The sequence below is a fragment of the Achromobacter sp. RT286_PF genome, assembly GCF_059760425.1.
In genome coordinates this window covers 1-56,424 of record NZ_JCBAMR010000036.1, presented here as the reverse complement: position 1 = coordinate 56,424, position 56,424 = coordinate 1, and the positions used below count along the sequence as shown (strand labels likewise).

50 protein-coding genes, 1 tRNA gene, 1 pseudogene and 1 riboswitch are annotated in these 56,424 nt (G+C 65.8%); of the genes and pseudogenes, 29 read left to right on the top strand and 23 right to left on the bottom strand.

Features of this window, described 5'->3' with window-relative positions; translation table 11 throughout:
- A partial coding sequence (locus AC6LJY_RS22715; RefSeq protein ID WP_498136814.1) for a c-type cytochrome occupies positions 1 to 615 on the bottom strand: 615 nt, incomplete at its 3' end.
- Positions 616 to 846: 231 nt separating this feature from the next.
- On the opposite strand from AC6LJY_RS22715, the gene AC6LJY_RS22710 reads away from it, so the two are divergent.
- Together AC6LJY_RS22710 and AC6LJY_RS22705 are read left to right on the top strand one after the other, a co-directional pair.
- Positions 847 to 921 (top strand) — tRNA-Arg (locus tag AC6LJY_RS22710).
- Positions 922 to 1,220: 299 nt separating this feature from the next.
- Complete coding sequence (locus AC6LJY_RS22705) at positions 1,221 to 3,308, top strand: TonB-dependent siderophore receptor (protein ID WP_498136813.1); 2,088 nt, start codon at positions 1,221 to 1,223, stop codon at positions 3,306 to 3,308.
- A 259-nt stretch (positions 3,309 to 3,567) separates the two neighbouring features.
- On the opposite strand, the gene AC6LJY_RS22700 is transcribed toward AC6LJY_RS22705, so the two are convergent.
- The gene (locus tag AC6LJY_RS22700; protein WP_006217094.1) at positions 3,568 to 3,813 is read right to left on the bottom strand and encodes a hypothetical protein; all 246 of its coding nucleotides are present in this window, start codon (positions 3,811 to 3,813) and stop codon (positions 3,568 to 3,570) included.
- A 196-nt stretch (positions 3,814 to 4,009) separates the two neighbouring features.
- On the opposite strand from AC6LJY_RS22700, the gene AC6LJY_RS22695 reads away from it, so the two are divergent.
- The 12 genes and pseudogenes from AC6LJY_RS22695 to AC6LJY_RS22640 all read left to right on the top strand — a co-directional run.
- Positions 4,010 to 5,134 carry a cupin domain-containing protein gene (locus AC6LJY_RS22695; RefSeq protein WP_314365231.1) on the top strand — a complete coding sequence of 375 codons (1,125 nt, stop codon included), beginning with the start codon at positions 4,010 to 4,012 and terminating at the stop codon, positions 5,132 to 5,134.
- A 90-nt stretch (positions 5,135 to 5,224) separates the two neighbouring features.
- A complete protein-coding gene (locus AC6LJY_RS22690) occupies positions 5,225 to 6,136 on the top strand; it encodes a fumarylacetoacetate hydrolase family protein (RefSeq protein ID WP_120153622.1) in 912 nt (303 codons plus the stop codon).
- Positions 6,137 to 6,184: 48 nt separating this feature from the next.
- Positions 6,185 to 7,378 carry an ABC transporter substrate-binding protein gene (locus AC6LJY_RS22685; RefSeq protein ID WP_498136812.1) on the top strand — a complete coding sequence of 398 codons (1,194 nt, stop codon included), beginning with the start codon at positions 6,185 to 6,187 and terminating at the stop codon, positions 7,376 to 7,378.
- Positions 7,375 to 8,289 carry a branched-chain amino acid ABC transporter permease gene (locus AC6LJY_RS22680; RefSeq protein ID WP_046806597.1) on the top strand — a complete coding sequence of 305 codons (915 nt, stop codon included), beginning with the start codon at positions 7,375 to 7,377 and terminating at the stop codon, positions 8,287 to 8,289. Before AC6LJY_RS22685 ends, AC6LJY_RS22680 begins: the two co-directional genes overlap by 4 nt.
- The gene (locus AC6LJY_RS22675) at positions 8,286 to 9,272 is read left to right on the top strand and encodes a branched-chain amino acid ABC transporter permease (protein ID WP_046806596.1); all 987 of its coding nucleotides are present in this window, start codon (positions 8,286 to 8,288) and stop codon (positions 9,270 to 9,272) included. Before AC6LJY_RS22680 ends, AC6LJY_RS22675 begins: the two co-directional genes overlap by 4 nt.
- The gene (locus tag AC6LJY_RS22670) at positions 9,262 to 10,032 is read left to right on the top strand and encodes an ABC transporter ATP-binding protein (protein ID WP_498136811.1); all 771 of its coding nucleotides are present in this window, start codon (positions 9,262 to 9,264) and stop codon (positions 10,030 to 10,032) included. The genes AC6LJY_RS22675 and AC6LJY_RS22670 overlap by 11 nt, the downstream gene beginning before the upstream one ends.
- A complete protein-coding gene (locus AC6LJY_RS22665) occupies positions 10,019 to 10,711 on the top strand; it encodes an ABC transporter ATP-binding protein (RefSeq protein WP_046806594.1) in 693 nt (230 codons plus the stop codon). The genes AC6LJY_RS22670 and AC6LJY_RS22665 overlap by 14 nt, the downstream gene beginning before the upstream one ends.
- Before the next feature lie 74 nt (positions 10,712 to 10,785).
- On the top strand, positions 10,786 to 11,547 hold the full coding sequence (locus tag AC6LJY_RS22660; RefSeq protein WP_498136817.1) for a GntR family transcriptional regulator: 762 nt from the start codon (positions 10,786 to 10,788) through the stop codon (positions 11,545 to 11,547).
- Entirely contained in the window at positions 11,540 to 12,424 is an 885-nt protein-coding gene (locus AC6LJY_RS22655; protein ID WP_314365218.1) for an alpha/beta hydrolase fold domain-containing protein, read from the top strand. Before AC6LJY_RS22660 ends, AC6LJY_RS22655 begins: the two co-directional genes overlap by 8 nt.
- Before the next feature lie 11 nt (positions 12,425 to 12,435).
- Positions 12,436 to 13,350, top strand: coding sequence for a LysR family transcriptional regulator (locus tag AC6LJY_RS22650; RefSeq protein WP_046806592.1), 915 nt, complete (start codon positions 12,436 to 12,438; stop codon positions 13,348 to 13,350).
- 160 nt (positions 13,351 to 13,510) lie between these two features.
- The gene (locus tag AC6LJY_RS22645; protein WP_120153628.1) at positions 13,511 to 14,503 is read left to right on the top strand and encodes a Bug family tripartite tricarboxylate transporter substrate binding protein; all 993 of its coding nucleotides are present in this window, start codon (positions 13,511 to 13,513) and stop codon (positions 14,501 to 14,503) included.
- Between the two features lie 52 nt (positions 14,504 to 14,555).
- Positions 14,556 to 15,497 (top strand): annotated as a pseudogene (locus AC6LJY_RS22640) (M14 family metallopeptidase); the annotation flags it as partial.
- Positions 15,498 to 15,561: 64 nt separating this feature from the next.
- Here the strand turns inward: AC6LJY_RS22640 and AC6LJY_RS22635 are convergent.
- The 3 genes from AC6LJY_RS22635 to AC6LJY_RS22625 form a co-directional block, all read right to left on the bottom strand.
- Entirely contained in the window at positions 15,562 to 16,080 is a 519-nt protein-coding gene (locus tag AC6LJY_RS22635; protein ID WP_046806589.1) for a lipocalin family protein, read from the bottom strand.
- An 85-nt stretch (positions 16,081 to 16,165) separates the two neighbouring features.
- Complete coding sequence (gshA, locus tag AC6LJY_RS22630; protein ID WP_498136810.1) at positions 16,166 to 17,737, bottom strand: glutamate--cysteine ligase; 1,572 nt, start codon at positions 17,735 to 17,737, stop codon at positions 16,166 to 16,168.
- A 32-nt stretch (positions 17,738 to 17,769) separates the two neighbouring features.
- Positions 17,770 to 18,678: an alpha/beta hydrolase gene (locus AC6LJY_RS22625; protein WP_082134598.1), complete on the bottom strand. Its 909-nt coding sequence runs from the start codon at positions 18,676 to 18,678 to the stop codon at positions 17,770 to 17,772.
- Positions 18,679 to 18,721: 43 nt separating this feature from the next.
- Between AC6LJY_RS22625 and AC6LJY_RS22620 the strand changes: the two genes are divergently transcribed.
- Positions 18,722 to 19,294: a hypothetical protein gene (locus AC6LJY_RS22620; RefSeq protein WP_046806586.1), complete on the top strand. Its 573-nt coding sequence runs from the start codon at positions 18,722 to 18,724 to the stop codon at positions 19,292 to 19,294.
- On the opposite strand, the gene AC6LJY_RS22615 is transcribed toward AC6LJY_RS22620, so the two are convergent.
- Complete coding sequence (locus tag AC6LJY_RS22615) at positions 19,284 to 19,529, bottom strand: helix-turn-helix domain-containing protein (protein ID WP_046806638.1); 246 nt, start codon at positions 19,527 to 19,529, stop codon at positions 19,284 to 19,286. The genes AC6LJY_RS22620 and AC6LJY_RS22615 overlap by 11 nt on opposite strands.
- A 236-nt stretch (positions 19,530 to 19,765) precedes the next feature.
- Here AC6LJY_RS22615 and AC6LJY_RS22610 point away from each other — a divergent pair, with 236 nt between their 5' ends.
- Positions 19,766 to 20,662, top strand: coding sequence for an AEC family transporter (locus AC6LJY_RS22610; protein WP_046806585.1), 897 nt, complete (start codon positions 19,766 to 19,768; stop codon positions 20,660 to 20,662).
- 22 nt (positions 20,663 to 20,684) lie between these two features.
- On the opposite strand, the gene AC6LJY_RS22605 is transcribed toward AC6LJY_RS22610, so the two are convergent.
- Entirely contained in the window at positions 20,685 to 21,692 is a 1,008-nt protein-coding gene (locus AC6LJY_RS22605) for an Ldh family oxidoreductase (protein WP_046806584.1), read from the bottom strand.
- 150 nt (positions 21,693 to 21,842) lie between these two features.
- Positions 21,843 to 21,924: riboswitch (SAM riboswitch) on the top strand.
- Between AC6LJY_RS22605 and metX the strand changes: the two genes are divergently transcribed.
- The 3 genes from metX (at position 21,914) to AC6LJY_RS22590 (ending at position 25,181) form a co-directional block, all read left to right on the top strand.
- Positions 21,914 to 23,212, top strand: a complete 1,299-nt coding sequence (metX, locus tag AC6LJY_RS22600; protein WP_498136809.1) for a homoserine O-succinyltransferase MetX — start codon at positions 21,914 to 21,916, stop codon at positions 23,210 to 23,212. Its footprint overlaps the riboswitch before it by 11 nt.
- The gene (metW, locus tag AC6LJY_RS22595) at positions 23,209 to 23,823 is read left to right on the top strand and encodes a methionine biosynthesis protein MetW (protein WP_046806583.1); all 615 of its coding nucleotides are present in this window, start codon (positions 23,209 to 23,211) and stop codon (positions 23,821 to 23,823) included. Before metX ends, metW begins: the two co-directional genes overlap by 4 nt.
- Before the next feature lie 47 nt (positions 23,824 to 23,870).
- Complete coding sequence (locus AC6LJY_RS22590; protein ID WP_255444674.1) at positions 23,871 to 25,181, top strand: muropeptide transporter; 1,311 nt, start codon at positions 23,871 to 23,873, stop codon at positions 25,179 to 25,181.
- A 71-nt stretch (positions 25,182 to 25,252) separates the two neighbouring features.
- Here AC6LJY_RS22590 and AC6LJY_RS22585 read toward each other — a convergent pair whose 3' ends face one another.
- Entirely contained in the window at positions 25,253 to 26,122 is an 870-nt protein-coding gene (locus AC6LJY_RS22585; protein ID WP_046806582.1) for a universal stress protein, read from the bottom strand.
- Between the two features lie 234 nt (positions 26,123 to 26,356).
- Here AC6LJY_RS22585 and AC6LJY_RS22580 point away from each other — a divergent pair, with 234 nt between their 5' ends.
- Positions 26,357 to 26,995 carry a trimeric intracellular cation channel family protein gene (locus tag AC6LJY_RS22580; protein ID WP_046806581.1) on the top strand — a complete coding sequence of 213 codons (639 nt, stop codon included), beginning with the start codon at positions 26,357 to 26,359 and terminating at the stop codon, positions 26,993 to 26,995.
- Between the two features lie 138 nt (positions 26,996 to 27,133).
- A complete protein-coding gene (locus AC6LJY_RS22575) occupies positions 27,134 to 27,835 on the top strand; it encodes a GntR family transcriptional regulator (RefSeq protein ID WP_314365200.1) in 702 nt (233 codons plus the stop codon).
- Positions 27,836 to 27,872: 37 nt separating this feature from the next.
- Here the strand turns inward: AC6LJY_RS22575 and AC6LJY_RS22570 are convergent, their stop codons facing one another.
- Positions 27,873 to 28,304 carry a VOC family protein gene (locus tag AC6LJY_RS22570; RefSeq protein WP_046806579.1) on the bottom strand — a complete coding sequence of 144 codons (432 nt, stop codon included), beginning with the start codon at positions 28,302 to 28,304 and terminating at the stop codon, positions 27,873 to 27,875.
- A gap of 149 nt (positions 28,305 to 28,453) precedes the next feature.
- Between AC6LJY_RS22570 and AC6LJY_RS22565 the strand changes: the two genes are divergently transcribed.
- Positions 28,454 to 29,317 (top strand): LysR family transcriptional regulator, encoded by an 864-nt coding sequence (locus AC6LJY_RS22565; protein ID WP_498136808.1) that lies wholly within the window; start codon positions 28,454 to 28,456, stop codon positions 29,315 to 29,317.
- Between the two features lie 69 nt (positions 29,318 to 29,386).
- Here AC6LJY_RS22565 and serA read toward each other — a convergent pair whose 3' ends face one another.
- From serA to phoB, 8 genes are all read right to left on the bottom strand, one after another.
- Positions 29,387 to 30,583 (bottom strand): phosphoglycerate dehydrogenase, encoded by a 1,197-nt coding sequence (gene serA, locus AC6LJY_RS22560; RefSeq protein ID WP_046806577.1) that lies wholly within the window; start codon positions 30,581 to 30,583, stop codon positions 29,387 to 29,389.
- Positions 30,584 to 30,680: 97 nt separating this feature from the next.
- The gene (locus AC6LJY_RS22555; protein WP_498136807.1) at positions 30,681 to 31,136 is read right to left on the bottom strand and encodes a DUF411 domain-containing protein; all 456 of its coding nucleotides are present in this window, start codon (positions 31,134 to 31,136) and stop codon (positions 30,681 to 30,683) included.
- A 92-nt stretch (positions 31,137 to 31,228) separates the two neighbouring features.
- Positions 31,229 to 32,221 (bottom strand): copper resistance protein B, encoded by a 993-nt coding sequence (locus AC6LJY_RS22550; protein ID WP_498136816.1) that lies wholly within the window; start codon positions 32,219 to 32,221, stop codon positions 31,229 to 31,231.
- Between the two features lie 3 nt (positions 32,222 to 32,224).
- Positions 32,225 to 34,030, bottom strand: coding sequence for a copper resistance system multicopper oxidase (locus tag AC6LJY_RS22545; RefSeq protein ID WP_498136815.1), 1,806 nt, complete (start codon positions 34,028 to 34,030; stop codon positions 32,225 to 32,227).
- A gap of 124 nt (positions 34,031 to 34,154) precedes the next feature.
- Entirely contained in the window at positions 34,155 to 35,531 is a 1,377-nt protein-coding gene (locus tag AC6LJY_RS22540) for a heavy metal sensor histidine kinase (protein WP_082134682.1), read from the bottom strand.
- 187 nt (positions 35,532 to 35,718) lie between these two features.
- A complete protein-coding gene (locus AC6LJY_RS22535; protein ID WP_104144789.1) occupies positions 35,719 to 36,405 on the bottom strand; it encodes a heavy metal response regulator transcription factor in 687 nt (228 codons plus the stop codon).
- Positions 36,406 to 36,571: 166 nt separating this feature from the next.
- Entirely contained in the window at positions 36,572 to 37,879 is a 1,308-nt protein-coding gene (phoR, locus tag AC6LJY_RS22530; RefSeq protein WP_104144788.1) for a phosphate regulon sensor histidine kinase PhoR, read from the bottom strand.
- 12 nt (positions 37,880 to 37,891) lie between these two features.
- A complete protein-coding gene (phoB, locus tag AC6LJY_RS22525; protein ID WP_006227196.1) occupies positions 37,892 to 38,590 on the bottom strand; it encodes a phosphate regulon transcriptional regulator PhoB in 699 nt (232 codons plus the stop codon).
- A 163-nt stretch (positions 38,591 to 38,753) separates the two neighbouring features.
- On the opposite strand from phoB, the gene ubiE reads away from it, so the two are divergent.
- The 6 genes from ubiE (at position 38,754) to rfaE2 (ending at position 44,683) form a co-directional block, all read left to right on the top strand.
- On the top strand, positions 38,754 to 39,530 hold the full coding sequence (ubiE, locus tag AC6LJY_RS22520; protein ID WP_046807660.1) for a bifunctional demethylmenaquinone methyltransferase/2-methoxy-6-polyprenyl-1,4-benzoquinol methylase UbiE: 777 nt from the start codon (positions 38,754 to 38,756) through the stop codon (positions 39,528 to 39,530).
- 177 nt (positions 39,531 to 39,707) lie between these two features.
- The gene (locus AC6LJY_RS22515; protein ID WP_046807659.1) at positions 39,708 to 40,709 is read left to right on the top strand and encodes a Tim44 domain-containing protein; all 1,002 of its coding nucleotides are present in this window, start codon (positions 39,708 to 39,710) and stop codon (positions 40,707 to 40,709) included.
- A gap of 187 nt (positions 40,710 to 40,896) precedes the next feature.
- Positions 40,897 to 41,535, top strand: a complete 639-nt coding sequence (locus AC6LJY_RS22510; RefSeq protein WP_498136806.1) for a ubiquinone biosynthesis accessory factor UbiJ — start codon at positions 40,897 to 40,899, stop codon at positions 41,533 to 41,535.
- Positions 41,536 to 41,538: 3 nt separating this feature from the next.
- Positions 41,539 to 43,092: a ubiquinone biosynthesis regulatory protein kinase UbiB gene (gene ubiB, locus AC6LJY_RS22505; protein ID WP_046807657.1), complete on the top strand. Its 1,554-nt coding sequence runs from the start codon at positions 41,539 to 41,541 to the stop codon at positions 43,090 to 43,092.
- Between the two features lie 182 nt (positions 43,093 to 43,274).
- Positions 43,275 to 44,153, top strand: coding sequence for a ferritin-like domain-containing protein (locus AC6LJY_RS22500; protein ID WP_046807656.1), 879 nt, complete (start codon positions 43,275 to 43,277; stop codon positions 44,151 to 44,153).
- A 41-nt stretch (positions 44,154 to 44,194) separates the two neighbouring features.
- Complete coding sequence (gene rfaE2 / locus AC6LJY_RS22495; protein WP_314365416.1) at positions 44,195 to 44,683, top strand: D-glycero-beta-D-manno-heptose 1-phosphate adenylyltransferase; 489 nt, start codon at positions 44,195 to 44,197, stop codon at positions 44,681 to 44,683.
- 126 nt (positions 44,684 to 44,809) lie between these two features.
- On the opposite strand, the gene AC6LJY_RS22490 is transcribed toward rfaE2, so the two are convergent.
- From AC6LJY_RS22490 to AC6LJY_RS22465, 6 genes are all read right to left on the bottom strand, one after another.
- Complete coding sequence (locus AC6LJY_RS22490; protein WP_046807654.1) at positions 44,810 to 46,141, bottom strand: TolC family outer membrane protein; 1,332 nt, start codon at positions 46,139 to 46,141, stop codon at positions 44,810 to 44,812.
- Positions 46,142 to 46,220: 79 nt separating this feature from the next.
- The gene (locus tag AC6LJY_RS22485) at positions 46,221 to 46,901 is read right to left on the bottom strand and encodes a protein-L-isoaspartate O-methyltransferase family protein (RefSeq protein WP_046807653.1); all 681 of its coding nucleotides are present in this window, start codon (positions 46,899 to 46,901) and stop codon (positions 46,221 to 46,223) included.
- A gap of 180 nt (positions 46,902 to 47,081) precedes the next feature.
- The gene (gene thiD / locus AC6LJY_RS22480) at positions 47,082 to 47,924 is read right to left on the bottom strand and encodes a bifunctional hydroxymethylpyrimidine kinase/phosphomethylpyrimidine kinase (RefSeq protein ID WP_314365409.1); all 843 of its coding nucleotides are present in this window, start codon (positions 47,922 to 47,924) and stop codon (positions 47,082 to 47,084) included.
- On the bottom strand, positions 47,921 to 48,730 hold the full coding sequence (locus AC6LJY_RS22475; protein ID WP_046807651.1) for a thiazole synthase: 810 nt from the start codon (positions 48,728 to 48,730) through the stop codon (positions 47,921 to 47,923). Before AC6LJY_RS22475 ends, thiD begins: the two co-directional genes overlap by 4 nt.
- Positions 48,731 to 49,000: 270 nt before the next feature.
- Positions 49,001 to 50,047: a cobalamin-binding protein gene (locus AC6LJY_RS22470; RefSeq protein WP_498136805.1), complete on the bottom strand. Its 1,047-nt coding sequence runs from the start codon at positions 50,045 to 50,047 to the stop codon at positions 49,001 to 49,003.
- A 52-nt stretch (positions 50,048 to 50,099) separates the two neighbouring features.
- The gene (locus AC6LJY_RS22465; protein WP_314365400.1) at positions 50,100 to 52,139 is read right to left on the bottom strand and encodes a TonB-dependent receptor; all 2,040 of its coding nucleotides are present in this window, start codon (positions 52,137 to 52,139) and stop codon (positions 50,100 to 50,102) included.
- Positions 52,140 to 52,597: 458 nt separating this feature from the next.
- Between AC6LJY_RS22465 and metH the strand changes: the two genes are divergently transcribed.
- Positions 52,598 to 56,371 carry a methionine synthase gene (gene metH, locus AC6LJY_RS22460; protein ID WP_046807666.1) on the top strand — a complete coding sequence of 1,258 codons (3,774 nt, stop codon included), beginning with the start codon at positions 52,598 to 52,600 and terminating at the stop codon, positions 56,369 to 56,371.
- The last annotated feature ends 53 nt before the right edge of the window (positions 56,372 to 56,424 follow it).

Sequence of the window (56,424 nt, the reverse complement as noted above, 5' to 3'; positions counted from 1 at the left end):
AGCCGCAGCACCGGCAGCCGGCGCTGCGGCTGCCGGCGCTGTGGCAGCCGAGGCTGTGCCCGTCGCCGGGGCGGCGTCCGCTTCCTTCTTGGCGCCTTCTTCCGCCGGAGCGGCGGGTTCAGGCAGCGAGGCGCCCGACTTGTTGGCCATATAGACCACCGCGCGCGCCACTTCGTAGTCGGACAGCGTCGGGTTGCCACCCTTGGCCGGCATGCCGCCCTTGCCGTGCAAGGCCACGTTCAACATGGTGTCGTAGCCCGACTTGATGAATGGCGCCCAGGCGGCGTTGTCGCCCACCTTCGGTGCACCGGCCACGCCGGCGGTATGACAGGCCGTACAGACCGCCGCAAAGACCTGCTCGCCCGTCTTGAAGACCTTGGGCGCGTTGGCGTCCACAAGCTCGAACCCCGCAACCGGGGCGATGCGCTTGGTGACCGCTTCAGGGGACAGGGAATCCGAGCCGGCTCCGGTCTTGGTACCGGAGACCACCATGTTCACCAGCAGAATGATGATGGCGATGGGGATCACGAAAGACAGGACGATCGTGACGACCAGTTGCTTGGGGGTCTTGATGGGGGAGGAGTGCTCTTCTATGTGTTCCTGCTCGTTGCTCATGACCAAATCCTGCTAACGGGTGGGGCGCCTGGCGGCGGCAACAGAAAATCAGTAACTGCACAAATCGGCGGACAAGTCGGGCATCCGCCTGCAAGCAAACGCTGGATTATATAACGGTGTCAGGGACGAGCGTCCAATGCATCTGACCGGGTTTTCGATGAGATTGGCGGAAGATTTGACCCACTTCATGCAGCCTATCGAAAACTAGGTACAATGTCGCCTCCTTGCGCTGCGCCCGTAGTTCAATGGATAGAATGAGAGTTTCCGAAGCTCTTGATACAGGTTCGATTCCTGTCGGGCGCACCATCAAAGTGCACAGTGCTTGTGTACTTGCGCAGTACCCCCTTCGCCTTTCCCGCCGCTTTACCCCCCCTCGCAATTTTCCATCCCGGCTTTCGTACGCTTGCCTCCTGCCTGCCTGCCACTGCCGCAATGCCGCAATGCCGCACATGCCACGCATCCGGCCCGTTGCCATGTTGTGAAAAGTGGACATCACGCCCCATTACATTTTTGAGAATGCGAATCGATTTCATCGATAGTAAGATCGCGCCACTTAAAAATTCTCGGATCTTGGAATGCGGCGCGTCATCTTTTCAGCATGTCTTTTGAACACGGCGGTTCCGCTGGCGGTGGCCGACGAAGCCGGCACAACATCACCCGTTCAGCTTGAGGCGGTCAGTGTCTACGGCGATGCCGAGCGTGCCGATGGCCCGGTGATCGGCTATCGGGCCACGCGTTCGCTCAGCGCAACGCGTACCGACACCGCGCTGCACGACGTGCCGCAATCGATCACCGTGGTGCCCCGCGACGTCGTCGAAGACACCAATGCAACCCGCCTGGAACAAGTGCTGGATTACGCCGGCGGCGTCGGCCGCGCCAACAACTTCGGCGGGCAGGGGCTGACCACCGTCACCGTGCGCGGATTCACCACCGGTGAGTACTATCGCAACGGCTTTCCCATCAATCGCGGCTATCCCAACGCGCCTGACTCCTACACGCTTGAACGGCTGGAAGTCATCCGGGGGCCCAACACCAGCCTGTACGGCCGGGGAGACCCCGGCGGTACCTTCAACGTGGTGACCAAGCAGCCCGAGGCGGAATCGCGCGTAACCGTGGGCACGCAAGTCGACACGCACGGCATGCGCCGCGCCACTATCGACACTACCGGCGCGCTCAATGACGACGGCAGTTTGACCTATCGCATCAATGCGCTGGCCGAAGGCGGCGACAGTTTTCGTGATGACGTCAGCACCGAACGCTATGGCATTGCGCCCGTGATCAGCTGGCAACCCAGCGCCGCCACCCGCATCACGCTCGAAGCCGAGGTGATGCGCAACAACCATCCGCTGGACCGTGGCCTGACGCGTTATCCCAACCAGACTCAACGCGCCTCGCGCGACACCAACGTCTGGGAGACAGGCACCGACAACAAGCTGCACAACGACAACAACGTGGTGCAGTTGCGCTTCGAACACGCGCTGAACGACAACTGGAAGCTGGGCGGCGGCGCGCAATGGCTGGACGGCACGCTGAAAGGCAACGCTGTGGAAGCGAACGCCTTGCAGGCCGACGGCCGCACGCTGGGCCGCAACTTCAATTACCGCAAGCTGGACTGGACGGACCGCGACGTCCAATTGAACCTGACCGGCAACTTCAATACGGGCGGCCTGCGCCACACGCTGCTGACCGGCATCGAAGTCGAAGACTACGATTACCAGTCCATCATCCGGCGTTCGGCCGCGGGCGCCGCCGCTTATCCTATCGATCTGTACGACCCTGTGCTGGGCCAGCCACGCCCCGCGTTGACGCGCATCACCACGCACGACAAGGAAAATCTCAAGACCTGGGCCGCCTTCGTGCAGGACCAAGTCGCGCTGACCGACCGCTTCAAGGTGCTGGCCGGGCTGCGCTTTGAACGCTTTGAGCACACCTACCGCGACCGCCTGCCCGCAGGCGCCAGTTGGCGCACCACGGATACCGCCGTCACGCCGCGCTTGGGTGTCATCTACGACCTGACCGACACGCTGGCCGTCTACGCCAACACGGCGCGTTCGTACAAGCCGAACACGGGCGCCGACCGGCAAGGCAATGGGTTCGATCCCGAACAGGGCAAGTCATTTGAAGTAGGCGCTAAATGGGAATTGCTGGACCGCCGCCTGAGCGTCGACGTGGCCGCCTACCAGATCGACAAGAAAAACGTACTGACGGTAGACCCCGCCGACCCGACCTACCGCGTGGCGGCGGGCAAGGTGCGCAGCCGTGGCATCGATGTGAACGTGGCGGGCAATATCACGCGTGAATGGCGGGTAATTGGCGGCTATTCGTATGTGGATGCCAAGGTCACGGAAGACAACACGCTGCCGCGTGGCACGCGCCTGGCGAACATTCCGCGCAACACGCTAAGCCTGTTGAACATGTACGAATTCCACGAGGGCCCGGCGCGTGGCCTGGGCCTGGGCGCGGGCGTGCGCTATGTGGATGACCGCGCCGGCCAGACCGTGGCGTCTTCCTACAACATGGGCGCCTATGTGGCGGTGGACCTGTACAGCTTCTACCAGGTCAACAAGAACCTGCGGGTGAATCTGGACGTGACGAACGTGTTCAACCGCAATTACGACGAAGGCGCGTTCAATACCTACGTATATCCCGGCGCGCCGCGCACCGCGCAACTGGGTGTCAGCTACACGTATTGAGGCGGGGCGCGCGCGTGTCATGGGGCGGGCCAGAGGGTGCGCGCCCCATGATGTGCGCCCCATGACGTGCGCCCCATGACGCACGCCCCATGACGCACGCCTTATGCAGCGCGCCTTATCCAGCGCGCTGGCCCAGCGCTTTCCCGGGCAAGGACGCCGCACGCCATGACGCCGGAGTCGGGCAACGCGTCAAAGAAATCGACGCGTTGCCGACTCGTGGCCAGACGTTGCCACGGCGGGCGTGGCGATACGGACCGCCTTAATCATCCAACGACGGCACCGTGCCGATTTGCGTCAGGATGCGCGGCGATTCCATATCGCCGGTTTCTTTGTCTATCCACACTTCGTAGGCCGCGACCCCCGCGAATTTGGACGCCATCGAATTAGCGATTCGGATGGCGCCGAATTCGCTGCTGGCCGGACGGATTTCCCCAGGCGCCACGCCGTTGGCGGCGGCGCGATAGGGAACGACGATGTACTGAACAAGATGAGCGGCTTCTGACACAGGATTCTCCCTGGACGACAGTTTTTTGGGCGAGCGAAATGTATCACGTCGCACTGTGTTTTTGTACAGCATTTCGAGGCGTCACACCAACTAATTCTGTCGCGGCGGGAAAACCCCTAGCGCGCAATCGTTGCCCCGATTTCCTGCCACCTCTATTATTTTCGAAAATCTTCACGGTTTTATAAAAGAGGCAGCGATGGAAGCGAACCGGTACGACGCCTATCGAGAAGACACCGCAGGCCGCGCCAATGTGGCCGATTCGCCCGAACGCATCGCCTATTACCAGGAGCTTGCCCGCCTGGAAACCGGCGCCTTGTGGACCGTGGCGAACAAGATCGAGCCCTGGGCGCCGCGCTCGGCGTCGGTGCCGGTGGTGTGGCGCTACCGGGACTTGCGCGGACATGTACTGCGGTCGGCCGAATTGGTGTCGCCTGAAGAAGCGGGCCGCCGCGTCATCTATCTGAACAACCCCGGCCGACGCGATGTGGCCGCCGCCGTGGGCTGGTTGTATTCCGGTCTGCAAGTGATGCAGCCTGGCGAGCTGGCCTCGGCCCACAAGCATTCCCATTCCGCGCTGCGTTTCATCATGGAAGGGCAGGGCGCGTACACCGTCGTGGACGGCCACAAGATGACGCTGGGCGCGAACGACTTCGTGCTGACGCCCAACGGCACCTGGCATGAGCACGGCGTGGCCGAAGACGGCACCACCTGCATCTGGCAGGACGGCCTGGATATCCCGCTGGTCAACGCGCTGGAAGCCGGCTTCTACGCCGTGCACCCCGACCTGAACCAGACCGTGACCTATCCCGTGGACGACACTAGCGCCGCCTGGGGCAACGCCGCCTTGCGCCCGCAGGTATCCGGCTGGACGAAACCTTATTCGCCCCTGTTCAAGTACGAATGGGAACCCACCTACGACGCCTTGCGCCGCTACGCCCGCACCACCGCCGGCAGCCCCTTCGACGGCATCCTGCTTGACTACGTCAACCCCGCCACCGGCGGCCCCGTCATGCCGACCATCGGCGCCAGCATGCAATTGCTGCGGCCGGGCGAACACACCAAAGCGCATCGGCATACCGGCAGCTTCATCTACCAAGTGGCCAAGGGCAGCGGCTATTGCCTCATCGACGGCAAGCGCTATGACTGGACCGAACGCGACATCTTCTGCGTACCGTCCTGGGCCATCCACGAACACGTCAACCTGTCTTCCAACGATGACGCCTGCCTGTTCTGTTTCAACGACCTGCCCGTCATGCGCGCGCTGGGGCTGTACCGCGAAGAAGCGGTCAAGGAAAACGACGGCCATCAAATCCTGATCTAGCGCCGCCCCACCTTCACATCGAATTTTCATCCGCCGCGCGGGTCTGGCCCGCGCGTCTGGCTCAACACGTCTTGAATCTATGGAGTTCCTATGCGCTTGGTGACTTTTCGTGCTCATCCCACCGCCGCCGCCCGGCTTGGCGCGCTGGCCGACGGCTATGTAATCGACCTGGCCTTGCTGGGCGAGGCGGGCGGGGTGGACCTACCCGACGACATGCTGGCGTTTATCGACCTGGGGCCGGTGGCCGTGTCGCAGGCCAGCCGCCTGATGGATGCCTATCGCGGCGAATGGCCCGTGGGCACGGCGCTGCCGCAGGAAAACGTGAAGCTGCTGGCGCCCATTCCGCGCCCGCGCAAGAACATCTTCGGCATCGGCTTGAACTATGTGGAACACGTGGCCGAATCCAGCCGCACGCTGGACACGTCGGCCGACCTGCCCAAGCAGCCGGTGATCTTCTCCAAACCGCCCACCACCGTCATCGGCCCGGGCGAGGCCATCGAGCACAACGCCAAGATCACGCAGCAGCTGGACTGGGAAGTGGAACTGGCCGTGATCATGGGCCGTCGCGCCTCGCGCGTGGCCGAGGCCGATGCGCTGTCGTACGTATTCGGCTACAGCGTCATGCTGGACATGAGCGCGCGCGATTGCCGCCGCGCCGGGCAATGGATCTATTCCAAGGGCCAGGACACCTACGCGCCCTTCGGGCCGTGCATCGTCACCGCCGACGAAATTCCCGACCCGCAGGTGCTGGACTTGTGGCTGACAGTCAACGGCGAAAAGAAGCAGGGATCCAACACGCGCCACATGCTGTTCAAGGTGCCGTTCCTGATTGCGGACATCAGCGCCGGCATCACGCTGGAGCCGGGCGACATCATCGCCACGGGCACGCCCGAAGGCGTGGGCGCGGGCCGCAAGCCGCAGGAATGGCTGTGGCCGGGCGACGTGGTGGTGGCGTGCGTGGAAGGCATCGGCACGTTGCGCCATCCGGTCGTGGCGGTCTAGCTCACGCCCGGCCGACGAGGCGGGCAACGCAGTCTTCAAGGGGAAAACATGATCAAGAAGCAGAAACTGGGCGGCATTGCCGCCGCGTTGTCCGTCGCGCTGGGCGCGGCCTTGTCGATGAGCGCCGCGCGCGCCGCCGACCCCGTCAAGATCGGCTTCATCGCCACCTTGTCCACGCCGGCCGGCTACATCGGCGAGGACGAGCGCGATGCCTTCAACCTGGCCATCAAGCAGGGCGGCGGCAAGCTGGGCGGCGTGCCGGTGCAATTGGTGATTGAAGACGACGGCCTGAAGCCCGCCAACGCCAAGCAGGCGGCCGACCGCTTGATCCAGTCGGGCGTGAAGCTCTTTACCGGCGTCAACTTTTCCAACGTGCTGGCCGCCGTCGTGCCCAGCGTGGTGAAGTCGGGCGGGTTCTACGTCAGCCTGAACCCGGGGCCATCGAACTTTGCCGGTGAGAAATGCGACGCGAATTATTTCGTGGCGTCCTACCAGAACGACGCCTTCCACACGGCGGGCGGCGTGGCGGCCAATGAACTGGGCTACAAGCGCGTGGTGCTGCTTGCGCCCAACTACCAGGCGGGCCGCGACGCCATCGAAGGCTTCAAGCGCACCTACAAGGGCGAAGTGGTTGCCGAGATCTACACCAAGCTGGATCAATCGGATTTTTCGGTGGAGCTGGCGCGTGTGCGCTCGCTATCGCCCGATGCCATCTATCAGTTTCACCCGGGCGGCACCGGCATCAACTTCGTCAAGCAGTACGCGGCGGCGGGTCTGAACAAAAGCATCCCGATGCTGATGCCCAGCTTCTCGATGGACGCGCGCATGATCCAGGCCACCGGCGACGCATCGCTGGGCTCGTACACCACCGGCATCTGGTCGCAAGACTTTGACAACGCGCCATCGCAAGCCTTCGTGAAGGCCTTCAAGGATGCCTACGGCCGCGTGCCGACGGACTATGCGATGCAGGCGTACGACACCGCGCAGCTGATCGGCGTGGGCCTGAAAGCCACCGGTGGCGACTTGTCCAAGGCGGACGCCTTTCGCGCCGCGCTGCGCAAGCCCGACTTCACGTCGCTGCGCGGCAAGTTCAGCATGAACACCAACCAGCATCCGATTCAGGACCTGTACTTGATGCGCATCGAGAAGGACAGCGCGGGTGTGCTGGCGCCGCATCAGGTGCGCAAGCTGGTGGCCGACGATAAGGACGCCTATGCCCAATTCTGCAAGTTGCCATCATGACGCTTCTGTTCGAACAGCTGCTTAACGGCTTGCAGTTCGGCGCCATGCTTTTCATGCTGGCGGCCGGGCTGACGCTGATCTTCGGGATCATGGGCGTGGTGAACCTGACGCACGGGTCCTTCTACATGGTGGGTGCGTACTGCGCGGCCTACGCCATCGGCACCACGGGTTCGTTTCTGGCGGGCGTGCTGGCCGCGTTGCTGGGCGCGGGGCTGTACGGCATATCGGTCGAGGTGCTGGTGATCCGCAAGCTGTACAAACGCGATCACCTGTACCAGGTGCTGGCCACGTTCGGGCTGCTGCTGTTTTCGAACGAGGCCGTCAGCCTGATCTTTGGCCGGCGCCCGCCGCTGGTGGGCATCCCGTCTTTCCTGGAAGGCGCGGTGACGCTGGCGCCCGGTTTTCAGTATCCGGTGATCCGCCTGTCGTTCATCGCCATCGGCGCGCTGGTGGCGGTGGGGCTGTGGTGGCTGGTCAACCGCACCCGCATCGGCATGCTGATCCGCGCGGGCGCGGATGACCGCGAAATGGTCGACGCGCTGGGCGTGGACATCCGCAAGCTGTACACGCTGGTGTTCGGCCTGGGCGCGTTGCTGTGCGGCCTGGCGGGCGTGATGGCGGCGCCGCTGCTGGCCGTGGAAATCGGCATGGGCGAACGCATCCTGATCACCACGTTCGTGGTGATCGTGATTGGCGGGGTCGGCTCGGTGCGCGGCGCGTTGGCGGGTGCCTTGCTGGTGGGCATGGTTGACAGTCTGGGGCGTGCGTTTCTGCCGCAGTTGCTGTCCAAGATGTTCTCGCCCGCCACGGCGGACCCCTTGGCCGCCGGCATGGCGTCGGCCAGTATCTATGTGCTGATGGCGATCGTGCTGATCGCCAAGCCCGGTGGCTTGTTCCCGGCGCGAGGATGATGATGGCAAAGACACTTTCCAATCGCGCCCGCTGGGGCCTGGCCGGACTGACGGTATTGATCCTGCTGCCGGCCGGGGCGCTGGCGTCGGGCTCGCCCTTCTTGATCGGCGTGGTGACGCGGTTTCTGATCTACGGCCTGGCCGCCGTCAGCCTCGACCTGGTGATCGGCTACGGCGCCATGGTCAGTTTCGGCCACGCCATGTTCTTCGGCCTGGGCGGGTACGCGGTGGGCATCATCGCGTTTCACACGGCCGAAGCGGGGCCCATCTTCGGCTGGGCCGGCAGCAATGCCGCGCTGGTCGTGTGGCCCATCGCGCTGGCGGTGTGCGCGTTGGCAGGCTGGGTGTTCGGCTACCTGGCACTGCGCACGCGCGGCGTGCAGTTCATCATGATTACGCTGGCATTCGGGCAGATGGTGTATTTCATCCTGGTGTCGCTGCAATTCTATGGGGGCGACGACGGGCTGATGATTCCGCAGCGCAATGTGCTGCCTGGCATCAACCTGGAAAGCCCGCTGGTTTTTTACTACGTGTGCCTGGCGCTGCTGACGGCGTGGACGCTGCTGTGCATTCGCGTCACCAATTCGCGCTTCGGCATGGTGTTGCAGGCGCTGCGCCAAAGCGAACGGCGCGCCCTGAACCTGGGGGTGGCGCCCACGCCGTATCGCCTGAGCGCGTTTGTGCTGTCGGCGGTGGGCACCGGGCTGGCGGGCGTGCTGTGGGCAAACTACGCCGGGCTGGTTACGCCCGACATGGCCGCGTGGACCAAGTCCGGCGAACTGATGGCGATCGTGATACTGGGCGGTGTAGGCACGCTGCTGGGGCCGATCGCGGGCGCGGCCGTGTTCCTGGGCCTGGAACAGATGCTGTCGTCGCTGACCGAACATTGGCTGCTGTACATGGGGCCGATCCTGGTGCTGGTGGTGCTGTGGGGCCAGAAGGGCTTGTTCGGAAAATTGCTGGAGACTCGCCATGCCGACTGACGCGCAAGACTGCCTGTTGCGGCTGACTCAACTACGCAAGGCCTTTGACGCGGTGGTGGCCACCAATGGGGTGGACCTGGACGTGCGGGCCGGCGAGATCCACGCCATCATCGGCCCCAACGGCGCGGGCAAGTCCACGCTGATCGCGCAGATCTGCGGCGAAATCCGGCCCGATTCCGGCACCATTCATCTGGACGGGCGCGACGTCACCGGGCTGCGTGCGTTTGAACGCGCGCGACTGGGGCTGGGGCGGTCGTTTCAGATCACCGAGCTTTGCCACGAATACACCGCGCTGGAAAACGTGATCCTGTCGCGCATGCTCAAGGGCGGACGCGCGTTCGGCGCGTGGTCCGACCCGCGCCGCGACGCGGGCTTGAAAGCCGAAGCCATGCAGTGGTTGACGCACGTGGGCCTGGCCGAGCGCCGCCATGTTCGGTCCGCCGATCTGGCGCACGGTGAAAAGCGCCAGCTGGAATTGGCGGTGGCGCTGGCGCGGTCGCCACGGCTGTTGCTGCTGGACGAGCCAATGGCCGGCATGGGCCCCGAGGAATCGACCCGCATGACGCGGCTGCTGCAAGGCATGAAGGGCGACTACGGCATCTTGCTGGTGGAACACGATATGGACGCCGTCTTTGCGCTGGCCGACCGCATCAGCGTGCTGGTCTACGGCCGCGTGGTGTTCAGCGGGCCGCCCGACGAGGTGCGCCGCCATCCGGAGGTGCGCGCGGCCTACCTGGGAGAAGAACATGTTGAAGGTTGACGGCCTGACGGGCGGCTACGGGTCCAGCAAGGTGCTGTTCGGCATGTCGTTCGAAGCCAGCGAGGGCGAAGTCATTTCGCTGATCGGGCGCAACGGCATGGGCAAGACCACCACGGTCAAGACCGTGATGGGCATGCTGCCGGCTACCGGCGGCGCGGTGCAGTTCCGGGGGCAGACGCTGGGGCGGTCCGCGCCCAGCACGGTCGCGCGCCTGGGGGTGGGGCTGGTGCCGGAAGGGCGGCGGGTGTTCGGGTCGCTGACGGTGCAGGAAAACCTGGTGGCCACCGCGCGCGCCGCGCCGGGCGGCTGGGACCTGGACCGCGTGTTCACGCTGTTTCCGCGCTTGAAAGAGCGGCGCGCGCAGTCCTCGCGCACGCTGTCGGGCGGCGAACAGCAGATGCTGGTGGTGGGCCGCGCGCTGATGACCAACCCCAAGCTGCTGATCCTGGACGAAGCCACCGAAGGGCTGGCGCCGCTGATCCGCCAGGAAATCTGGCGGTGCCTGCGGGCATTGAAGTCCGAAGGCCAGACCATTCTGGTCATCGACAAGAACCTGCCCGAAATGGCAACGCTGGTCGACCGCCATTACATCGTCGACAAGGGCCGCGTGGCCTGGTCGGGCAAGCCGGCCGAGCTGTCGGCGCAGCCCGAGCTGGCGCAGCGCTATCTGGGAATATGAGGCCGCCGCGCGCGAGTAGAATGAGCCGCCTGTGCGCGGATCGGCGGACGCGCCGCTGACATCTGGAGAGCATGTTGAAGCCAAGAATCAAAGCTTCCCGCCAGGACGATCCCGGATCGGACGGGAACGCCGACGTTGAAGACATCACGCTGTCCGAGCAGGTCTACCGCCTGCTTCGACGCGACATCATGAGCGGCGCCTTCGCGCCCGGCCAGTCGCTGCGGCTGGAATTGCTGCGGCAGCGCTACGGCAGCAGCTTTTCGCCGATCCGCGAAGCGCTGAACCGCTTGCGCAGCGAACGCATGGTCGTGAACACCACGTCGCGCGGGTTCAGCATCGCGCCCTTGTCGGTCGACGAAATGTGGGACGCCTGTGAAACCCGCATCCTGATCGACTGCGACGCGCTGCGGCGGTCGCTGGCCAACGCGGACGACGCCTGGGAAACGCGGCTGGTGGGCGCGTACCACGCGCTGACGTTGGCGGCCCAGCGCGCGGGCCAGGGCCCCGCGCCGTCCGACGAACTGGAAGAACTGCTGGAAGCCCGCCACCTGGATTTCCATCACGCCTTGATCGGCGCCTGCCGCTCGCACTGGCTGCTGGACCTGTCCACCCAGCTGTATGCGCAAACCGAACGCTACCGGCGCCCGGCGCGCGCGGGCGCCACCGCCTACGGGCCCGAGCGCAACGTTGACGACGAGCATCGCCAGCTGCTGGACGCCGCGATATCCCGCGACGCCGAGCGCTCGGTGGCCATGCTGGCCGCGCACTACCGCAAGACCGCGCAATTCATCGAACGGATCATTTCACAGCCCGACCCCCAGGCACGACATGCATAAGCCCGACATCGACCTTTTCTTTCCCACCATCGCCGAACGCGAGGTGCAATACAACGCGCGTGAATCGGTGGCGGACTTTGATGCCTGCGTGCGCCGCTACGCGGAGTCGTCCGCGCGCGTGCGCTCGCGCCGCCCCGCCGTGCTGGACCTGCGCTACGGCATGGGCCAGGACGAACGCCTGGACCTGTTCCTGCCTGCCGCGTCGCGCGCGCCGGCGCCGGTGTTCGTCTTCATTCACGGCGGCTATTGGCGCGCCCAGCGCAAGGAAGACGCGCCGGTCATGGCCGAGGCCTTCAACGCGGCGGGCGCAGCCGTGGCCACGCTGGAATACACCTTGGTGCCCGAAGCCACCCTGGGCGAAGTGGTGCGCGAAGTGCGTAGCGCGGTGGCCTGGCTGTACCAGAACGCGGCGGCCTATGGGGTGGACCCGGAACGCATCTACGTGGGCGGCAGCTCGGCCGGCGGGCATCTGGCCGGCATGCTGGTCGCGCCCGGCTGGCCCGCGCGTTATGGCGTGCCGGACGACATCATCAAGGGCACGCTGGCCTTGTCCGGCCTGTTCGACCTGCGCCCGCTGTGCGACATCCTGCCCAATACCTGGCTGCGATTGACGCCCGAGCAGGCCGCGCATCAAAGCCCCATCTTCAACCTGCCCGAGCGGGCCGGCCCGATGCTGCTGGCGGTCGGCGGGCTGGAGACGCAGGGTTTCAAGAACCAGACGGCGGCATTTGAAGCCGCCTGGAACGCGGCGGGTCTTGCGTCCACGCGCATTGCCACACCGCACTGCAACCACTTCGACCTGGTCAATGAACTGGAAGACGCGGACAGCCCGCTCACCCGCGCCACCTTGGCGATGATGGGGCTGGCCGATCGCTGACGGCGTTGCAGATGGCGGACCTGAAACTTCTGGAAGACTTGATCGCGCTGGCGCGCACGGGCAGTTTCGTGCGCGCGGCCGAGCTGCGCCATGTGACGCACCCCGCGTTCGGCCGGCGCATCCGCGCGCTGGAAGCCTGGGCGGGCGCGCCGCTGGTCGAACGCCAGCACCTGCCCGTGACGCTGACCGCGCAAGGCGAGGCGCTGCTCAAGACGGCCACGCAGGTGGTCGAACAGATGGGTTTGGTGCGCCATCGCATCCGCAGTTCGGGCGCGGGCGGCGAGGCGGTGCTGCGCATCGCAACCGGCCGCAGCCTGGCGCGTACGCTGGTGGCCGACTGGATCGCGCGCCTGCGTCACCGCGCGCCCAAGGTGCTGACCGAAGGCACGCAGGTTGAGTTGTCCACGGGCCAGGCAAAAGACCTGGTGGTGCGCCTGGAGCAGGGCAAGGTGGACTTGCTGTGCTGCTACGAACACCCGGCGCTGTCGGTGCCGCTGAGCCCGGCGCGTTATCGCTACATGACGCTGGCCACCGACAAGCTGGTGCCCGTCAGCCAGGCGGACGCGCGCGGCCGCGCTCGCTACGCGCTGAAAGACGGCGGCCCTGCCGTGCCGCTGATCACCTATACGGGCGGGCTGGCAATGGAACGCATCGTGGGCGACCGCCTGGAAACCACGCCGTACGCGTTGACGCCGTTCGTGCGCAGCGACTCGCTGGACGCGGCGCATGGCGCGGTGGCCAAGGGCTTGGGCGTGGCGTGGCTGCCATGGTCGATGGTGGCGGCCGATTGCCGTCGCGGCGCCTTGGTGGCCTTGGGCGGGCGCAGCGAAGAGATCGCCTTCGAGGTGCGGCTGTATCGGCCGCGCGCGCGCCTGACGGATCTGGCGGAAGCGGCCTGGGAGGCCACGGCGAACCGCAAGGCCTGAGGCCGGCATCGTGCCAGGCAAGCTTGCAGGCTGGGCAGGATAAGCACGGGCATGTGCCGTTTCGGCACGACGGTGTCACACGGCCGCCGCGAAAATACCAGCCTATACCTCCAACGAGACGGCCACGCCGTCCACCCCTCAGCACCCCAAGGAAGAAAACATGAAGTCCGTACTGCATCCGCTGCGCGCAGCGCTTGTTGCGTTTTGTGCCGCCTCGGCCGTGGCAACCGCCCCGGCCGCCTTCGCCGCCGACTACCCGGCCCGCAGCGTGTCGCTGGTGGTGGGCTATCCCGCCGGCGGCAGCCTGGACCTGACGGCGCGCCTGTTGGGCGAAGAGCTGGGCAAGCGCCTGGGCCAGACCGTCGTGGTTGAAAACGTGGGCGGCGCAGGCGGCACCATCGGCGCTCAGCGCGTGGCACGCGCCGCGCCGGACGGCTACACGATTTTCCTGGGCTCCACCAACGAAATGGTGATTGCCCGCATGATCAACACGGCGGTCAAGTACGACAGCGCCAAGGACTTCACGGCCCTGGGGCTGGTGGCCTCGCAGCCCATGCTGCTGGCGGCCAGCAAGAATTCCGGCGTGAAGACGGCCGCTGACTACCTGCAAAAGCTGCGCGGCGCAGAGCCGGGCACGTTCAACTACGGCTCGTCCGGCGTGGGCACCACGCTGCATCTGGCCGGTGAAATGATCAACCAGGCCACTGGCACGCGCGCCGAACACGTGCCGTATCGCGGCGTGTCGCCGCTGGTGACGGACCTGATGAGCGGCCAGCTGGACTACGGCATGCTGGTGCTGTCCTCGGGCCTGCCGCAAGTGCGCAGCGGCAACATCGTGGCGCTGGGCCTGACCGAGAACAAGCGTTCGCCGGCCGCGCCGGAAATCGCGCCGCTGGCCGCCACGCCCGGCTTTGAATCCGTCGACATCAACCTGTGGTTCGCGCTGTACGGCCCCGCCGGCTTGCCCGAGCCGGTTGTGGCAAAGCTGCGTACCGTGCTGGACGAAACGCTGAAGTCCGAATCGTTCCGCAAGAAGATGCAAGAGGCGGGCGGCGAAGTGGCCCAGCCGGGCGTCGACCTGGTGGCCTACCAAGCCGAAGAAACCAAGAAGTACGGCGCGCTGGTCAAGGCCGCCAAGATCGAAGCGCAGTGATCGACCCCCAGTAATCGGCCCCCAGCACCTACGTCAGAAAGCGGATCTCACCATGCAATTTCAGCTTCCCGTTCCCGACCTCGCCGCCGAACGCGCGGGCAATACCGATACGCCGGGCGTCTGGCATTTTGATTCCGGCGTGCCGGGGCGTGCGCTGATGGTAAGCGCGCTGGTGCACGGCAACGAACTGTGCGGCGCGTGGGCGCTGAAGGATCTGCTGGCGGCCGGCGTGAAGCCGCGCCGGGGCAGCCTGACGCTGGCCTTCTGCAACCTGGACGCGTTTGACCGCTTCGATCTGGCCAAGCACGATGCCTCGCGCTTCGTTACCGAAGACATGAACCGCGTCTGGAGCGCCGAGCGCCTGGACAACCCCACCACCGCCGACCGCCAACGCGGTGCGGCGCTGCGCCCCTGGGTGCAGCGTGCGGACTGGCTGCTGGACCTGCATTCCATGCACGAGCCGGGCGCGCCCTTGTTGTTGACGGGCGTTTTGCCGCGCAACATCGCACTGGCGCGCCGCCTGAAGGCGCCGCAGCATGTGATCGTGGACGCCGGCCACAAAGACGGTGTGCGCATGCGCGACTTTGCGCAGTTCGGCGATGCCGCGCGCGACGACGCGTGTGCCTTGCTGATCGAATGCGGTTTCCATGGCGAGCTGGCCTCGCGCGATGTCGCGCGAGACATGGTGGCTCGCATGTTGGTGGAATCCGGCGTGGTGGACGCGGCCGACGTGCCGGCCGGCTGGCTGTTGCCCGATCCCGATACCCAACGCGTGCTGGAAGTGACGGACGCCGTGGTGGCGCCGTCGATGGACGTGACGTTTGCGCAACCCTGGACCGGCCTGGAAACGCTGGCGCAAGCCGGCTCGGTGATCGGCTGGGCAGATGGCCAGCCGATCGTGACGCCCTATGACAACTGCACGTTGATCATGCCGTCGCTGCGCCAGCTGAAGCCCGGCGTGACGGTGGTGCGCCTGGCCCGCGACTACGCGGGCTGATCGCCGAGCCGCGCCAAGTAGGGCGACTCTTAGCGGGAGCCGGCGCCGGCCGGCGTTCTGCTTATTTCTGCGGGGTGTACCGCAGTTCGTCCAGCTCGTAGCCCTGCGCCTTCGCGGCAGCCAGGGCCTTGTCCAATTCTTCCTTGGGCAATTGCGGCGAGCGCGACAGAATCCACAGGTACTTGCGGTCGGGCGTACCCACCACGGACCAGCGGTATTCCGGGTCCAGGCCGATCACCCAGTAATCGCCCTTGAACGGCTTGAAGAAGGTGACTTCAAGCTTGGCGTTGTTGCTGCCTTCCACGACGGTGGCGGTGCCGGACGCGGAGTCGATATCGCCGTCCTTGGTGCGGCAGCGATTGTTCACGCCGATGGTGCCGTCGGGGTGCGCGGTGTATTCGGCGGTGGTATCGCCGACGCAATTGCGCTGGAAGAACATGGGGAAATTGGCGATTTCGTACCACATGCCGACATAGCGTTTCAGGTCCACCGAATCCACGGTCTGCATGGGCGGCGGCGCGGCATGGGCGATGCCCACGCTGGCTGCCAGGGCCATCAGGAATGTTGCGGTGCGGCGCATTGAAAAACCTCCAGAGTGAGACTGACCGAAGCGCGGCGCTTGCCCGTCAGGCAGGCGCCGCGTACGCAAACCCTAACGATACGCCTTATTTACGCGGGGCCTTCAGGGCCTCGTGGTAGCGCGCCACGTAGGTCGCGAAGTCCACCGTGTCCGACTGCTCGATGCGCTGCTGCTCTTCCGTGGACTGCGTTGCCGCCTGTTGATACGCCGCCGCCAGGTCCGACGGCAGGGCTTGTGCGCGCAGCGTGTCCGCATGCTTGCGGCTTTGCGCCAGCGAGTAGTCGTGAAACGACAGGCCGCTTTGCGTCAACGACTGCAACAGGCGCGCGGACGGCGTGGCCTCGGGCTGGTCCAGCTTGACGCGCTGCGCGGCCAGCGCATCGGCGTAGGCAGTGCCGCCCAGGGCCGAATCAAACAGCGCGGCGTACGGCGCGATCTGGTCCAGCAATTCGTGGCCCCATTCTTTCAGCGCCACCGGCTTGCCTTCGCGGTCCAGCATCAGGCCGGGCTTGCGGCCTTCTTTGACGACGGTGGAAAAGTTGTCGGCGCTGCGCTGACAGTAGCCGTTGGCGGGGAAGAACGGGCTGTCCGATGCCGTGCAAAACAGCAGGAACGCGTCGACAAAGCGGCTGGTGTCGGCGTCGATGCCCACGGGCGATTCGGGGTCGATATCCAGGCAGCGCACTTCCACGTATTGCACGCCGCGTTCCGCCAGGGCGGTGATGGGGCGTTCGCAGCGGCCGGTGGCACGCTTGGGGCGGATGCTGGAGTAGTACTCGTTTTCGATCTGAAGCACGTTGGTGTTCAGCTGGATCCATTCGCCATTGCGATGCGTGCCGATCTTCTCGTAGTCGGGCCACGTTTGCGTCACGGCGTCGTACAGCCGGCCCAGGAAGGTATCCAGGTCGTTGTAGCAAAGCTTGAGCTGCGACTGCGCCTTGTTCTGATAGCCCAGATCGCTCATGCGCAGGCTGGTGGCGTAGGGCAGGTACAGCGTGTGGTCGCCCAGGCGTTCCAGCGGGTGGTCAGGGCCATTCAGGAAGTCGCTGGACAGCGCGGGCGCCGCACCAAACAGGTACATCAGCAGCCAGGAATAGCGCGTGAAGTTTCGGATCAGCCCGATATAGCCGCGCGAACGGCGGTCTTGCGCGGAACCGGCTTGCGTGTCCAGCACGGACCACAAATCTTCAGACAGCGAGAAGTTGTAGTGCACGCCGGCGATGCATTGCATCCGCTTGCCGTAGCGCTCGGCCAGGCCGCGGCGATACACGTGCTTGAGCATGCCGGTGTTGGACTTGCCGTACCAGGCGATAGGGATGTCGGCTTCAGCCGGCAGCGTGGCCGGCATGGACTGGTTCCAAATCAGCTCGTGATCTAGCACGCTGTACACGTGGCGATGGGTGTTGGTGAGCTCGGCCAGCAGCGCATTGACGTCGGTGTGCGTGCCGGTGATCAGCTCAAGCAGGGATTCCGAGTAATCGGTGGTGACGTGTTCATTGGTCAGCGCCGACCCCAGGCCGGCCGGGTGGGGCGTGCGCGACAAAATGCCCTGCTCGTCCACGCGCAGGCCTTCTTTTTCAATGCCTCGCAACGTCTGGGTCAGCAGCGAGCGGTTGGCCTCTAGGCGGGAGAGGCGGTTGGCGGCGGTATCAGTCACGGATTCTTCTCGTTTGGGTCTGTCGCGGGATTTTACGGGGTGCCGGCCTCCTGTGCCGAGGGAGTCAGTACTGGGGGCAGGGACAATGCCTGCGCCGTGCGCGCCAGCCATTCGTCCAGGTCAGCATAAACCGGATCAGAAATTGGGGCCGTTTCATTGAAAATTTCGTGCCAGGCGGTGTCGTACCAGCGCAGGGTCAGCAATTGCGCGGGCGCGCGCTGGGCGAATTGGCGGCTGCCTTCGGCGGCCACGATGGAATCATCGCCGGCCACCATCAACAGGGTGCGACAGGGCAGAAGATCGGCTTCGCGCAGCGATTCCCGGCCGCCTTCGTCGACAAAGCGGGCCAGCCGGCCGGTCATGCGCCGGCGCACCAGCGGGTCGGATCGGTAGGCTTTGACGACGGCCCGGTCATGCGAGATGCGGGCAGGCGCCAGGCCATGGGGCACGCGCAGGTCGGGCGCATGCAGCGACATCCAGGTGAGGGTGCGGCGCACCCACATCGGCACATTCACGACGAAAGGCGGCGAGCTGAGCACCAGCGCGTCCAGCTCGGCCAGGCGCCGCAGGGCGATGCGCACCGCCACCAGCGCGCCCAGGCTGTGGGCCAGCACAATGGGCGGGCGGCCTTGCAGCGCGGTCCAGGCGCGAAGGCGGTCGACGGCGTCCACGACCAGGTCGTCCTGGTGGGCCAGGGTAGCGGCCGGGCCGCCGGAACGCCCATGGCCGCGGTGATCGTGCGCGCCCACGGTCCAGCCGCGCGCGGCCAGCCAGCGGGCCAGGCGGTCATAGCGGCCGGCGTGTTCGCTCAGGCCGTGCATCAGGTACACGCTGGGCGTGCCTGGCCCGGTAACAGGGGGCGGCACATTGGGCGCGGCGGGCCAAAGATAGTTGGCCAATGGCGTGCCGTCGGGCGCGGGGGTGATGGAAATCGGCGACAATTTCAGCATTCCTCGAAATGAATGGGCCGTCGGGTCTACGGTAATGACGATTTCATCGCTGTTTCGTTTCATGTTCAAGAAAGCCGGCCTGTTTGTAGGGTTGGCCTTGTTGGTTGCCGCCTGCTCGCCCCGTTACAACTGGCGCGAAGTGGACGTGGCCGACGGCCACGTGCGCGCGGCATTCCCCGACCGGGTCTCGACCGATACGCGGGACTTGCGCCTGGACACCCATACCCTGCGTTTTACCCTGTCGAGCGCAACCGTGGGCGAGGCCGTGTTCGCGGTGGGCTCGGCCCCGCTGCCGCCGGACATTGCCGCCGACCCGGCCGCCAAGCAGGCGCTGGGCATGGCGCTGATGCATTCGCTGTACACGAATATGCAGGCCCCGCCGCCCACGGAATGGCCGGCTTATGGGCAGGACTTTGAAGTGCACGGCAAGGCCATGGGCAAGCCCGGCTGGCTGGTGGCCAAGGTCTGGGTCACCGACACCATGCTGATCGAGGCCGTGGCCGCGGGCACCCAAGAAAGCCTGCCCGCCGAACGCGCGCGCGAATTCCTGAGATCGGTGGTGGTCAACCCCGGCAAGCCGGGCCCGGCCAACCCGGTTACTCGATGACGCTGTCCAGCAGCCCGTGGCGCAGGGCCACCACCACGGCCGTGCGGCGCCCGCGTACGCCCAGCTTGGTGCAAGCGTTGCGCAAATGGAAATTCACGGTGCTTTCCGCGACGTCCAGGATGCGGCTGGTTTCCCAGCTGGTCTTGCCCGCCGCCGCCCAATACAGGCACGCCGCCTGGCGGTCGGACAGCGCTTTGTAGGGGGGCAGCTTGCCCAGCGAATGCATCGCGGGCATCGGCGGCCCCAATGATGATAGCGGCCCACCGCGCTGGGCCAGGTCCGGATGGAAGGCGCACAAGCGCTGGAATGCGGATGATCCTCGAAGCGCGGCGAAGCGAAGCGGTGCGGTCATGGTGGCCCGGGGCAGTGCCCCCTTGTAGTGAAGTTGCTGCATGCTGCGGCCCGCGCGGCGGCCAAGCAAGCATTGATGCTTTCGCGCATTGATCCACTTATCTTTGACGGAATAGTTGTATGTTGGCCATCGCCCAGTTCTACCTGTCAGCCATCGTGCTGATGCTGCCTTTGTTGTCTTGCGTGGGCATCGGGGTGCTGTGGGGCAAGCGCGATATCCCCTTTGGCGGCGCGTTCATCACCACATTGGTGACGTCCGTGACCACGCCTGCGCTGGTGTTCCATACCTTTGTGACGACGCACCTGGATGACCGCGCGCTGGCGGATGTGGCGATCGCCACCGTCGCGGCGTTGCTGCTGTGTGCGCTGGTCGGCGCGCTGCTGCTCAAAGTGTGGAAGCTGCCGGTGCGCACCTTGCTGCCCACGGCAAGCCTGCCCAACGCCGGCAACCTGGGCCTGCCTATCTCTCAGTTGGCGTTCGGTGACGCGGGCCTGTCGGTGGCGGTGGCGTTCTTCGCGGTCAATTCTTTCGTCATGCACACCATTGCCGTGCGGCTGTTGCCGGGCGTCAATACCAAGGGCAGCTGGAAAAGCCCCATTTTGCTGGCCTCGGTGGTGGCGGTGGCATTGCGGCTGCTGCATGTGCCGGTGCCCGCCTGGGTCATTGACACCGCCCATATGCTGGGCGCGGTGACCGTGCCCTTGATGCTGTTGAGCCTGGGCCACGCCTTGGCCCTGATCCCGTCCAACGGCCTGCGCGACGGCGCCAAGGTGGCCGCGATACGGCTGGTGGTGGGCTTGGCGGCGGGGTTGGCCGTGGTGTGGGCGCTAGACCTTGAGCCCGTGCTGGCCGGCGCGCTGACCTTGCAGATGGCCATGCCGTGCGCGGTGGTCAGCTACATGTACGCCAAGCGCTACACGACGCTGGGCGACACGGCGGCGGGCGCCGTGCTGGTGTCGACCGTGGTGTTCCTGCTGCTGGCGCCGCTGATGCTCTGGTTCACCCACGGCGCCTGACGACGCAATACCCGCCGGGCAGTCAGGCCACGCCGGCCATGTCGCGCAGTTGCGCCATCAGCGGGTCAGGAACGTCCACGCCGTGCTTGATCGCTTCGTCGCGCAACTTGCGGCGGCGGTCGCCCGGCAGGCGCACGCCATCATCTTCCAGCATGGCGTCCACCAGCGTTTCGACACGTTCCAGATAGGCGTTGTTGCCCGCCAGCGCGCCGGGGTCGATCGCCATGAACGCCTGCCCCAGTTGAGCGGGGCCGCCGGCATCGACGAAGAACGATTCGGTTTCGAAACCAAAGTGCGCGCCCGTCAGCGCGCACGCCAGCAATTCCACAATCAGCGCCAGCATCGCGCCCTTGACGCCACCCGCGGGCAGCATGCTGCCGGCCAGCCCGGCCTTTGGATCGGTAGTGGGTTCGCCATTGGCGTCCAGCGCCCAGCCCAGCGGAATGGGCTGGTTGTCGCGCGCGGCGATCATCAGCTTGCCGCGCGCCACTTGCGACAGCGACAGGTCGATGACCAGTCGGGCGCCATTGCGGCGGGGAAAGATGGCGGCGATGGGGTTGGTGCCGAACAGCGGCCGCTTGCCACCCCAGGCGGGCATGGCGGCTGGCGAATTGCTCAGCGCCAGCGCCACCAGCCCGGCGTCCGCCAGCGCCTCCAGGTGATAGGCCGCTTCGCCAAAATGGTGGCTGTTGGCCACGCCGATGAAGGCGATGCCATGTTCGCGGGCGCGCACGGCTGCTTGCTCGACGGCCATCGCGCAGGCGGGAAATGCCAGCCCCGAGCCCGCATCGATCAGCGCCGCGCCGCCGCGTTCGTGCACGATGCGCGGCACGGCCGAACCGATGGCGCGCCCCGCGCGCAAATGCCCCGCGTAGAACGGCACGCGCGACAGGCCGTGCGAACTGATGCCCTGGCTTTCCGCGAAAACCAGGGCGCGCGCGGTGCTGTCGGCCATGGCCGGGTTGGCGCCGGCGGCAGCCAGCGCGGCGGCGGCCAGGTGTTGCAGTTCGTCCAGATAGATGTGAGCCATATCCTTCCTGTCAGAGGGGCGATTCGCGCGCCCGCGCAAAGAAGGCGGGCAGGGGATGTCGCGGATAACACGCATTTTCGCACCAGGCCGGCGCCCTTGCAGCATCTGACGGCAATGCTAGAATTCCTGTCGCTGCACCCAATGCAGCATCCATATTTCGGCGCCGATTTGCCTGATCCGCTTGCGGGCGCCTTCCAATAAATCCAGCTAAAGAGGTCCGTATGACCACTCCTGCCCAACATTTGGCCGGTGATTCGGCCGCCGATTTGGCCGCTGATTTGGCCGCTGATCCGGCCAGCGGGTTCGCTCCCGCCACCGTCACGACCTCCGACACCGTTGATCCCGGTTCCGTCGGCCTGGTCGCACCCACCTTCATCCGCTTCGATGAACCGCTGCCGTTGCTTAGCGGCCAATCGTTGGCTGCCTACGAACTTGCCGTGGAAACCTACGGCACGCTCAACGCGCAGCGCACCAATGCCGTGCTGATCTGCCACGCGCTGAACGCGTCGCACCACGTCGCCGGGCAAGCGGCCGACAACCCCAGCGATGTGGGCTGGTGGGACAACATGGTCGGCCCCGGCAAGCCGGTGGACACCAATATCTACTTCGTCATCGGCGTCAACAACCTGGGCTCGTGCTTCGGTTCGACCGGGCCGGCCAGCATCAATCCGGCCACCGGCAAGCCCTGGGGCGCGGCGTTTCCGGTGCTGACAGTGGAAGACTGGGTACGCGCCCAAGCCCGCGTGGCCGACCACTTCGGTATCGAACGCTTTGCCGCCGTGATGGGCGGATCGCTGGGCGGCATGCAGGCGCTGAGCTGGGCCATCACCTTGCCCGACCGCGTGGCCAACTGCGTGGTGATCGCCAGCACGCCGCGCCTGTCGGCGCAGAACATCGGCTTTAACGAAGTGGCGCGCCGCGCCATCATCACCGACCCGGATTTCCACGGCGGTGACTACTATGCTGAAGACACGGTGCCGCGCCGGGGCCTGTCGGTGGCGCGCATGATCGGCCACATCACCTACCTGTCCGATGACGACATGGCCGAAAAATTTGGCCGCGCCCAACGCGCGCCGGCCGAAAACGGCGCCTACCACTACGGCTACGACGTCGAATTCGAAGTGGAGTCTTACCTGCGTTATCAGGGCGAGAAGTTCACCCGTTATTTCGACGCCAATACCTATCTGCTGATCACGCGCGCGCTGGATTATTTCGACCCGGCCCGCACCACGGGCGGCGACCTGGCGCGCGCGCTGGCGCCTGCCAAGGCCGATTTCCTGTTGGTGTCGTTTTCGACCGATTGGCGTTTCCCTCCCGAGCGATCACGCGAAATCGTGCGCGCGCTGCTCAAGAACGCCAGCCCTGTCACCTACGCCGAAATCGATGCGCCGCACGGGCACGACGCCTTCCTGCTGGAAGACGCCCGCTATCACGCGGTGGTCCGTGGCTACTACGAACGCATCGCGCGCGAACTTGGCCTGACCGCCGACGCCGCGCAGACCGAAGGACGCTCCGAATGAATCCCGTGACCCCCCGCTATGCCCATGCCGCGCTGCGGCCTGACCTGGCGCGCATCGCCGGCTGGATCGAACCGGGCAGCCGCGTCCTGGACCTGGGCTGCGGCGACGGCGCGCTGCTGGCGCACCTGCGCGACCACCGCCAGGTGCGCGGCGCGGGCGTTGAACTGGACGACACCTGTGTGATCGCGTGCGTGCGGCGCGGGGTGGAAGTCATTCAGCAGAACCTGGAAGACGGGCTGGCGCTGTTTGACGACAAACAGTTCGATACCGTGGTGTTGTCGCAGACCTTGCAGTCCATGCACCGCACCGAACACATCCTGCGTGAAATGGCGCGCGTGGCGCGTCACGGCATCGTGTCGTTTCCCAACTTCGGCTACTGGCCGCATGGCTGGGCCATCTTGCGTGGGCGCATGCCGGTCACCGGCCAGATGCCCTATCAGTGGTACAACACGCCGAACATCCACCTGTGCACGCTGCGCGATTTCGAACAACTGGCTGGCGAACTGAACCTGCGCATTCTTGAACGCGCCACGTTCAACGAAGGCCACGAGGTCAAGCTGTTTCCCAGCTGGCGCAGCACGCTGGCGGTGTACCGTTTTGCCACGCCCTGACATTCCGACACCGATCCTCCTGACGGCGCGCGGCAACAGGCCCTAAAATGCCGCAAGCCCGCGACGCAACGCCTGTTGCGCCGTGCGGCGCGTTTCAGGAGACCGTCATCACCGCTGTATCCAACGTCTATACCAGCCCCCGCGTGGCCCCCTTGCTGGTCCTGGGCTTTGCCAGCGGACTGCCCTTGGCGCTGACCGGCGGTACCTTGCAGGCCTGGGCCACGGTCGAAAACGTGCCGCTGCAGGAAATTGGTTTCCTCACGCTGGTGGGCACCGCCTACACCCTCAAGTTTCTTTGGGCTCCCTTCGTTGACCGCTATGTGCCGCCGCTGCTCGGCCGGCGGCGCGGCTGGATGCTGGTGACGCAGCTGTTGCTGGCCATCACCATCATGGCAATGGGCGCGCTGTCGCCGTCCAACGCCTTGATGCCGCTGGCTTTGCTGGCGGTGGTGGTCGCTTTCCTGTCCGCCACGCAGGACATCGCGTTCGACGCTTATTGCACTGACGTGCTGCGCAAGGAAGAACGGGGCGCGGGCGCGGCCGTGAAGGTGATGGGCTACCGGCTGGCGATGATCGCCTCCGGCGGGCTGGCGCTGATCCTGGCGGACCAATGGATCGGCTGGGGCTACACCTATGTGCTGATGGGCGCGCTGATGCTGCTGTGCGCGGTGGCCACGCTGCTGGCGCCCGAGCCCGAGCACGTCGCCCACGCGCCCCGTACGCTGGGCGCGGCCATTGGCGAGCCCCTGCACGAGTTCTTCACGCGCCGTGGCGCGCTGGCGATCCTGCTGCTGATCGTGCTGTACAAGCTGGGCGACGCGTTCGCAGGCGCGCTGTCCACCACCTTCCTGATCCGGGGCGCGGGCTTCACGCCTACCGAGGTCGGCACCGTGAACAAGGTGCTGGGCCTGGCGGCCACCATCGTGGGGGCGCTGGCGGGTGGCTCGCTGATGGCTCGCTGGGGCTTGTATCGGTCGCTGATGGCCTTCGGGCTATTACAGGCGGTGTCGAACCTGGCGTATTGGCTGATCGCGGTCAGCCCCAAGAACCTGTCGCTGATGGCGGCTGGCGTCGGCATTGAAAACCTGTGTGGCGGCCTGGGCACGGCTTCGTTCGTGGGCTTGTTGATGGCGCTGTGCCAGCGCCGGTTTTCGGCGACCCAGTTTGCGTTGCTGTCGGCGCTGTCGGCCGTGGGCCGTACCTATCTGGCGGGGCCGCTGACTCCGCCGCTGGTCGAGCGCCTGGACTGGCCGGGGTTTTTCCTGCTGACGGTGCTGATCGCGCTGCCGGGGCTCGTGCTGCTGCATAGGCTGCGCGGCACGATCGACGCGATGGAAAAGCAGGGCGACCAGGCCTGAAGGCAGGCCTCAGCCCATGAAAAAGGCGGCGCACCAGGCGCCGCGTTTTTATTGTCGACCCGCGTGCGGCGTCAGTCTTCGTCGTGCAGGCGGACGATCAGCACGTCGCTGGGCAACGATTCCAGCAGGCGTTCGGCCACGCTGCCGATGGCGGTGCGCAGGATGCCGGTGCGGCCATGCGTGCCGGTCACGACCAGGTCCGAGCGGTGGTGGAAGGAATATTCCGACAAGACCGTTTCGGGCTGGCCCGCTTCCAGCACCACCTTGGGCGGCGTCAGCCCCGCCAGTTCCGGCGTGCTGGCCGTGAACTCGCGCGCGCTTTGCTCGGCTTCCTGGTGAAAGCTGCGCGAGACGGCGTCTTCGGGGGTGTGCTTGCCCTGGAACGGCACGTCATACGCGTGGAACAGCGTCAGGTTGGCGTTGGGCACCAGTTGCAGCGCCGCGCGCAACGCATGGCGCGAGCCGTCGGAGAAGTCAGTGGCGACCAGCACGTCGCGATACGGTCGACGCGGCCGGGTCTTGACCACCAGCACGGGCTGGCGCGCCTGGCGCACCAGCTTTTCGACGGTGGTGCCCAACAGCAGCCGACCCAGCGTTTCGTCGCGAGCGGTGCCGGTGACGATCAGCGAGCAGCCAAAGCTGTCGGCCGTTTCCGTGATGTGCGCCAGCGGATCGCCAGACACCACTACCACTTCGGTCGGCACATCGGCGGCGGCCAGGTCTTCCGCCAGCTCGCGCTCTGCCAGGGCCTTGTGGTCGCTGGACAGCCGCCGCCAGACCGGGGTGGTCAGACGCGCCGAGTTGGCATGGTTTTCCATGACGTGCAACACGATCAGTTTGGTGCCCAGTTCTTTCGTCAGCTGCAAGGCACGGTCCAGGGCGCGATCGCCGCGCGCGCTCAGGTCCGTGGCCAACAGGATGGGGCCGATTTGCTGTGTCATACGTTATCTCCCGGTTGTAGCCAGAGTGGCGACTCCCGCGTCCGCCAGCCTGGCAGGTACCTCCCTTGCGGGGGCAATGCCCCATTGTCGCGCCGCGACGCGGACTGGGGATTGATCGATATCAACGCACGGACCAGCGTAAGCGATGAGGTCGGGCGCCGCAATGGCCGCTTGCGCGGGGTCAGGCTCAATACAATGGGCGGGTTACATCACCGGCTTTCTTGATTCTTCCCCATGCTTTCTGACATTTCCCCCTTGTTGCTGCACACGTTGTACCTGGTCGCCATCGTGGCCGAGGCGATGACCGCGGCGTTGTCGGCCGGCCGGCGCGACATGGACTGGATGGGGGTGTGCATCATTGCGTGCGTGACGGCGCTGGGCGGCGGTTCGCTGCGCGACGTCTTGCTGGGGCATTACCCGCTTACCTGGGTCATCCACCCGGAGTATCTGTGGATGACCGGCGGCGCGGCGATTCTGACCGCCCTGATCGCGCCGGTGATGCGGCGCCTGCGCAGCCTGTTCCTGCTGGCCGACGCGCTGGGGCTGGTGGCGTTCACCGTGATCGGTTGCCAAGTGGCGCAGATGATGCAGCTGCCGATCACAGTCGTGCTCATCAGCGGCATGATCACCGGGTGCGCGGGCGGGGTGCTGCGCGACGTGCTCTGCAACGAGGTGCCGCTGCTGTTTCGCAAGGAGCTTTACGCCAGCGTGTCCGTGGTGACCGGGGCCTTGTATTTGGGCGGGCAGTCGTTGGGCCTGTCGGCCAACGCGGCCGTGCCGCTGGCGCTGGCGGCGGGCCTGGCCCTGCGCCTGCTGGCATTGCGCTTTAACTGGCAAATGCCCAAGTTCGTGTATCGCGACGATTGGGACTGAGCCTGCCGCAGTGCGTCCCGTTCCGCCTGCCGGGGGGCCACACCGGCCCTCTGCAACAATTTTCTTATTTGTGTTTCAAGAAATTTCTAGTATCTTTCGGTCTCTCAACACATGCCTCGGGCAGTCAAGGGGAGCCGATTGGACGTAAAAGCGCCCGCCACGATTCCGTATTTTCTTCAGGAACAGATTCGTGAATTGATAGTGGACGGCACTATCCGGCCCGGTCAGCCCTTGCGCGAGCAAGAGCTGGAGCAGCGATTCGGCACCAGCCGCAGCCCCATCCGTGAAGCCTTGCGGCTGCTGGAATTGGGCGGCCTGGTCACGCATATCCAACGCAAGGGCTTTCGGGCCACGCTCTATACCGAAACGCAAATCCGCCATCTGTACCAGCTGCGCGCCGAGCTTGAGGCCTATTGCCTGCGGCAATTGGCCGACATGGACGACCTGGCGCCGCTGGTGGCCGAGCTGCGCGGCTACGACGAGGCCATCGCCGCATCGATGGCAAAGCAAGACGCGCGCGCCTGCATCGCCGCCGCGCGCGAGTTCTATCTGGCTTGCGCCCGCTACACCGGCAACACGCCGCTGACCAGCATGTTGAGCAAGCTTTACGAGCAGGTCGAGCCGCTGCGATTCCTGCTGGCCCGCCGCTCGATGGAAAACCACACCATCCAGTCGTACACCCACGGCATTACGCTGGCGCTGGCCAACCGCGATGTGGACCGCGCGGCCCAGCTCACGCGCACCTATGTGCACGAAGTGCTGCCCAGCATTATCGAGGCGTATCTCGAAGCCGCCGAACAGGCCGCGCAAGAGGCAAACCCGCGTTATCGCAGCGCGTAAACCGGCCGGTCAGGCCGGTTGCGCGCGGTCGGCGGAATTACTTGGCGAACAGCGAATCCATGTTCTTGAACGCCTTGAATTCCAGGGCGTTGCCCGACGGATCCAGGAAGAACATCGTGGCTTGTTCGCCGACTTCGCCCTTGAAGCGGATGTAGGGCTCGATGACGAATTCCGTGCCCGCGTCGATCAGGCGCTTGGACATGGCTTCCCACTGCTCCATCGACAACACCGCGCCGAAATGGCGGACCGGCACGTTGTGCGAGTCCACGGCGCTGGTCGCGTTGTGGCCGCATTCGCTGGGGGCCAGGTGGGCAACGATCTGGTGGCCGTAAAAGTTGAAGTCGATCCATTCGGGCGAGCTACGGCCCTCCGGACAGCCCAGCTTTTCGCCGTAGAAGGCGCGGGCTTCGGCCAGGTCGCGGACCGGAAAGGCCAAGTGGAACGGCGGCAGGTTGGTTTGGGCGGTCATGAAAACTCCGGGTCATTCAAAAAGGTCGGACTGCGGATCCCCGCAGGGTGCAGCGTGCTGTATTTAGCACCAGCGCCTAGTTTAGGGATTGTTTTTTTGATTGAAAAACGATATTTTTTGTGCCTTAGACCAAAAAAAATTGATTGTTCGTGATCAAAGAATTCAAGACCTTCATTGCCGTGGCCCGGGATGGCACTTTCACCGGCGCCGGCACGCACCTGGGTTTGACGCAGTCCGCCGTCAGCGCCCAGATCAAGCGGCTGGAGGAATATCTGGGGGTGGCGCTATTTGACCGGGGCGCGCGCGCGGCGGTGCTGAACGCCCATGGCCGCGAGATGCTGCCGCAGGCCGAAGAGCTGGTGGCCATGGCCGAGCGCCTGGTCACCACGGCTGGGGCGGGACACGTGAGCGGGTCATTGCGCATCGGCGCCATCGCCTCGGTGCAGCACGATTTGCTGGTGGACGCGCTGGGCCGCTTTCGCGCGGTGTATCCCGACGTGCGGGTGCGCATCGTGCCCGGCGTGTCGCTGTCCCTGCTGGGTCAGGTGGACGCGGGCGAAGTGGACATGGCGGTGCTGATCCGCCCGCCCTTCGCGTTGCCGCCCGAGCTGGGTTGGCAGCGCCTGCTGAGCGAACCCGTGGTGCTGGCCATGCCCGAGGCCATGCCGCTGGCGCCGTGGCGCGATGTGCTGGCCACGCAGCCTTTCATCCGCTACGACCGCGCGTCGTTCGGCGGGCGCGTGGTGGATATCTTTCTGAAGAAACACCGCATCAATGTGCATGAGGCCGTCGAGCTGGACGAGATTGACGCCATCGCCAACCTGGTGCGGCACGGCCTGGGCGTGGCGCTATTGCCGCAATTGCGTGGCCTGGATCTGACGGGCTTGCGGCTGGTGCCGCTGGAGGAACATGCGTTTCACCGGGACATCGGCATCATCGGCCGCCTGCCTTTCGACAGTGGCAGCGTGCGCGAGAAAATGGCGGAATGCCTGGTGGCGGCCGCGCAATCCTGAGCGGCGGGCATGAAAAAACGCGTGGTCCGGTCCGTTTGCTTGCGGACCGGGCCACGCGCCTGTCGGCCTTTACAGCCGGTCGCAGCGGACCGTGATGGGGTGGCTGCGCAGCGTCGTCATGACGATGTCATCCACCTGGCCTTCCACGTCGGTGATCACGTAGCCGATCTGACCCTTGGTTTGCAGCGTCTGGCTGACGATGTTCAGCCCGTGTTGCGCCATCAGGTTGTCCAGCGTGCCCAACGCGCCCGGCGCGTTGCGGTGCACGTGCAGGATGCGGGTGGCGCCGGCCGGTTCCAGGTACGGCAGTTCGGGGAAGTTGACCGCGCCCTTGGTGGTGCCGGCTTGCAGGAAACGCACCAGTTTTTCAGCCACTTCGCGGCCGATGTTCTCTTGCGATTCCTGCGTGCTGCCGCCGATATGCGGGGTCAGGATGACGTTGGGCATGCCGATCAGCGGGCTGGCCAAGGGTTCGTCCGCGCTCTTGGGTTCGGTCGGGAACACGTCCAGCGCCGCCCCGGCCAGATGGCCGGACTTCAGCGCCGCGTGCAGCGCATCGATGTCCACCACGGCGCCGCGCGAGGCGTTGATCAGGATGGACCCGCGACGCATGCGCGCGATGGTTTCCGCGTTCATGATGTTTTCGGTCGACTTGCCGCCCGGCACATGCAGGGTGACGACGTCAGCCTGTTCCAGCAGCTCGTTCAGCGTGCCGGCGGGGCGCGCGTTGCCCAGCGGCAGCTTGGCTTCGACGTCGTGATAGACGACGCGCATGCCCAGGCCTTCGGCCAGCGTGCTGATCTGCGAGCCGATGTTGCCGTAGCCCACGATGCCCAGCGTCTTGCCACGGGTTTCAAAGGCGCCCGCGGCGCTCTTGTCCCAATGGCCCAGATGCACGCGGGCGTTCTTTTCGGGGATACGGCGCAGCAGCAAAATGGCTTCGCCCAGCACCAGCTCGGCAACCGAGCGGGTGTTGGAAAACGGCGCGTTGAACACCGGGATGCCGCGCTGCATGGCCGCGTCCAGGTCGACCTGGTTGGTGCCGATGCAAAAGCAGCCCACCACCCGCAGGTCGGGGCTGGACAGCAAGGCGGCATCCAGGTGCGTGCGAGAACGGATCCCCGCCACCTGCGCGCCGCGCAGGGCGTCGTGCAGCTGCGACGCCGGCAATGCGGCGGCGTGCGTGACGATATCGGTGTAGCCGGCGGCTTCGAAGACCGCGCGGGCGCTCGGATGGATGTTCTCGAACAGGACGATTTTTGCCATGACTGCCAGGGGGTGGTGAGAAGTACGTGTTATTTATTGTGGCGCATTTTTGCTGCACTGCAAGGAGTAGCCATTGAGGCGGTGTGGATGAATTGTTTCAACGGTAGGCCTCGTACACCCGCGCGCCGCCTTGCTTGTCCACCAGCAGCACGTCGTGCGGCGTCTTTCGGCCGCCGTATTCGGGGCCGTCCATGCCGGGCGATCCCAGCGGCATGCCGGGGGCGGCCAAGCCGGCCGCGTCGGGCTTGTCCAGCAGCAGGCGGCGCACGTCGCGCGCCGGCACATGGCCTTCGACCGCATAGCCGTCGACCATCGCGGTGTGGCACGACCCGTAGTCAGCCATGCCCGCGTTGCGGCGGATGGGGCCGGTGTCCTGCACATCGTGCGTGGTGACGGTGAAGCCGTTATCGCGCATGTGCTTGACCCAGTCTTCGCAACAGCCGCAGGTGGGCGTCTTCCAGACCTCGACCTTGACGGGGCCTTGGGCCATGACGAAGGTCGGCGCGCACAGCGCGGCGGCAAGAACCAGGCGAGTCAGGCGGGAAACGTTCATGATGCTCCGATCGGGTAAAGGAAAAAAATGGGCGCTGTGACGGCGACTGTCACCGTGATGCGACGGCAGCGGCGTTGATGCGGCCACGGCCGTCAAAACCAGAATCGCACGCCGGCCATCAGCGCAGTCTGCGATCGGCTGGCGCCTGCGTCGGACGCGTAGCGCGCTGTCTGGCCGAACTTCCGGTCAAAGGATACGCCGATATACGGGGCGAATTCGCGTGTGACTTCGTAGCGTAGCCGGAACGACAGCGAGCCTTCGGACAGCCCCGAACCGATGCCGCGCGCGGGGTCGGACTTGCCGTACAGGCTGGCTTCGAGTTCGGGCGTGAAGATCAGCCGTTGGGTCAACAACAGGTCGTACTCCGCTTTTAGCGCCAGTGCCGTGCGACCCGACGCGCCCACGTAGGCGGTGGTTTCCAGTTCGATGTTGTAGGGAAGCACGCCTTCGATGCCGATGGCGGCCCAATTGCGCTTGGGGCCGGTGCCGATGTCTCGGCGCGCGCCCAGTTGCAGGTCCCAGAACGGCGAGACGGCGTGGCTCCAGAACGCTTCGACTTTACCGTCCGAGCCCTCACCGTTCTCGCGTTCGCCTTCCGATTTGACCAGCAGCCGGTCGGTGGCCGTGCCGAACCAGAAGCGCCCGTCCCATTGCTGTGCGTTCTGGCCATCGCGGTTGCGTGACACGCCGAATTTGTCGAACAGCACCTGCCAGGCCGGCATGTCGTCCATCATGTGCGGGTGTATGCCGTAGCTGTCGTAGCCGCGTTCGGCCTCCCCATCGGTGGCCGCCCCATCGGTGGCCGCCCCATCGGTGGCCGCCCCATCGCTGGCAGGCAGGCTGCCCACGGGCGGCGCGGCGGGGGCCGTCGGGGCGGCTTGGGGGGCGCCGTCGTGCCCCATGTCGCCATGGTCCATGTTGCCGTGATCCGTTGCGGCGAGGGCGGGCGCTTGCGCCGCGCCGTGATGCATGCCGGAATGATCCATCGCGCCATGATCGACATCGGCGGGTTGGGCCGAGGCGACCGTCGTGGCCAGCGTTATCGACAGGGCGCACAGGCCCATCAGAGAGGTAAGGGGTCTCATCATTTACTCCACCACGACCGCTCTGAACATGCCGGCCTCCATGTGATACAGCAGGTGGCAGTGATACGCCCAGAGTCCGCGCGCGTCGGCGCTGACGCGGTAGCTCAGGCGCTGCGCCGGGTTCAGCGTGATGGTGTGCTTGCGCACCTGGAACGCGCCGTCGGGCGATTCCAGGTCGCTCCACAGGCCGTGCAGATGGATGGGGTGCGTCATCATCGTGTCGTTGACCAGCACGAAGCGCACGCGTTCGCCGTAGCGCAGCAAGATGGGTTTGGCGTCCGAAAACTTCACGCCGTTGAACGACCACATGTAGCGTTCCATGTTGCCCGTCAGGTGCAATTCGATTTCGCGCGACGGCGCGCGGTTGTCCTCGGGAGGATGCACCGAGTGCAGGTCCGCGTAGGTCAGCACGCGGCGGCCGTTGTCGCGCAAGCCCACGCCAGGGTCGTCCAGGCGCGTGGATACGACGTCCGGCAACATGGAATTGCCCACGCCGCGCTCCGTCGGGTACGGGTGTTTGACCTGCACCATGCCACCTTGCGCGGATGGCGTGGCTGGCATGGCGTCCGTCGCGTGCTTGGCGTGCGCGTCGCCGTGATTCATGGCGCCGTGGCCCGACGCACCGGTGTCACCGGGCACATCACCCGGCGCGCCATGCGACATGCCCATGTCCATCATGCCCAGCCATTGCACGCGGTCCAGTTCCGGCACCTCGGCCTGCATGCCGGCACGCGGCGCCAGCGTGGCGCGCGCATAGCCCGAGCGGTCCATAGCTTGCGAGAATATCGTGTAGGCCCGCGCGTCCTTCGGTTCCACGATCACGTCATACGTTTCGGCCACCCCGATGCGAAATTCCTCGATGTCCACCGGCCGCACGTCCTGTCCGTCGGCGGCCACCACCGTCATTTTCAAGCCGGGAATGCGCACATCGAAGTACGTCATTGCCGATCCATTGATGAAGCGCAGCCGGATGCGTTCGCCTGGCTTGAACAGGCCCGTCCAGTTGCCGGCGGGCGTCGCGCCGTTGGTCAGGAACGTGTAGGTGGCGCCCGACACGTCGGCCAGATCCGTCGGGTTCATGCGCATCTGTTCCCACATCAGGCGCTCGGACAACGCGGGGCCCCAGCCCCGGCCATGCGCGTCGGCGGACAAACTCTGCACGCTGGGCTGGATGCCGTTGTAGTAGTCGGGCATCACGCGCAGCTTATTGAAGACGCGCATGGGATCTTCGTCCGTCCAGTCCGACAACAGCACCGTGTAATCGCGGTCCGCGGCGATGGCGGGCGGATGGTGAGGGTCGATGACAATCGCGCCGTACAAGCCGGTCTGTTCCTGAAAGCCCGAGTGGCTGTGATACCAGTACGTGCCGCTTTGGCGCACGGGAAACCGGTAGGTGAAAGTCTGGCCGGGGTCGATGCCGCCAAAGCTCAGGCCGGGTACGCCGTCCATGTCCGACGGCAGCAGAATGCCGTGCCAGTGGATCGACGTCTGTTCACGCAGCCGGTTGGTCACATGCAGCGTGACGGTGTCGCCTTCGCGCCAGCGCAGAAGCGGCGCGGGCAATTGGCCGTTGACGGTGGTGGCGATGCGGGCCGCGCCGGTGAAGTTCACCGGCGTCTCGCCGATTTCCAGATGGAACTCGGTGCCGCGCAGTTCGGTGGCGGCAGGGCCGGTGGAGGCAGCCAACGCCGAGCGCCAGGCGCCCAGCGACGCCAAGGCGCCACCGGTGGCAAGGCCCTGTACAAAACGGCGGCGCGACAGAGCCGCGCGCGGGGTGGCGAAGGGCGTGTCGTGGCCGATACGCGGCATAGCGTCTTTCACAAGAATCCTTGAGGGAATGACCGTGATGACACTGTAGGAAGGCGGCGGTGACCCGATCCTGTCGCGTAGATTACGTTTTTGTAATGTTCGACGTCCCGCCCGGCGGATACTGCTACGCCACGTCGTGCGGAAAATCGGACCGGAAGGCCCCCGGTCCACGCAGCGTGATGCCCACCACCGTGCCGCTGGCGTCCGACGTTGCGTCGACGTCGCCGCCGTGCATGCGGGCGATGGCGCGCACGATGGCCAAGCCCAACCCGTGGCCTTCGCTGCGCGGGGCGCGGCTTTGGCCCGACCGGAAGAACCGGTCGAAGATGCGGGGCAGGTCGGCGGCAGGAATCGGGGTGCCGGCGTTGCACACTTCGACCCTCGCGCCGCCCGGCACGGCCGAGCACAACACCACGATGTCCCGGCCGGCCGGTGTGGCTTTGATCGCGTTGGCGATCAGGTTGGCCAGCGCGCGGCGCACCAGCCCGGCGTTGGCCACCACCTTGGCATCGCCCTCGCAACGCAGATGCACGCCTTGCTCTTCCAACATCGCTTCGTAATAGTCCGCCACGCGGCGCGCCTCGGCGGCCAGCGATACCGGCGCCAGGTCGGCAGCCAGTTCGCCACGGTCGGCGCGGGCCAGAAACAGCATGTCGTTGACCAGCGTTTTCAGGTCTTCCAGTTCTTCCAGGTTGGATGCCAGCGCGTCGCGCAGTTCGGCGGCATCGCGTGGCGAGGACAGCATGACCTGGGTGCCGTTAATGAGCGTGGCCAGCGGCGTACGCAACTCGTGCGCCACGTCGGCGTTAAAGCCTTCCATCTGCTGGTAGGCCGCTTGCAGCCGCTCCAGCGTGCGGTTGAACGATATGACCAGATCATGCAGTTCGCGGTCGGTGTCGGCCAGCGGCAGCCGATGCGCCAGGTTGTCGGGCTGGATGCGCGCGGCCTGCTCGGACAGGCGTCGGGTGGGCGCCATGCTGCGGCGCACCGCCCAGGCCGCTAGCACGACCGTCGCGCCGACCCACAGCGCGCAGATCAGCACCAGTGCGGTGCCGTAGGCGTACAAAAATTGCCCGCTGGTGCGGGTGCTGACGGCCACCGTCAGGTGGGCGCCGGGCAGGATGCGGTCGTTCATGGCCACGCGCAGGCCACGCATGCGGCCGCCGTCGGCGCTTTGCAGCACCACCTGCCGGCCGTCCACCGTTTCCAGCGTGTCGGGCGGCGGTCCGCCGTAGACGGCATGGCCTTGCGCGTCCACGATCCAGATGCCCAACTGGCCCTGCCCGGCGCGCATCTCGTCGAAGGTGGCGGCCAGGTCGTGCAGGCCGCTGGCGCTGTTCTGCATGTCGATCAGGTGGTCGATCAGTTCAAGCTTGCCGCTGACCTCGGTAATTTCCTGGCGTTCCACTTCACGCTTCAACGCCCAGAACAAGGTCGCGCCCGCCAGGCTGGAAACCAGCAACGCGATGGCGCCCAGCAGCAGCGTCAGTCGGGCCTGCATGGAGCGGATGCGGGGCGGGCGAGAGCGGGGCGGCTTCATGGGAGGGGCGTCATGCGGGCAGCGTTATCGGGCTAGCGACATGGGGCAGCGACATGGGGCAGCGACATGGGGCAGCGACATGGGAGCAGCGACATGGGAGCAGCGACATGGAGGCAGCTTCATCGGCGCGGCCACTGGGCAGCCCGCGTCATGCCGGCAGCGGCGGGTGGCGCGATTCCAGCACGTAGCCCATGCCGCGCACCGTATGCAGCAGCTTGGTGTCGTACGGGTCGTCCAGCTTGCCGCGCAGGCGGCGCACCGCGACGTCGATCACGTTGGTATCGCTGTCGAAATTCATGTCCCACACCTGTTCGGCCAGCGTGGTGCGCGACAGCACCTGGCCCTGGCGGCGCAGCAGCAGCGCCAGCAGGCTGAATTCCTTGGCGGTCAGGTCCAGCCGGCGGCCGCCGCGTTGGGCGCGGCGGCTGGCCAGGTCCAGCTCCAGGTCGGCCAGCCGCAGCAGCGTGGGTTCTTGCGCGCGGCCGCGGCGCAGCAGCGCCTGCACACGCGCCAGCAGTTCAGAAAAAGCAAAGGGCTTGACCAGGTAATCGTCGGCGCCGCCTTCCAGGCCGCGCACGCGGTCTTCCACCGCATCGCGCGCGGTCAGCATCAGGATGGGGGTGTTTTTGCGAACCCGCACGGCCGCCAGAATGCCGAAGCCGTCCACGCCGGGCAGCATCACGTCCAGCACGATCAGGTCGTAGTCGCCTTCCAGCGCCAGATGCAGTCCGTCCACGCCATTGCGCGCCAGGTCCACGACATGGCTCTGCTCCGACAAGCCCTTCTTCAGGTAGTCGGCCAGCTTGGGTTCGTCTTCAATGACCAGGATGCGCATGGCCGGGAATTTACCACCCGCGCCCCACCCGCGCCCCACCCGCGCGGCGCCCGCGCGGGGCCGAAAGGCCGGGCGCAGGCCGTGGCGCCGGGGATGGCGGGGGCGATCCGACGCCCGCCGTGCGCGTCAACGCCGGGCTGTCAGCCCGGCGTCGGCGACGCGCCTTCTATGCCGCTTCGCCGATCGCGATGCGCTCCGGCGGAAAGCGCAGGGCGAACACACTGCCCTTGCCCGGTTCGCTGGTGATCAGCAATTCGGCGTCGTGGCGCATGGCGATGTGCTTGGTGATCGCCAGCCCCAGGCCGGTGCCGCCCACCGCGCGCGAACGCCCGCGGTCCACGCGATAGAACCGTTCGGTCAGTCGGGGCAGGTGGCGGGCCGGGATGCCGATGCCGGTGTCCTGCACGCTGTAGCGCGCGCCGCCATCGGTTTCGCGTTCCCAGCGTACGGTGATCGTGCCGCCGTCCGGCGTGTAGCGCACCGCGTTGGTCAGCAGGTTCGATAGCGCCGAGGTCAGTTCGGTTTCCGCGCCCAGCACGTCCAGCGTGTCGTCGATATGCCATTCCAGCACATGGCGGCCGCCCGACAGCGCCTCGATCTGCTGGCGCGCCTTTTGCAGCAGCGCGCCCATGTTGATGGCGCGCGGGTCGCTGCCCGGCGACGATTCCAGCGTGGACAAGGTCAGCAGGTCTTCCACGATGGCCTGCATGCGCTGCGCTTGCTCATGCATCATGTCGATGTACTGCGCGCGCTGTTCTTCGGGCAGCGCGTCAGCCGGCATGTCGCGCAGCGTTTCCAGAAAGCCGGCCAGCACGGTCAGCGGCGTGCGCAGCTCGTGCGACACGTTGGCCACGAAATCGCGGCGCGTCGTTTCCAGGCGCTCGATCTGCGTGACGTCGCGGGTAATAAGCAGCCGCTGATTGCTGGCGTAGGCGGTCAGCTGCATCATCATCAGCCGTTCCTGGCCTTGCTGGCCCAGGCGCACCAGGATGGGCTCTGGCCAGGCCGGGCGATGTGCGTATTCCACGAACTCGGGCGCGCGCAGCAGGTTCAGCAGGTTGTGGCCACGATCGGCCGGCAGCCGCAAACCCAGATGCTGGCGCGCCATGCGGTTGCACCAGTCAATCTGAAAGTCTTCATTCAGCGTGACCGCGCCGTCCGGCAAGGCCTGGGCGGCGGCCAGCATGCCTTGCATGGTGTCGCGGGTTTCGGCCAGTTCCCTGGCGCGAGCGCGGGTATAGCGGTAAAGGGGAGCAAGGATGTCGTCCCATGGCCCGACGGAAGCGGGGGGAGAGGTGTCCGGGTGATTGGCCCAGTGGGATACCAGCGTCAGGCGCCAACTGCGCCAGAGCAACATGGAGGTCAGCGCGGCGCAAAACACCAGCCAGCCCCAAGGATCTCCTATGAGCCATTGCGCCAGTAATGCAATCACCGCCCACAGGGCGACCAGGAAAAGTGTGCGCAGCCAGATCATCGTGCGGCAGTTTTACCGCGTGGGCAGCTGTGCCGTAAACCGGTAACCGCTGCCGCGCACCGTTTCGACGTGCGCGTCGTGGCCGCTGGGTTCCAGCGCCTTGCGCAGGCGGCGAATGTGGACGTCAACCGTGCGTTCTTCAACGAACACGTGGTCGCCCCAGACCTGGTCCAGCAGTTGCGAGCGCGAGAACACGCGTTCCGGGTGCGTCATGAAAAAGTGCAGCAGGCGGAATTCGGTGGGGCCGATCTGTAGCGACTGGCTGTTGCCCGACAGGCGGTGCGTGACCGGGTCCAGCTTCAGGCCGCCCACGTCGATGACGTCGTCGGTCAGCTGCGGCGCGCGGCGGCGTAGCACGGCCTTGATGCGGGCCATCAGCTCTTTGGGCGAGAACGGCTTGGTGATGTAGTCGTCGGCGCCGGCTTCCAGGCCGTCGACCTTGTCTTGCTCGGAGCCCTTGGCGGTCAGCATGATGACCGGGACGGCGCGGGTGCGCTCGTCGTTGCGCAGCTTGCGCGCCATCGCCAGGCCGGAAGTGCCGGGCAGCATCCAGTCCAGCAGTATCAAGTCAGGGAGTTCGGCGCGGATAAGGGTCTGGGCCTGGTCGGCGTCGAAGGCGCGCAGCACTTTGTGCCCCGCGAAGGACAGGTTGACGGCGATCAGTTCCTGGATTGCGGGTTCGTCTTCGACGACGAGGATGGTGCTGGACATGGCGAATTTGGCACGCTTCTGAGCGCCGGCGCGGCGCGAACATTGCGATAGTATGGCCGCAATATTTCAGGTATGTGACCGCAGGGCGTCCCGCAGGCAGGTTCTTCGCGCCGCCGCTGGGGGCCGATAGGCTACCATTGCCACGATATATCGGGAATTCACCATGCAAAACCCCTCCGAATCGCAACATTCCGCGCAGGACAACGCCCAGTCCACGCATTTTGGCTTTCAAACGGTGCCTGAAGGCGAAAAGGCCCGCAAGGTTGCCGAAGTCTTCCATTCGGTTGCCCAGCGCTACGACGTCATGAACGATTTCATGTCGGCCGGCCTGCACCGGGTCTGGAAAGCCTTCACCATTGGCCGCGCCGCCATCCGCCCCGGCATGAAGGTGCTGGATATCGCGGGCGGCACGGGCGACCTGGCCAAGGCCTTCGCCAAGCGCGCCGGCCCCACCGGCGAAGTCTGGCTGACCGACATCAACGATTCCATGCTGCGCGTGGGTCGCGACCGCATGACCGACGCGGGCCTGTTGCTGCCCACCGCCGTCTGCGACGCCGAGCGCCTGCCGTTTCCCACCGGTTATTTCGACCGCGTCAGCGTGGCCTTCGGCCTGCGCAACATGACGCATAAAGACCGCGCGCTGGCTGAAATGGCCCGCGTGCTCAAGCCGGGCGGCAAGCTGCTGGTGCTGGAATTCTCGCGCGTGGCCAAGCCCTTGGCCCCCGCCTATGACTGGTATTCCTTCAATGTGCTGCCCTGGCTGGGCAAGAAGGTCGCCAAGGACGAGGCCAGTTATCGCTACCTGGCCGAATCCATCCGCATGCATCCCGACCAGGAAACCCTGGCCGACATGCTGCGCAGCGCCGGGCTGGAACGGGTGCAGTACTTCAACCTGACCGCCGGCATCGCCGCCCTGCACGAGGGCGTGCGCCTGGGCTGAGCCCGGCGTGTCCATCGGATGATTTGTCCCCCCACGGGGAACTTGTGGGGCGGCATCTTGTCCGTTATTCTTACGACATTCAGATTACTGTAAGAAAAGTCGCGAATAGGTCCCGCTGTCCGTGGGACTCCTTGCTGCTCGGGGCAGCGGGGGCGCGAGTACGAGGGAGCTAACTCTATGACCAAATTCTGTCTTTCGCGGTTTGTCGCCGCAGCGCTCATCGCCGTTTCCGGCGCGGCGTTGGTGACGGCATCGTTTGATGCCGAAGCCCGTCGTGCGGGTGGCGGCAGCAGCGTCGGCCGCCAATCCTCCAATGTGACCCAGCAGCGCCAGGCCACCACGCCGCCGGCCGCCGCCAACAACACGGCCGGCGCCACCGCCGCCCCGGCAGCCGCCGGTGCAGCCACGGCCGGTGCCGCGGGCGCCGCCGCCAAGAGCGGCGCGTCGCGCTGGCTTGGCCCCATCGCCGGCATCGCCGCCGGCCTGGGTATCGCCGCCTTGTTGTCCAGCATGGGCCTGTCGGGCGCGTTCGCCGAATTCCTCGGTTCCGCGCTGCTGATCGCCGCTGTTGTGTTCGCCGTCATGTTCATCATCCGCCGCCTGCGTGGCGCGGGTCCGCGTACGGCAACGCAAGGCGCGTTCAATGGCGCCAACAACGCACCCGGCCAGCAACAGCAGCCGATGTGGCGTGAAGCGCTCAAGCCCACCGCCGCCGCCGCTCCGGCCGCTGCCGCTGCCGCCCCGGTGGCGCCTCCGGCCGTGCTGCCCAAGGCCGGCGAGGACAACAACTGGTTCGTGCCGGGTGATTTCGACACGCCCGCCTTCCTGAAGCAGGCCAAGGAGCAGTTCGTGCGCATCCAGGCCGTGTGGGACAGCGGCAGCACCGATGGCCTGCGCGACTTCCTGACCGATGACCTGATTACCGAGCTCAAGCCGCAACTGGCCGAGCGCGGCGCAGCGCCCAACAAGACCGAAGTGGTCTTGCTGAACGCCGAAATGCTGGGTATCGAAACCGTGTCCGACGGCCACCTGGCCAGCGTGCGCTTCTCCGGCATGCTGCGCGAGGCCCCGGGCGCCGAAGCCTTCCGCTTCGAAGAAGTCTGGAACCTGTTCAAGCCCGCCAATGGCGGCTGGCTCTTGGCCGGCATTCAACAGATCCCCGTGGATCTGGCCAGCTAAACGCTGTTTGATCGGGGCTGACTCTGTCCTCCGTTGCCGGATGCCCCAGGGCATCCACTCGAACCGGCCCTAGAAGGGCCGGTTTTTCCTTGTCCCGTTGTACTAAACGCGGTGCCATCTAACCCGTTACACTCCCGATTTAGCCACTAATTGCGGCAAGCCCTGCCCCGGGGTGTTGCACACCGTCATGCTGCCTTTTTCCTTCTTGCCCACGCCCTCTCGAATGGCTGTCAGTGCGCTCAACGCCCTGTTGAGGCGCGAAGAATGGGCGCGCGAGCGCCTGGCGCGGCACGCCGGCAAGACGGTGCGTTTTGCGCTGGGTGGCTTCACGCTGGGCCTGACGATCGATAGCGAAGGCCTGGCGTCCCAGGCCGACCCCGCCGTGGTGCCGGATGTGACGCTGACGGTGGCGCCTGAAAAGCTGCCCCTGCCGCGTTTGGGCGCTGACCGTGAAACGCCAGATTTCGCACAGGCCACGCATATTTCGGGCGACGCCGCGCTGGCCCAGGTCGTAGCCGACCTTGCCAAGCAGCTGCGTTTCGATCCCGAAGACGCCCTGGCCCGCGTGGTGGGCGATATCGCCGCACTGCGCATCGTGGGCGGCGCCCGCTCGGCGGCCGATGGCGCGCGTAACGCCGGCAAGCGCCTGGCGGAAAATGTGTCTGAATACCTGGCTGAAGAAAGCGGCGTACTGGTGGGCCGCCCGGCGCTGGAGCAATGGCGCCTGGATCTGGCCGAGCTCACCGCAAGCGCCGACGCCTTGGCGCGTTCGGCCACCGCCCTGCAAACCCGTCTGGCGTCCGCCAGCGCAAAGCGGGGCGCCTGATATATGTTTCCCCTGCTGCGCCTTATTCGCATCATCGTCGTATCGCTGCGTTATGGCCTGGACGAACTGGTCCTGTCCAGCCTGAATCATCCGCTGGCCACCTGCCTGCTGCGCGTCATCCGCCTGGGCACCCGCCCGCGCCAGCCGCGTGGGCAACGCCTGCGCCTGGCGCTGGAATCCCTGGGCCCCATCTTCGTCAAGTTTGGCCAGGTGCTGTCCACGCGCCGCGACCTGATCCCGGCGGATATCGCCAACGAACTGGCCTTGCTGCAAGACCGCGTGCCGCCGTTCCCGTCCGCGCAGGCCGCAGCCTGCATCGAGGCCGCGCTGGGCGCGCCGCCTGAAAAGCTGTTCGCGCAGTTCGACGTGGACCCGGTCGCGTCCGCCTCCATCGCCCAGGTGCACTTTGCCGTGCTGCACGACGGCCGCGAAGTCGCCGTGAAAGTGCTGCGCCCGGGCATGCTGGGCATCATCGAAAAAGACCTGTCGCTGCTCAAGATCGTGGCGCGCATCATCGAGCGCCTGGGCGCCGATGGCCGCCGCCTGAAGCCGCGCGAAGTCGTGGCCGAATTCGACAAGTACCTGCACGACGAGCTGGACCTGGTGCGCGAAGCGTCCAATTGCAGCCAGCTGCGCCGCAATTTCGGCCCGGAATCGGGCCGCGGCGACATGCTGATCGTGCCTGAAGTGATCTGGGAATACACGGCGTCCACCGTGTTCACCATGCAGCGCATGTACGGCATGCCGGTGGGCCAGGTGGAACGCATGCGCGAGGCCGGGATCGACATCCCGACCCTGGCGCGCACCGGCGTGGAAATCTTCTTCACGCAGGTCTTCACCGACGGCTTTTTCCACGCCGACATGCACCCGGGCAACATCTACGTGTCGGATCGCCCCGACACGCTGGGCAGCTATATCGCGCTGGACTTCGGCATCGTCGGGTCGTTGTCCGAATTCGACAAGAACTATCTGGCGCAGAATTTCCTGGCCTTCTTCCACCGCGATTACCGCCGCGTGGCGCAGTTGCACATCGAGTCCGGCTGGGTGCCGGCCGACACGCGCGAAGAAGAACTGGAAGGCGCGGTGCGCGCCGTCTGCGAACCCTACTTTGACCGGCCGTTGTCGGAAATATCGCTGGGGCAGGTTCTGCTCCGCCTGTTCCAGACGTCGCGCCGGTTCAATGTCGAGATCCAGCCGCAGCTGGTGCTGCTGCAAAAGACGTTGCTGAACGTCGAGGGATTGGGCCGTCAGCTCGATCCCGACCTGGATCTCTGGAAGACCGCCAAGCCCTATCTGGAACGTTGGATGCGCCAGCGTGTCGGATTCAAGGGGCTGCGTCAAAGCCTGGAAAAAGAAGCCGTGCAGTGGTCGCAAATGCTGCCCGCTTTACCCAGGCTGGTCCATGACCACCTGAGCCGCCCGAACGTCTCGCCCGCGCTGCTGGCCGAGATGATTCACCTGCGGCGCGCCCAGGAACAGAACAACCGGCTGGTTGCAGCGCTGGTTGGGGTGTTGGCTCTTGCGATCGGGGTCGCAATCTGGGCCTTGACCCGATAGGCGGCGCGATGGTCTAGACGAACTCTGTCATGTTTCATTCATGAAACGGTCATCATAGCTTCGCGGGAAACGGCGAAAAATAGCGCTGCGGTGGATGAAAGCAGCGTCACTCGCCGGAACGACGCGCGCGCCATTCATTAATTTCTATCGCCCCACAAGCGGGACGAATACAAGGGCAGACCATGCTTTATCCTGAACTCTTCAAGACCATGGAAGCCGTGCGCTGGAACATGGCGCACGACATCCCCTGGGGAGATTTCGATCGCAGCAAGCTCTCTGACGAGCAAGCGCAAACGATCAAAATGAACGCCATCACCGAATGGGCGGCGCTGCCCGCCACGGAGATGTTCCTGCGCGACAACCGCGGGGACAGCGACTTCTGCGCATTCATGTCGGTGTGGTTCTTTGAAGAGCAAAAGCACTCGTTGGTGTTGATCGAATACCTGCGCCGCTTCCGGCCCGACCTGGTGCCCACCGAAGAAGAGCTGCACAACGTGCGCTTTGAATTCGACGCGGCGCCCGAGCTGGAAACGCTGATGCTGCATTTCTGCGGCGAAATCCGCTTGAACCACTGGTATCGCCGCGCTGCCGAATGGCACACCGAGCCGGTCATCAAGGCCATCTACAAGACCGTGGCGCAGGACGAAGCCCGCCATGCCGGCGCGTACCTGCAATACATGCGCCGCGCGCTGCACGACCGTGGCCAGGACACCAGCGAGCAAGCCCGCCTGGCGTTCTCGAAGATCGGCGTGCTGATGGCGTCGGCCGGGCGCACGCAGCAGGCGCTGCACCCGACCAACCTGCACGTCAACAAAGACCTGTTCCCCAACGACACGGTGCAGTCGCGCCTGCCCGAGCCGGGCTGGCTTGAGCACTGGCTGGACACGCAGATCCGCTTTGACGGCATCTGGGAACAGAAGGTGGCCAGCCGCATTCTGCACATCCTGTCCAAGCTGATGGATCGCAGCTTTGAAACGGTGAAGGACCTGAACCGCTACCGCAAGGAAATGACGGCGCTGGTCGTACCGAAGGAAAAGCAGATCATCCTGGGCGGCGCCTGAACGCCACCTTCGGGCGGTGGGCGCGCGGATATAATCGCCGCATGTCCGCCGCCCGTTTTGAATCCAAAGTCCTGTCCCGCGACGAATGCGTCGCCGCCGTTGCCGCCGGCCGCCTGCCCAGGCCGCTGGTGTTCACCAACGGGGTCTTCGACATCCTGCATCGTGGCCATGCCACGTATCTGGACCAGGCCGCGCAGTTGGGCGCGACCTTGGTGGTGGCGGTGAACACCGATGAATCGGTGCGCCGCCTGGGCAAGGGCGCCGAGCGCCCGCTGAACCGCATGGAAGACCGCGCCGCGCTGCTGGCCGCGCTGGGCTGCGTGACCGTGGTCACGTCGTTTCACGAAGACACGCCCGAAGCGCTGATCGGCCAGCTCAAGCCCGACCTGATCGTCAAGGGCGGCGATTACGACATGGAAACGTTGCCGGAAACGGCCCTGGTCAAAAGCTGGGGCGGTCGCGCCGTGGCCATACCGTTCGAATTCCAGCGGTCCACGACGGCGCTGGTGAAAAAGATCCAGGGCGGCTGAGGCCAAGCGGCGTTGAGCCTACGCAGGGCATGAAAAAAGGCGGCTTGTGCAAGCCGCCTTTTTTGTCCGTAGCCCATAGCCCGTGGCCCAAGCCCATCCCACCGCATCCAAGCCCGATCCCCCGCCTCAGCGCGGTTCCCGCAGCAGCCTGTTGATCGCTTCCAGATCCGTTTCCGCCAGGATGCCGCTGGTGGCCTTTAGCCGCAGCCCCGATAGCACCGTGCTGTAGCGGGCCAGCGCCAGATCGCGCTGCGTGGCGTACAACTGCTGCTGCGCATTGAGCACGTCCAGGTTGATTCGCACGCCGACTTCGTAGCCGGTGCGGTTGGCCTCGACGGCGGCGCGGCTGGATTTTTCGCCGGCTTCCAGCGCCTGGATGCGGGCCAGTCCGCTGGTGACGCCCGTGTAGTACTGGCGCGCGGCCTGGATGGCCTGGCGGCGCGCGGTTTCGAAGTCGTGACGGGCCTTTTGTTCCAGCTGCACCTTCTCGGTCACCTGGGACGACACACCGCCACCGGAATACAGCGGAATGGACAGCACCACGCCCACCGTGTTGTCGATGGGCTTGCCCGGCGCCGCGTTGCGCATGATGGCGTCACTGGCGCTGCCGCTGGTGGCGCGCAGGTTCAGGGTGGGATAGTGGCCGCTCTTGGCGATCTGGATTTCGCGGCCCGCGATGCGGGTCAGCAACTGCGCGCGCAGCACGTCCAGGCTGGACGACTCGGCTTGCGTGCTCCAGTCGTTCACGCGGGCCGGCTGTGGCGACGGCAGTTGCACGCCGTAGGGCAGTTCGGCCAGCGCGCCGGGCGCCGTGCCGATGATTTTGGCCAGTTCGTCGCGGCGCACGTCCAGGTCGTTTTGCAGACGCAATTCCTGTGCGACCACCAGGTCGTAGCGCGCCTGCGCTTCATAGGTGTCGGTAACGGTGGAATTGCCCAACTCGAAATTGCGCTTGGCCGACTCCAGCTGACCCGCCACGGCTGCCTTCTCGGCCTCGGTCGCGGTCAGCGCGTCTTGCGCGTACAGCACGTTGAAATAGGCGTCCGCCACGCGCAGCAGCAGGTCTTGATAGGCCTGCTGCAACTGCACTTCGACATCGGCCACGATCAGCTTGGACTGCTCGTAGTTTTGCCACCGGCCCCAATCGAACAGCGGCTGCGTCAGCGCCAGATCCCAGACGCCACGGCCGCCGCTGTAGGCCACGCCCAGGCCGCGCGTGCTGCGCGTTTCCTGATATGCGCCGCCGGCTTCGGCCGAAATGAGCGGCAGCAGCAGCGAGCGGGCTTGCGGTTCTTTTTCCAGCCCGGCGCGATAGTTGGCGCGGGCGGCGGCATAGGTGGGGTCATTGCCCAGGGCGGCTTGCCAGACCTGGATCAGGTTCTGCGCAAATGCGGGCAACGGGCCGACGCTTGCGGCGGCGGTAAAAACCAGTAAAGCCGTAAGCAATCGGACGCGCATGATTTTCAACGATACGCCGGGCCGCCCCAGGGTGCCCGGGCCCCGATGCGGGGCTGGCACGGGGCGGCGGGGATAGGGTTTAGAACTTGAACTGGGATACCGCGACGCCGCGCAGCGGCTTGATCACGGTTTCAAACAGGTTCACCGTTTCAAAGCTGGCGGCGGTGGTGCGGGTGATGCGACAGGCCGTCATGACGGGGGCTTGGCCCACGATCACGACCAGACGGCCGCCCACGCGCAACTGGTACTTGAGCGCGTCCGGCACGACGGGCACCGAACCCGTGACCAGAATCGCGTCGTATTCGGTCGAGCCCCAGCCGTTGCGGGCGTCGCCGGTTTCGACCTTGACGTTGGTGACGTTGTTCATTTGCAGGTTCTGCTGCGCGAACGTCACCAGGCGGCTGTCGATTTCAACCGAGGTCACCTGTTGGGCCAGATAGCCCAGCAGCGCGGCCTGGTAGCCCGAACCGGTGCCGATTTCCAGCACGCAGTCGGATTTGGTCAATTGCAGGTCTTGCGCCAGACGCGCTTCAACCTTGGGGGCGAGCATGGTCTGGCGGGTGTTGACCGCATTGATTTCAAGCGGGAGTTCCAGGTCGGAAAACGCCAAGGCGCGCAGGGCCGGCGGAACGAATTGTTCGCGGCGCACATCGAACAGCGCTTGCAGCACGTTGGCGTCCAGGACGTCCCACGGGCGGATCTGCTGTTCCACCATATTGAAGCGGGCTTGTTCTACGTCGGGCAGGGTCGAAGCGTTCATGACGGTCAGGAAAAAACAGAGGAATCAGGCGGCCATTGTACCGATTCGTAGCGTCCTGTGACGGCGCTCGGGCCAAGCAGGCGTTTCAGCCCGGGTGACGATGCCTGAAACGACCGCGGCGCTTCGAAAAGCGCCGCGATAATCCGCAACCCCTGCTTGCATGGCGGGGCGCCGGGCCTGCTACCACCAGGCGTGAAAGTGGTGGACCGGCCCGTGGCCCGATCCTACCGACAGCCGTTCGGCGTGGCGGATGGCTTCGGTCAGGTAGGCCTTGGCGCGGCGCGCGGCCTCTGGTACGTCCCCGATTTGGGGCAGCAAGGCCGCCAGCGCGGCCGACAAGGTGCAGCCGGTGCCGTGGGTGTTGGCCGTTTCGATGCGGTGGCCGGGCAGTTCGATCATGCGGTCGCCGTCGTGCAGCAGGTCGATGGTTTCGTTGCCGGGCAGATGGCCGCCCTTGACCAGCACCCAGCGTTCGCCCGAGTGCGCCAGCTTGTTGCGCAGGCGTTCGGCCACGCGCCGCATTTCCTTGACGGTTTCCACCGGCCGCTCTTCCAGCAGCACGCCGGCTTCGGGCAGGTTGGGCGTCAGCATCGTGCACTGCGGCAGCAGCGCCTCGCGCATGGCGCCCACGGCATCGTTCTCCAGCAGCAGGTCGCCGCTTTTGGCCACCATGACCGGGTCCAGCACCACGTGCGCCGGGGTCCACTTGGCCAGCTTTTCGGCCACCATTTCAATCACCGGGTACTGGCCCAGCATGCCGATCTTGACGGCGTCGATGCGCACGTCGGTGAACAGCGTATCGATCTGCAAGCCCACGAAGGCGGGCGACACGGCCGAAATGCCGGTGACGCCCTGGGTGTTCTGCGCGGTCAGCGCCGCGATGACGGCGCAACCGTACGCGCCCAGCGCGCTCATGGCCTTGACGTCGGCCAGGATGCCGGCGCCGCCGGAGGGGTCGACGCCCGCGATGGTCAACGCGTTGGGAATGGGACGGGCGTTGCCGTCCTGTTGGCGCGAGCTCATTTCTGCGCGCCCGGGCCGCCGGTGATCAGCCCTTCGGTGGGCGAGCTGGGCGCGCCGCTGTACAGCTTCTTGGGCATGCGGCCGGCCAGGAAGGCCTCGCGGCCGGCTTCCACGCCCTTCTTCATGGCGCTGGCCATCAGGATCGGGTCTTGCGCGGCGGCGATGGCGGTGTTCATCAGCACGGCGTCGCAGCCCAGTTCCATGGCGATGGCGGCATCGGACGCAGTGCCCACGCCGGCGTCCACCACGACCGGCACGCGGGCCTGGTCGATGATCAGGCGCAGGTTCCAGGGGTTCAGGATGCCCATGCCCGAGCCGATCAGGGACGCCAATGGCATCACCGCCACGGCGCCCATGTCTTCCAGCATGCGGCACTGGATGGGGTCGTCGGTGCAATAGACCATGACCTTGAAGCCGTCGTCGACCAGGGTCTTGGTGGCCTTCAGGGTTTCCGGCATGTTGGGGAACAGCGTGTGCGGGTCGCCCAGCACTTCCAGCTTGACCAGGTCATGGCCGTCCAGCAGTTCGCGCGCCAGGCGCAGCGTGCGCACGGCGTCGTCGGCGCTGTAGCAGCCGGCCGTGTTGGGCAGCAGCGTGAATTTCGACGGCGGGACGTAGTCCAGCAGGTTCGGTTCACCGGCGTTCTGGCCGATGTTGGTGCGCCGGATGGCAACGGTGACGATTTCCGTGCCGCTGGCATCCAGCGCCGCGCGGGTCTGTTCGAAGTCTTTGTACTTGCCGGTGCCGACAAGCAGGCGCGACGAATAGGCGCGCCCGGCGATGGTGAGGGTGTCTTGTGTGGTCATGGCGGTGTTTCAAAGGGCGGGTGCGCGCAGCGATACCCGCGGGAGGCTGACTGAAAGGCTTTCGCGAATGATAAAGCACGATGTCGCGCCGCATGCGGAAGTCCCTGGGAAGCCGCGTTCCGTTTTTCAAGGATTGCGGCAATTGCCAAGAACGGATCAGCAAGAAGGGATTGCCAAGAAGGGATCGCCAAGAAAGGATCAGCAAGAAAGGATCAGCAAGAAAGGATCAGCAAGAAAGGATCAGCAAGGAACGGATCAGCAAGGAACGGATCAGCGCAGCCGGTCCAGATCGGCGCAGACGGCCTCGGCCGCGTCGATCAGGCGCGGCCCCGGCCGATACAGCGCGTCGGCATCCACGCCGTACACATGCCCCAGGCGGGCGGCGGGTAGCCCCAGCGCCTGCCACGCGGCCAGGTTGCGGGCGGTGTCTTCAGGCCGGCTCACGCCTGCCAGCACGGCCTCGGGCCGCGCGGCCAGCACGCCTTCCAGGCTGACCTGGGGGGCCACGACGGGCGCCAGGCCAAAGACGTTGACGCCGCCGCAGATGCGCAGCGCGTCGCTGACGATGCTGCTGTCGTTCAGGGTGTAGATCGGGTCCAGCCCGGCCTGGATGAAGACGCGCACCGGGCGGCGTCCAGCGTAGCGCGCGGTCAGGGCGGCCAGGCGCGCGCGCAGTTGCGCGGCGGCCGGTCCGGCTTGCGCCTGGGTGCCGAACAACACGCCCATGCGTTCCACGGCGTCGGGAATGGCGGCCAGCGTCAGGGGGTCGCTGTAGAACACCGGCACGCCCAGCTTGTCCATGACACGCACGACAGGTTGCGCGGCGCTGGGTTGCCAGGCGATCAGCAGGTCGGGGCGGACGGCGGCCACGCGCTCGGCGTCGGGCTGCGTGCCGTCGCCGATCACGGGCACCTGGCGCGCGGCCGGGGGGTAGTCGCTGCCGCGGATGGTGGCGGCAAGATAGTTGCCCGCGCCGGCCGCGAATACCAGTTCGGTTGCATGCGGCGCCAGCGTGACGGCGCGGCGCGCGGGCGCGGCCAGGGAAACCGGGCGGCCCTTGTCGTCCTGCGTGTGGATGGCGGTGCCGGCGGGCGTTGCGGCCGGGGTAGCGGCCGGGGTACTGGCCAAGGGTGCGGACGACGTTGCGGCCGAGAGTACGGCCGACGTTGCTGCCGAGGATGCGGCGGAGGATGCGACCGACGTTGCGGCCATGGTCGTCGCCGAAGCCAGCAGGGCGCCCTGGGCCAGCACAAGGCCCAGGGACCGCTTCAGGGACCGCCCCGGGCGGGGGCGGGTCAATGCGCGTGCGAACGTCATGCAAGAGCCGATAAGGTCAGCAAAGAACGCCGACTATATCGGATGTCCGCCATCAATAGCGCAGCGTGAGCGAGGCGTAGAAATTACGGCCCGGCGCCGGGTACAGGTTGTAGTTGGCAACCGGCCCCAGCATTTCGAACGACGCATTGCCGCCGCGTATGCCGTAGGTGGCGTACTGGCGATCGAAGATGTTGTTCACGCCGATGGCGCCTTCGACGTTGCGCGTGAACTTGTACGCGACCTTCGTGTTGAACAGCACGTAGGCATCCAGTTCCTTGTCGAATTGGTTGGCCTGGTCGTTGTCCATGCGCGACTTGCCCACATACTGCGCCGACACGTTCCACAGGAACGCATCGGTGGGGCGCCACGTCACGCCCGCATTGGCCAGCCACTTGGGCGCCAGCGGCACGGTCTTGCCGGCCAGGTCCACGCCCGCGTAGTTGCCCGAGCGGAATTGCGCTTCCATCCAGGTCAGGTTGGCGTCCAGCGTGACGCTGCTGGACACGGCGGTGCGGCCTTCCAGTTCGATGCCTTGGCGGCGGGTCGGGTCCAGGTTGGTGTTGGCGCCGGTGCCCGGACCCCACATGCCGTCGGCCAGCGGGTTGTACTGGATTTCGTTGGTCAGGTCATAGCGGAAGTACGACAGGCGGGCGCTGCTGGCGGCGCCTTGCCACGTCACGCCGATTTCCTTGTCGGTGGACGTTTGCGCGGCCAGCGGGCTTTGCACCGACAGCAGTTCGTCGGCGTTGGGCAGGCGGAAGCTGCGGCCGACCTTGCCGTACAGGCCGAAGCCGGCGGACAGGTCCTGGCGCACGCCCAGCTGCCAGGCGGTCAGGTGGTTGCTGCGATCCGACGGGGTGCCCGAACCGCTGAGCACTTCCAGGTCGTCCGACGCGTACTGACGGCGCACGCCGGCCGTGACCGTGGTGCTGTCGGTGGCGCGGAACAGGCCTTCGGCGAACAGCCCGTACTGGTGCTGGCGCGACTGCCACTTGGACGGTTCGAAGTCGTAGTAGGCGTTCTGGTTGGCGGTGGTCTTGGATTCTTGCGCGTCGGCGCCGAACACCAGGCTGTGGCCGCCGTTGATCGGCAGGCGATAGCGCACGCTGGCGATGTTCTCTTCCAGCTTCTGGTCGCGCAGCGTGTCGCCAAAGCCGTCATACGTCAGGCCGTTCAGCTTCTTTTCGCGGGTGGACAGGTCGGCGTACAAGGTGCCCACGCCAATGGCCTGCTCGACTTGCAGGCCGAAGGTGGTGGACGTGGTCTTGACGAAGTCCACATCGTTCTTCGCGCCGCGCGGGTCGTCCTGGAATTCGTTCACGCCGGTCGACGGGCTGATCAGGCGCGGGCCGGGCAACTCCAGCTTTTGCGTGGTGGTGCGGCCGTACAGGCGGATCGAGCCGTTGTCGTGGCGCAGCGTGATGCCGCCGCCGCCACCTTCGCGGCGCTCGCCGCTGTGGTCGCGGTAGCCGTCGGTGTGCAGCGATTGCAGGTAGGCGTCAACGCCCACCTTCTGGTTGTTCATGGCGACGGCCGCGTCGTATTGGCGCAGGCCATAGCTGCCGAACGTGGCGGTGGCGCGGGCGGTGACCGGTTCTTTCGAGAAATCGGACCGGGTGATGATGTTGATCACGCCGCCGGTCGTGCCGCCGCCGTATTGCACCGAACCGCTGCCGCGCACGATTTCAATGCGTTCCACCTGGTCCAGCGGCACCACGCCCAGGCTGGGGGCCGACAGGTCGTTGGTGTTCTGCTTGACGCCGTCGATCATGATCAGCGTGTTGCTGGCGCCTGTGATGCCGAAGCCGCGCAGGTCGACAATCGCGTTGTCGCTGGAGCTGCTGGTGTTGATCAGGTTGACGCCGGCCTGCGTCGACAGCAGGTCCTGCATGGTGCGCGCGCTGCTGGCGGCGATGTCCTGGGCGGTGATCACCGAAATCGATATTGGAAGCGTGCGGCCGTCGGTCGGCACGCGCTGGGCGGTCACGATGACCGGGTCGAGTTCGGAGGTGGCAGCTTGCTGGGCGGCGGCGATGGCCGGAGCGGAACAGAGCAGGGCGCCGGCGTAACGCCGGATAGAGCGGGCTTTCATCTACATAACCTCGATGCGACCCGCGACCCCGCAGGCCAATCACGATGGAAGGACGTCCGCGCGCCACGGCGCACCAGGCTGGCCTGGCGGCGGCGACGGACTTCCTGACGAGCGAACTGGCCGGTATCGGGCTGCCATGGGCTTGAAAAGCGCATGGGGACCGTTGCGGGGGCAGCACAGGCTGGACGCGGGGCTTGCCGGCTGCCTGCTGGGGGGCAAGGCGGCGCGGCGGCCCGGGCGGGCATCTTCCTGTTTCCCGTTTACCTTTCGCACGCGGACAGGCAAGTGTTGTGTTCTTGCCAGCCTGATGCGCCGAAAGCACCGGTTCGGGGCCGAAACTGTATCACCCGAGGGCGCGAGAGACCCCGTTTTGTTACGATCAGGGCTTGTTTTTTCGGCGTTTTTCGCTTTTTAGCCACATCCGCGCCGCTGTTGGCCAACTTTATCTGGACCTGCCCGTGTCGTATCCCCGCCTGCCGTACCCGCCCGAAGCCTATACCCAGGGTGGCGAATTCGCCCGCCTGCTGGGCAAGCGCATCCTGATCCTGGACGGCGCCATGGGCACCATGATCCAGCGCTACAAGCTGGGCGAAGCCGACTTCCGGGGCGAGCGTTTCGCGGCCCACGGCAAAGACGTCAAGGGCAACAACGAGCTGCTGTCGCTGGTGCGCCCCGATGTCATTTCCGAGATCCATCGGCAATACCTGGAAGCGGGCGCCGACGTCATCGAGACCAACACCTTCGGCGCCACCACCATCGCGCAGGGCGACTACGACCTGCCGGAACTGGCCTACGAACTGAACCTGGTTTCCGCGCAATTGGCGCGCCAAGCCTGTGACGCCTACAGCACGCCGGACAAGCCGCGCTTCGTCGCCGGCGCCCTGGGCCCGCAGCCCAAGACCGCGTCGATCTCGCCCGACGTGAACGACCCCGGCGCGCGCAACGTCACGTTCGACGAATTGCGCGTGGCCTATATAGAGCAGTTGAACGGCTTGCTGGACGGTGGCATCGACATCGTCCTGATCGAAACCATTTTCGACACGCTGAACGCCAAGGCCGCCATCTTCGCCACCGAAGAAGTGTTCGAAGCGCGCGGCATCCGTTTGCCCGTCATGATCTCGGGCACCGTCACCGACGCGTCCGGCCGCATCCTGTCGGGCCAGACGGTTGAAGCCTTCTGGAACTCCGTGCGCCATGCGCGCCCCATCACCATCGGCCTGAACTGCGCGCTGGGCGCGGCGCTGATGCGCCCGTATGTGGCCGAGCTGTCCAAGATCTGCGACACCTACGTCTGCGTGTATCCCAACGCCGGCCTGCCCAACCCCATGGCCGAAACCGGCTTTGACGAAACGCCGGCCGACACGTCCGCGCTGCTGGAAGAATTCGCCCGCGCCGGCTTGGTCAACATGTCGGGCGGCTGTTGCGGCACCACGCCGGACCACATTCGCGCCATCGCCGACAAGGTCACGGCGCTGACGCCGCGCGTCGTGCCGGACATTCCCGTCAAGACGCGCCTGTCCGGCCTGGAAGCGCTGAACATCGACGAGGACACGCTGTACGTCAACGTGGGCGAACGCACCAACGTGACGGGCAGCAAGATGTTTGCCCGTCTGATCCGCGAGGAAAAGTACGACGAGGCGCTGGCCGTGGCGCGCCAGCAGGTCGAGAACGGCGCGCAGATCATCGACATCAACATGGACGAGGCCATGCTGGATTCGGTGGCCTGCATGCACCGCTTCCTGAACCTGATCGCGTCCGAGCCCGACATCGCGCGCGTGCCGGTGATGATTGACAGTTCCAAGTGGGAAGTCATCGAAACCGGCCTGAAGTGCGTGCAGGGCAAGGCGGTGGTGAACTCTATTTCCATGAAGGAAGGGATCGAGCCCTTCCGCCATCACGCCCGCCTGTGCCGCCGCTACGGCGCGGCCGTGGTCGTCATGGCCTTTGACGAGCTCGGCCAGGCCGACACGCTGGAGCGCCGCAAGGAAATCTGCGGCCGCGCGTACAAGATCCTGGTCGAAGAAGAAGGCTTTCCGCCGGAAGACATCATTTTCGACCCGAACGTTTTCGCGGTCGCCACCGGCATCGACGAACACAACCACTACGCGGTGGACTTCATCGAAGGCACCCGCTGGATCCGCCAAAACCTGCCCCACGCCCGCATCTCGGGCGGCGTGTCCAACGTCAGCTTCTCGTTCCGCGGCAACGAGCCGATGCGCGAGGCCATCCACACCGTGTTCCTGTATTACGCGGTCAAGGAAGGCATGACGATGGGCATCGTCAACGCCGGCCAGCTGGGCGTGTACGCCGACCTGGACCCCAAGCTGCGCGACCTGGTCGAAGACGTGGTGCTGGATCGCCCCGACCCCGTCGGCAAGACGGACCCGTCCGACGAACGCACGCCCACCGAACGCCTGGTGCAGTTTGCCGACAGCGTGAAGGGCTCGGGCGCCAAGCGCGAAGAAGACCTGACCTGGCGCAAGGCCGACGTTGAGCAGCGCCTGTCGCACGCGCTGGTGCACGGCATCACCACCTTCATCGTGGAAGACACCGAAGAGGTGCGCCAGAAGATCTTTGACCGGGGCGGTCGCCCTATCGAGGTCATCGAAGGCCCGCTCATGGACGGCATGAACGTCGTGGGCGACCTGTTCGGCGAAGGCAAGATGTTCTTGCCGCAAGTGGTGAAGTCGGCGCGCGTCATGAAGCAGGCCGTGGCCCACCTGATCCCGTTCATCGAAGAAGAAAAGCGCCAGATCGCGGCAGCCGGCGGCGACGTGCGCGCCAAGGGCAAGATCGTCATCGCCACCGTCAAGGGCGACGTGCACGACATCGGCAAGAACATCGTGTCTGTCGTCTTGCAATGCAATAACTTCGAAGTCGTGAACATGGGCGTGATGGTGCCCTGCGCGCAGATCCTGGAAAAGGCCAAGGAAGAAAACGCCGACATCGTCGGCTTGTCAGGCCTGATCACGCCCAGCCTGGAAGAGATGGCCTACGTGGCCAGCGAAATGCAGCGCGACGATTACTTCCGCAGCCGCAAGCTGCCGCTGATGATCGGCGGCGCTACCACCAGCCGCGTGCATACGGCCGTGAAGATCGCGCCCAACTACGAAGGCCCGGTCATCTATGTGCCCGACGCCAGCCGCTCGGTCGGCGTGGCCACCAACCTGATGTCGGACCAATCCGAAACGTACCTGGCCGAGCTGGCCAAGGAATACGAGGAAGTGCGCCGCCGCCACGCCAACCGCAAGGCCACGCCGATTCTGCCGCTGGCGGATGCGCGCGCGTCGCGCCCCGTCATCGACTGGGACAACTACACGCCGCCGCGCCCCAAGTTCATCGGCCGTCGTACGTTCAAGAGCTATGACTTGGCCGAGATCGTGAAGTACGTGGACTGGGGCCCGTTCTTCCAGACCTGGAGCCTGTTCGGCCCGTTCCCCGCCATTCTTGATGACAAGGTCGTGGGCGAGCAGGCCCGCAAGGTCTATGCCGATGGCCTGGCCATGATGAAGCGCATTGTCGAAGGCCGCTGGCTGACCGCCAACGGCGTGGTGGGCTTCTACCCGGCCAACAGCGTCAACGACGAAGACATCGAAATCTACAAGGACGAAACGCGCAGCGAAGTGCTGTTCACGTATCGCAACCTGCGCCAGCAGGGCGCCAAGCGCGAGGGCGTCAGCAACAAGTCGCTGGCGGATTTCATTGCGCCCAAGTCGTCGGGCAAGATGGACTACATCGGCATGTTCGCCGTCACGGCGGGCATCGGCATCGAGAAAAAGGAAGCGGAATTCGAGAAGGCGCTGGATGACTATTCCAGCATCATGTTGAAGTCGCTGGCGGACCGCCTGGCCGAAGGCTTCGCCGAATGCCTGCATGCCCGCGTGCGGCAGGACCTGTGGGGCTACGCGCCCGACGAGGCCCTGTCCAACGAAGACATGATTGCCGAAAAATACGTAGGCATCCGCCCCGCGCCCGGCTACCCGGCCTGCCCGGAACACGTGGTCAAGACCGATATGTTCCGCGTGCTGGACGGCAGCGACATTGGCATGATGCTGACCGACAGCTACGCCATGTACCCGGCGTCCAGCGTGTCGGGCTTTTACTTCAGCCACCCGCAATCGCAGTACTTCAACGTGGGCGTGATCGGCGAAGACCAGCTTGAAGACTACGCCAAGCGCAGCGGCCGCGGCATTGAAGACCTGAAGCGTACGCTGGCGCCAAACCTGGGGTGATCCCCGCAGGCGCGCCAGGTCGCGCCTGAGTTCCTTTCCAGTCTGTTATAGGC

Excerpts from the sequence above, each read along its gene's own strand:
- AC6LJY_RS22695 (WP_314365231.1), top strand. The coding sequence starts at position 4,010 with ATGGAAGCGAACCGGTACGACGCCTATCGAGAAGACACCGCAGGCCGC.
- AC6LJY_RS22690 (WP_120153622.1), top strand. The coding sequence starts at position 5,225 with ATGCGCTTGGTGACTTTTCGTGCTCATCCCACCGCCGCCGCCCGGCTT.
- AC6LJY_RS22685 (WP_498136812.1), top strand. The coding sequence starts at position 6,185 with ATGATCAAGAAGCAGAAACTGGGCGGCATTGCCGCCGCGTTGTCCGTC.
- AC6LJY_RS22680 (WP_046806597.1), top strand. The coding sequence starts at position 7,375 with ATGACGCTTCTGTTCGAACAGCTGCTTAACGGCTTGCAGTTCGGCGCC.
- AC6LJY_RS22675 (WP_046806596.1), top strand. The coding sequence starts at position 8,286 with ATGATGATGGCAAAGACACTTTCCAATCGCGCCCGCTGGGGCCTGGCC.
- AC6LJY_RS22670 (WP_498136811.1), top strand. The coding sequence starts at position 9,262 with ATGCCGACTGACGCGCAAGACTGCCTGTTGCGGCTGACTCAACTACGC.
- AC6LJY_RS22665 (WP_046806594.1), top strand. The coding sequence starts at position 10,019 with ATGTTGAAGGTTGACGGCCTGACGGGCGGCTACGGGTCCAGCAAGGTG.
- AC6LJY_RS22655 (WP_314365218.1), top strand. The coding sequence starts at position 11,540 with ATGCATAAGCCCGACATCGACCTTTTCTTTCCCACCATCGCCGAACGC.
- AC6LJY_RS22650 (WP_046806592.1), top strand. The coding sequence starts at position 12,436 with ATGGCGGACCTGAAACTTCTGGAAGACTTGATCGCGCTGGCGCGCACG.
- AC6LJY_RS22645 (WP_120153628.1), top strand. The coding sequence starts at position 13,511 with ATGAAGTCCGTACTGCATCCGCTGCGCGCAGCGCTTGTTGCGTTTTGT.
- AC6LJY_RS22635 (WP_046806589.1), bottom strand. The coding sequence starts at position 16,080 with ATGCGCCGCACCGCAACATTCCTGATGGCCCTGGCAGCCAGCGTGGGC.
- AC6LJY_RS22620 (WP_046806586.1), top strand. The coding sequence starts at position 18,722 with ATGACGATTTCATCGCTGTTTCGTTTCATGTTCAAGAAAGCCGGCCTG.
- AC6LJY_RS22615 (WP_046806638.1), bottom strand. The coding sequence starts at position 19,529 with ATGCCCGCGATGCATTCGCTGGGCAAGCTGCCCCCCTACAAAGCGCTG.
- AC6LJY_RS22610 (WP_046806585.1), top strand. The coding sequence starts at position 19,766 with ATGTTGGCCATCGCCCAGTTCTACCTGTCAGCCATCGTGCTGATGCTG.
- AC6LJY_RS22605 (WP_046806584.1), bottom strand. The coding sequence starts at position 21,692 with ATGGCTCACATCTATCTGGACGAACTGCAACACCTGGCCGCCGCCGCG.
- metX (WP_498136809.1), top strand. The coding sequence starts at position 21,914 with ATGACCACTCCTGCCCAACATTTGGCCGGTGATTCGGCCGCCGATTTG.
- metW (WP_046806583.1), top strand. The coding sequence starts at position 23,209 with ATGAATCCCGTGACCCCCCGCTATGCCCATGCCGCGCTGCGGCCTGAC.
- AC6LJY_RS22590 (WP_255444674.1), top strand. The coding sequence starts at position 23,871 with ATGCCGCAAGCCCGCGACGCAACGCCTGTTGCGCCGTGCGGCGCGTTT.
- AC6LJY_RS22585 (WP_046806582.1), bottom strand. The coding sequence starts at position 26,122 with ATGACACAGCAAATCGGCCCCATCCTGTTGGCCACGGACCTGAGCGCG.
- AC6LJY_RS22580 (WP_046806581.1), top strand. The coding sequence starts at position 26,357 with ATGCTTTCTGACATTTCCCCCTTGTTGCTGCACACGTTGTACCTGGTC.
- AC6LJY_RS22570 (WP_046806579.1), bottom strand. The coding sequence starts at position 28,304 with ATGACCGCCCAAACCAACCTGCCGCCGTTCCACTTGGCCTTTCCGGTC.
- serA (WP_046806577.1), bottom strand. The coding sequence starts at position 30,583 with ATGGCAAAAATCGTCCTGTTCGAGAACATCCATCCGAGCGCCCGCGCG.
- AC6LJY_RS22555 (WP_498136807.1), bottom strand. The coding sequence starts at position 31,136 with ATGAACGTTTCCCGCCTGACTCGCCTGGTTCTTGCCGCCGCGCTGTGC.
- AC6LJY_RS22550 (WP_498136816.1), bottom strand. The coding sequence starts at position 32,221 with ATGAGACCCCTTACCTCTCTGATGGGCCTGTGCGCCCTGTCGATAACG.
- AC6LJY_RS22545 (WP_498136815.1), bottom strand. The coding sequence starts at position 34,030 with ATGCCGCGTATCGGCCACGACACGCCCTTCGCCACCCCGCGCGCGGCT.
- AC6LJY_RS22540 (WP_082134682.1), bottom strand. The coding sequence starts at position 35,531 with ATGCAGGCCCGACTGACGCTGCTGCTGGGCGCCATCGCGTTGCTGGTT.
- AC6LJY_RS22535 (WP_104144789.1), bottom strand. The coding sequence starts at position 36,405 with ATGCGCATCCTGGTCATTGAAGACGAACCCAAGCTGGCCGACTACCTG.
- phoR (WP_104144788.1), bottom strand. The coding sequence starts at position 37,879 with ATGATCTGGCTGCGCACACTTTTCCTGGTCGCCCTGTGGGCGGTGATT.
- phoB (WP_006227196.1), bottom strand. The coding sequence starts at position 38,590 with ATGTCCAGCACCATCCTCGTCGTCGAAGACGAACCCGCAATCCAGGAA.
- ubiE (WP_046807660.1), top strand. The coding sequence starts at position 38,754 with ATGCAAAACCCCTCCGAATCGCAACATTCCGCGCAGGACAACGCCCAG.
- AC6LJY_RS22515 (WP_046807659.1), top strand. The coding sequence starts at position 39,708 with ATGACCAAATTCTGTCTTTCGCGGTTTGTCGCCGCAGCGCTCATCGCC.
- AC6LJY_RS22510 (WP_498136806.1), top strand. The coding sequence starts at position 40,897 with ATGCTGCCTTTTTCCTTCTTGCCCACGCCCTCTCGAATGGCTGTCAGT.
- ubiB (WP_046807657.1), top strand. The coding sequence starts at position 41,539 with ATGTTTCCCCTGCTGCGCCTTATTCGCATCATCGTCGTATCGCTGCGT.
- AC6LJY_RS22500 (WP_046807656.1), top strand. The coding sequence starts at position 43,275 with ATGCTTTATCCTGAACTCTTCAAGACCATGGAAGCCGTGCGCTGGAAC.
- rfaE2 (WP_314365416.1), top strand. The coding sequence starts at position 44,195 with ATGTCCGCCGCCCGTTTTGAATCCAAAGTCCTGTCCCGCGACGAATGC.
- AC6LJY_RS22490 (WP_046807654.1), bottom strand. The coding sequence starts at position 46,141 with ATGCGCGTCCGATTGCTTACGGCTTTACTGGTTTTTACCGCCGCCGCA.
- AC6LJY_RS22485 (WP_046807653.1), bottom strand. The coding sequence starts at position 46,901 with ATGAACGCTTCGACCCTGCCCGACGTAGAACAAGCCCGCTTCAATATG.
- thiD (WP_314365409.1), bottom strand. The coding sequence starts at position 47,924 with ATGAGCTCGCGCCAACAGGACGGCAACGCCCGTCCCATTCCCAACGCG.
- AC6LJY_RS22475 (WP_046807651.1), bottom strand. The coding sequence starts at position 48,730 with ATGACCACACAAGACACCCTCACCATCGCCGGGCGCGCCTATTCGTCG.
- AC6LJY_RS22470 (WP_498136805.1), bottom strand. The coding sequence starts at position 50,047 with ATGACGTTCGCACGCGCATTGACCCGCCCCCGCCCGGGGCGGTCCCTG.
- AC6LJY_RS22465 (WP_314365400.1), bottom strand. The coding sequence starts at position 52,139 with ATGAAAGCCCGCTCTATCCGGCGTTACGCCGGCGCCCTGCTCTGTTCC.